The organism is Halpernia sp. GG3 (assembly GCF_052976925.2).
Genome location: NZ_JBRIIR020000009.1, coordinates 1 through 57,671, shown reverse-complemented (window position 1 = coordinate 57,671; position 57,671 = coordinate 1). Strand labels below are relative to the sequence as shown.

General features: G+C 33.0%; 50 protein-coding genes (1 of these 50 running past the window's edge). 33 read left to right on the top strand and 17 right to left on the bottom strand.

The annotated features are described in order from the left end of the window. A protein-coding gene (locus ACVBED_RS03675; protein WP_473094518.1) for a GMC family oxidoreductase crosses the window boundary here: on the top strand, positions 1-1,482 show its 3' portion. Its footprint begins 117 nt before the window's first position; the window shows 1,482 of its 1,599 coding nt (coding positions 118-1,599); its start codon lies off the left edge, out of view; it ends in the stop codon at positions 1,480-1,482. A gap of 64 nt (positions 1,483-1,546) precedes the next feature. Beyond that, positions 1,547-2,908 carry an aldehyde dehydrogenase gene (locus ACVBED_RS03670; protein ID WP_447119557.1) on the top strand — a complete coding sequence of 454 codons (1,362 nt, stop codon included), beginning with the start codon at positions 1,547-1,549 and terminating at the stop codon, positions 2,906-2,908. Positions 2,909-2,947: 39 nt separating this feature from the next. Here the strand turns inward: ACVBED_RS03670 and ACVBED_RS03665 are convergent, their stop codons facing one another. Continuing rightward, positions 2,948-3,532 carry a thioredoxin family protein gene (locus ACVBED_RS03665; protein WP_447119555.1) on the bottom strand — a complete coding sequence of 195 codons (585 nt, stop codon included), beginning with the start codon at positions 3,530-3,532 and terminating at the stop codon, positions 2,948-2,950. A 72-nt stretch (positions 3,533-3,604) separates the two neighbouring features. On the opposite strand from ACVBED_RS03665, the gene ACVBED_RS03660 reads away from it, so the two are divergent. The 3 genes from ACVBED_RS03660 to ACVBED_RS03650 are packed head-to-tail and all read left to right on the top strand — an operon-like array spanning position 3,605 to position 6,019. Next, positions 3,605-4,480, top strand: a complete 876-nt coding sequence (locus ACVBED_RS03660; protein WP_473094517.1) for a lysophospholipid acyltransferase family protein — start codon at positions 3,605-3,607, stop codon at positions 4,478-4,480. A gap of 11 nt (positions 4,481-4,491) precedes the next feature. Next, positions 4,492-5,454: a glycosyltransferase family 2 protein gene (locus tag ACVBED_RS03655; protein ID WP_447119553.1), complete on the top strand. Its 963-nt coding sequence runs from the start codon at positions 4,492-4,494 to the stop codon at positions 5,452-5,454. A 7-nt stretch (positions 5,455-5,461) separates the two neighbouring features. Further along, positions 5,462-6,019 carry a 3'-5' exonuclease gene (locus tag ACVBED_RS03650; RefSeq protein WP_447119551.1) on the top strand — a complete coding sequence of 186 codons (558 nt, stop codon included), beginning with the start codon at positions 5,462-5,464 and terminating at the stop codon, positions 6,017-6,019. A gap of 2 nt (positions 6,020-6,021) precedes the next feature. On the opposite strand, the gene apaG is transcribed toward ACVBED_RS03650, so the two are convergent. The 7 genes from apaG to glgB all read right to left on the bottom strand — a co-directional run bounded on the left by apaG (position 6,022) and on the right by glgB (position 16,777). Beyond that, positions 6,022-6,408 (bottom strand): Co2+/Mg2+ efflux protein ApaG, encoded by a 387-nt coding sequence (apaG, locus tag ACVBED_RS03645; protein WP_447119549.1) that lies wholly within the window; start codon positions 6,406-6,408, stop codon positions 6,022-6,024. A gap of 94 nt (positions 6,409-6,502) precedes the next feature. Next, complete coding sequence (gene odhB, locus ACVBED_RS03640; protein ID WP_447119548.1) at positions 6,503-7,744, bottom strand: 2-oxoglutarate dehydrogenase complex dihydrolipoyllysine-residue succinyltransferase; 1,242 nt, start codon at positions 7,742-7,744, stop codon at positions 6,503-6,505. Positions 7,745-7,802: 58 nt separating this feature from the next. Beyond that, positions 7,803-10,601 (bottom strand): 2-oxoglutarate dehydrogenase E1 component, encoded by a 2,799-nt coding sequence (locus tag ACVBED_RS03635; protein WP_447119546.1) that lies wholly within the window; start codon positions 10,599-10,601, stop codon positions 7,803-7,805. A 293-nt stretch (positions 10,602-10,894) separates the two neighbouring features. Next, entirely contained in the window at positions 10,895-11,929 is a 1,035-nt protein-coding gene (locus ACVBED_RS03630; protein WP_447119544.1) for a polyketide cyclase, read from the bottom strand. A gap of 113 nt (positions 11,930-12,042) precedes the next feature. Next, positions 12,043-13,311, bottom strand: coding sequence for a glucose-1-phosphate adenylyltransferase (locus tag ACVBED_RS03625; RefSeq protein ID WP_473094516.1), 1,269 nt, complete (start codon positions 13,309-13,311; stop codon positions 12,043-12,045). Between the two features lie 16 nt (positions 13,312-13,327). After that, positions 13,328-14,734 carry a glycogen synthase gene (locus ACVBED_RS03620; protein WP_473094515.1) on the bottom strand — a complete coding sequence of 469 codons (1,407 nt, stop codon included), beginning with the start codon at positions 14,732-14,734 and terminating at the stop codon, positions 13,328-13,330. A 3-nt stretch (positions 14,735-14,737) separates the two neighbouring features. After that, complete coding sequence (gene glgB, locus ACVBED_RS03615) at positions 14,738-16,777, bottom strand: 1,4-alpha-glucan branching protein GlgB (protein WP_473094514.1); 2,040 nt, start codon at positions 16,775-16,777, stop codon at positions 14,738-14,740. A 200-nt stretch (positions 16,778-16,977) separates the two neighbouring features. On the opposite strand from glgB, the gene ACVBED_RS03610 reads away from it, so the two are divergent. The 8 genes from ACVBED_RS03610 to ACVBED_RS03575 all read left to right on the top strand — a co-directional run bounded on the left by ACVBED_RS03610 (position 16,978) and on the right by ACVBED_RS03575 (position 25,823). Beyond that, positions 16,978-18,084: an alpha/beta hydrolase gene (locus tag ACVBED_RS03610; protein ID WP_447119539.1), complete on the top strand. Its 1,107-nt coding sequence runs from the start codon at positions 16,978-16,980 to the stop codon at positions 18,082-18,084. Next, entirely contained in the window at positions 18,077-19,495 is a 1,419-nt protein-coding gene (locus ACVBED_RS03605; RefSeq protein ID WP_473094513.1) for a leucyl aminopeptidase family protein, read from the top strand. The genes ACVBED_RS03610 and ACVBED_RS03605 overlap by 8 nt, the downstream gene beginning before the upstream one ends. Before the next feature lie 108 nt (positions 19,496-19,603). Continuing rightward, positions 19,604-20,809 (top strand): ATP-grasp domain-containing protein, encoded by a 1,206-nt coding sequence (locus ACVBED_RS03600; RefSeq protein ID WP_473094512.1) that lies wholly within the window; start codon positions 19,604-19,606, stop codon positions 20,807-20,809. A gap of 93 nt (positions 20,810-20,902) precedes the next feature. After that, on the top strand, positions 20,903-21,616 hold the full coding sequence (locus tag ACVBED_RS03595; RefSeq protein WP_447119532.1) for an alpha/beta hydrolase-fold protein: 714 nt from the start codon (positions 20,903-20,905) through the stop codon (positions 21,614-21,616). Between the two features lie 37 nt (positions 21,617-21,653). After that, positions 21,654-22,607 (top strand): ATP-grasp domain-containing protein, encoded by a 954-nt coding sequence (locus ACVBED_RS03590; protein ID WP_447119531.1) that lies wholly within the window; start codon positions 21,654-21,656, stop codon positions 22,605-22,607. 40 nt (positions 22,608-22,647) lie between these two features. Further along, positions 22,648-23,751 (top strand): carboxylate-amine ligase, encoded by a 1,104-nt coding sequence (locus ACVBED_RS03585; RefSeq protein ID WP_447119530.1) that lies wholly within the window; start codon positions 22,648-22,650, stop codon positions 23,749-23,751. A 47-nt stretch (positions 23,752-23,798) separates the two neighbouring features. Then, on the top strand, positions 23,799-24,635 hold the full coding sequence (locus tag ACVBED_RS03580; protein WP_447119529.1) for a type 1 glutamine amidotransferase: 837 nt from the start codon (positions 23,799-23,801) through the stop codon (positions 24,633-24,635). A 3-nt stretch (positions 24,636-24,638) separates the two neighbouring features. Continuing rightward, a complete protein-coding gene (locus tag ACVBED_RS03575) occupies positions 24,639-25,823 on the top strand; it encodes a hypothetical protein (protein WP_447119527.1) in 1,185 nt (394 codons plus the stop codon). A 74-nt stretch (positions 25,824-25,897) separates the two neighbouring features. Here ACVBED_RS03575 and ACVBED_RS03570 read toward each other — a convergent pair whose 3' ends face one another. Then, positions 25,898-26,296 carry a hypothetical protein gene (locus ACVBED_RS03570; RefSeq protein WP_447119525.1) on the bottom strand — a complete coding sequence of 133 codons (399 nt, stop codon included), beginning with the start codon at positions 26,294-26,296 and terminating at the stop codon, positions 25,898-25,900. Between the two features lie 138 nt (positions 26,297-26,434). Further along, positions 26,435-29,065: a cyanophycin synthetase gene (gene cphA, locus ACVBED_RS03565; RefSeq protein WP_447119523.1), complete on the bottom strand. Its 2,631-nt coding sequence runs from the start codon at positions 29,063-29,065 to the stop codon at positions 26,435-26,437. Between the two features lie 179 nt (positions 29,066-29,244). On the opposite strand from cphA, the gene ACVBED_RS03560 reads away from it, so the two are divergent. From ACVBED_RS03560 to ACVBED_RS03550, 3 genes are read left to right on the top strand one after another with little or no spacing between them, the layout of a single operon-like run. Beyond that, positions 29,245-30,132 carry a cyanophycinase gene (locus ACVBED_RS03560; RefSeq protein ID WP_447119521.1) on the top strand — a complete coding sequence of 296 codons (888 nt, stop codon included), beginning with the start codon at positions 29,245-29,247 and terminating at the stop codon, positions 30,130-30,132. 33 nt (positions 30,133-30,165) lie between these two features. Then, the gene (locus ACVBED_RS03555) at positions 30,166-30,939 is read left to right on the top strand and encodes a Rossmann-fold NAD(P)-binding domain-containing protein (protein ID WP_447119519.1); all 774 of its coding nucleotides are present in this window, start codon (positions 30,166-30,168) and stop codon (positions 30,937-30,939) included. A 21-nt stretch (positions 30,940-30,960) separates the two neighbouring features. After that, complete coding sequence (locus ACVBED_RS03550; protein WP_473094511.1) at positions 30,961-31,803, top strand: isoaspartyl peptidase/L-asparaginase; 843 nt, start codon at positions 30,961-30,963, stop codon at positions 31,801-31,803. Positions 31,804-31,883: 80 nt separating this feature from the next. On the opposite strand, the gene pheS is transcribed toward ACVBED_RS03550, so the two are convergent. Together pheS and ACVBED_RS03540 are read right to left on the bottom strand one after the other, a co-directional pair. Beyond that, entirely contained in the window at positions 31,884-32,894 is a 1,011-nt protein-coding gene (pheS, locus tag ACVBED_RS03545; protein ID WP_473094510.1) for a phenylalanine--tRNA ligase subunit alpha, read from the bottom strand. Between the two features lie 105 nt (positions 32,895-32,999). Continuing rightward, complete coding sequence (locus tag ACVBED_RS03540) at positions 33,000-33,692, bottom strand: YceI family protein (RefSeq protein ID WP_473094509.1); 693 nt, start codon at positions 33,690-33,692, stop codon at positions 33,000-33,002. Positions 33,693-33,817: 125 nt separating this feature from the next. On the opposite strand from ACVBED_RS03540, the gene ACVBED_RS03535 reads away from it, so the two are divergent. Beyond that, a complete protein-coding gene (locus tag ACVBED_RS03535; protein ID WP_473094508.1) occupies positions 33,818-34,753 on the top strand; it encodes a sulfate/molybdate ABC transporter ATP-binding protein in 936 nt (311 codons plus the stop codon). Positions 34,754-34,768: 15 nt separating this feature from the next. On the opposite strand, the gene ACVBED_RS03530 is transcribed toward ACVBED_RS03535, so the two are convergent. Continuing rightward, entirely contained in the window at positions 34,769-35,101 is a 333-nt protein-coding gene (locus tag ACVBED_RS03530) for a zinc ribbon domain-containing protein YjdM (RefSeq protein WP_447119515.1), read from the bottom strand. Positions 35,102-35,201: 100 nt separating this feature from the next. Between ACVBED_RS03530 and ACVBED_RS03525 the strand changes: the two genes are divergently transcribed. The 10 genes from ACVBED_RS03525 to ACVBED_RS03480 all read left to right on the top strand — a co-directional run bounded on the left by ACVBED_RS03525 (position 35,202) and on the right by ACVBED_RS03480 (position 46,624). Further along, the gene (locus ACVBED_RS03525; RefSeq protein ID WP_447119514.1) at positions 35,202-35,600 is read left to right on the top strand and encodes a hypothetical protein; all 399 of its coding nucleotides are present in this window, start codon (positions 35,202-35,204) and stop codon (positions 35,598-35,600) included. 131 nt (positions 35,601-35,731) lie between these two features. Beyond that, complete coding sequence (locus ACVBED_RS03520; RefSeq protein ID WP_473094507.1) at positions 35,732-36,934, top strand: RsmB/NOP family class I SAM-dependent RNA methyltransferase; 1,203 nt, start codon at positions 35,732-35,734, stop codon at positions 36,932-36,934. Positions 36,935-37,153: 219 nt separating this feature from the next. Then, on the top strand, positions 37,154-38,827 hold the full coding sequence (gene asnB, locus ACVBED_RS03515) for an asparagine synthase B (protein ID WP_473094506.1): 1,674 nt from the start codon (positions 37,154-37,156) through the stop codon (positions 38,825-38,827). A gap of 137 nt (positions 38,828-38,964) precedes the next feature. Then, on the top strand, positions 38,965-40,353 hold the full coding sequence (locus ACVBED_RS03510; protein WP_473094505.1) for an MFS transporter: 1,389 nt from the start codon (positions 38,965-38,967) through the stop codon (positions 40,351-40,353). Positions 40,354-40,758: 405 nt separating this feature from the next. Next, on the top strand, positions 40,759-41,055 hold the full coding sequence (locus ACVBED_RS03505) for a GNAT family N-acetyltransferase (RefSeq protein ID WP_447119510.1): 297 nt from the start codon (positions 40,759-40,761) through the stop codon (positions 41,053-41,055). 11 nt (positions 41,056-41,066) lie between these two features. Further along, complete coding sequence (locus ACVBED_RS03500; RefSeq protein WP_447119508.1) at positions 41,067-41,525, top strand: hypothetical protein; 459 nt, start codon at positions 41,067-41,069, stop codon at positions 41,523-41,525. Positions 41,526-41,622: 97 nt separating this feature from the next. Then, on the top strand, positions 41,623-43,191 hold the full coding sequence (locus tag ACVBED_RS03495) for a sodium:solute symporter (protein ID WP_473094504.1): 1,569 nt from the start codon (positions 41,623-41,625) through the stop codon (positions 43,189-43,191). Positions 43,192-43,255: 64 nt separating this feature from the next. Beyond that, positions 43,256-44,554 carry an AbiH family protein gene (locus ACVBED_RS03490; RefSeq protein WP_473094503.1) on the top strand — a complete coding sequence of 433 codons (1,299 nt, stop codon included), beginning with the start codon at positions 43,256-43,258 and terminating at the stop codon, positions 44,552-44,554. A gap of 82 nt (positions 44,555-44,636) precedes the next feature. Then, positions 44,637-45,488 (top strand): transketolase, encoded by an 852-nt coding sequence (locus tag ACVBED_RS03485; RefSeq protein WP_447119502.1) that lies wholly within the window; start codon positions 44,637-44,639, stop codon positions 45,486-45,488. Between the two features lie 185 nt (positions 45,489-45,673). After that, complete coding sequence (locus tag ACVBED_RS03480) at positions 45,674-46,624, top strand: transketolase family protein (protein WP_447119501.1); 951 nt, start codon at positions 45,674-45,676, stop codon at positions 46,622-46,624. 372 nt (positions 46,625-46,996) lie between these two features. Here ACVBED_RS03480 and ACVBED_RS03475 read toward each other — a convergent pair whose 3' ends face one another. The 3 genes from ACVBED_RS03475 to ACVBED_RS03465 form a co-directional block, all read right to left on the bottom strand. After that, positions 46,997-47,368 carry a hypothetical protein gene (locus ACVBED_RS03475; RefSeq protein WP_447119499.1) on the bottom strand — a complete coding sequence of 124 codons (372 nt, stop codon included), beginning with the start codon at positions 47,366-47,368 and terminating at the stop codon, positions 46,997-46,999. 66 nt (positions 47,369-47,434) lie between these two features. Beyond that, positions 47,435-47,905 carry an Lrp/AsnC family transcriptional regulator gene (locus tag ACVBED_RS03470; RefSeq protein ID WP_090079020.1) on the bottom strand — a complete coding sequence of 157 codons (471 nt, stop codon included), beginning with the start codon at positions 47,903-47,905 and terminating at the stop codon, positions 47,435-47,437. Between the two features lie 134 nt (positions 47,906-48,039). After that, positions 48,040-52,824 carry a translocation/assembly module TamB domain-containing protein gene (locus tag ACVBED_RS03465; protein ID WP_447119497.1) on the bottom strand — a complete coding sequence of 1,595 codons (4,785 nt, stop codon included), beginning with the start codon at positions 52,822-52,824 and terminating at the stop codon, positions 48,040-48,042. A gap of 2 nt (positions 52,825-52,826) precedes the next feature. Here ACVBED_RS03465 and tsaD point away from each other — a divergent pair, with 2 nt between their 5' ends. The 6 genes from tsaD to ACVBED_RS03435 all read left to right on the top strand — a co-directional run bounded on the left by tsaD (position 52,827) and on the right by ACVBED_RS03435 (position 57,034). After that, complete coding sequence (tsaD, locus tag ACVBED_RS03460) at positions 52,827-53,843, top strand: tRNA (adenosine(37)-N6)-threonylcarbamoyltransferase complex transferase subunit TsaD (protein ID WP_447119495.1); 1,017 nt, start codon at positions 52,827-52,829, stop codon at positions 53,841-53,843. Positions 53,844-53,846: 3 nt separating this feature from the next. Next, complete coding sequence (locus tag ACVBED_RS03455) at positions 53,847-54,539, top strand: RsmE family RNA methyltransferase (RefSeq protein ID WP_473094502.1); 693 nt, start codon at positions 53,847-53,849, stop codon at positions 54,537-54,539. 512 nt (positions 54,540-55,051) lie between these two features. Then, a complete protein-coding gene (locus ACVBED_RS03450) occupies positions 55,052-55,210 on the top strand; it encodes a hypothetical protein (RefSeq protein WP_473094501.1) in 159 nt (52 codons plus the stop codon). 93 nt (positions 55,211-55,303) lie between these two features. Next, a complete protein-coding gene (locus tag ACVBED_RS03445) occupies positions 55,304-55,444 on the top strand; it encodes a hypothetical protein (protein WP_473094500.1) in 141 nt (46 codons plus the stop codon). Positions 55,445-56,150: 706 nt separating this feature from the next. After that, complete coding sequence (locus ACVBED_RS03440; protein WP_473094499.1) at positions 56,151-56,273, top strand: hypothetical protein; 123 nt, start codon at positions 56,151-56,153, stop codon at positions 56,271-56,273. Between the two features lie 476 nt (positions 56,274-56,749). Continuing rightward, the gene (locus ACVBED_RS03435) at positions 56,750-57,034 is read left to right on the top strand and encodes a hypothetical protein (protein ID WP_473094498.1); all 285 of its coding nucleotides are present in this window, start codon (positions 56,750-56,752) and stop codon (positions 57,032-57,034) included. Positions 57,035-57,429: 395 nt separating this feature from the next. On the opposite strand, the gene ACVBED_RS03430 is transcribed toward ACVBED_RS03435, so the two are convergent. Continuing rightward, on the bottom strand, positions 57,430-57,671 hold a 242-nt coding region (locus tag ACVBED_RS03430; protein ID WP_473094497.1), incomplete at its 5' end, for a hypothetical protein.

Sequence of the window (57,671 nt, the reverse complement as noted above, 5' to 3'; positions counted from 1 at the left end):
TTTTTATCAAAAATTCCCGGATGGTATAGTTTGTTGAATCGCGGTAAAATGGATTGGGCGTTTTCTACAGAACCTCAAAAATTTGTCAATAATCGAAAAATTTATATCCCGAGAGGGAAGTCTTTAGGCGGTTCCAGTGCAACAAATGCGATGGCTTACGTGCGCGGAAACTCAAAAGATTACAATTCTTGGGAACAAATGGGAAATGAAGGTTGGAATTACAAATCTGTTCTGCCCTATTTTAAAAAATCGGAAAATAATCATTCCTTTAATAATGATTTTCATGGGAAAAGCGGTGAATTAAATGTTTCATTAAGGAAAGAATACAATAAATCAACATACAATTTCATTGAAGCCTGTAAAGAAAATGACTTAAATTTTAATGAAGATTATAACGGTGAAAAACAAGAAGGCTCATCATTTTTACAATTTACAATTGATAAAAATGTTCGACAAAGTACTTATGATGTATTTTTAAAACCGATTTTAGCCCGAAAAAATTTAATTATTAAAGCAAAAACTTTTGTTAAGCGGATTTTAATTGAAAATGGAAAAGCAATCGGTGTTGAAATTTTTACCGAAAAGAACTCATCTGAAAAAATATTTTGTAACAAAGAAGTAATTCTTTGCGCGGGAGCAATTCAATCACCACAACTTTTAAAAGTATCTGGAATTGGTCCGAAAGAAGAATTGAAAAAGTTTAATATCAATTTAGTTAAAGATTTATCTGCAGTTGGCGAAAATCTTAAAGACCACGTTTGGACAGGAACGAGTGATTTTAGTAAGATAAATGGTTTAAATAATATAATTAAAAAATCAGGGTTCGTTAATAACTTATTTCAATACTTTAGGAAAAAAGAATCTTTACTGAACCATTCAATAATTGAAACGACCACATTTTTTAAATCTTCGGAAGATAAAAATAGTCCTGATTTACAATTTCATTTTTCGCCATTACATATGGGAAATAATTACAAAGCAGATCTTTATAATCCCTTTTCATTGCCTACGACAAATGGTTACACGATTTTAGCAATCTTGATTCATCCAGAAAGTTCAGGTTTTGTAGGATTACAATCTAATGACAGTCGCGACGCACCAATTATTCAACCAAATTTTTTATCGAAAAGAAATGATATTAAAAGATTACTAATTGGTTTAAAAAAAGCAATGAAGATAATTGATTCGTCAAGTTTTGATGATGTAAGGTTAAAAAAAATGAACTGGCCGGCTAGAAATTCTACAGATGAAGAATTAATCGAGCATATTAAAAAAACATTGGAAACACTTTATCATCCAGTTGGAACTTGCAGAATGGGTAACGGTGAGAATTCTGTAGTAAATGATAGATTACAAGTACACGGTATTGAAAATCTTCGCGTTGCAGATGCTTCAATTATGCCGGATATTGTATCGGGGAATACAAATGCAGCGTGTATCATGATTGGTGAAAAAGCTTCAGATTTTATTTTAGATAACTAAATAATTTTCGAAAATTTAATGCTCATTTTAAACTAAATTTACTTCTAAATTTTAAAAATAAAGAATGGATTTTCAGAAAATATTAAACAGTCAGAAACAATTTTTTAATACTCAACAAACAAAGGATATCGATTTTCGGAAAAAGAATCTTCAAAAATTAAAAGAGTTGTTGAAAGATAATGAAAAGTTACTTTTGGAGGGAATTGCAAAAGATTTTGGAAAATCAAAATTTGATACTATTTTAACGGAAATCTCTTTCGTTAAAAAAGATATTGAATATTATATCAAAAACTTATCATCACTTTCGAAACCGAAGAAAGTATGGACAAATATAGTTAATCAATTAGGAAACAGTAAAATATACCGCGAACCGTTGGGAAATACTTTTGTCATTGGCGCGTGGAATTACCCTTATCAACTCTCGCTATCACCTATGGTTGCTGCAATGGCTTCGGGAAACACCTGTATTTTAAAACCGAGCGAAATTTCATTTCACTCTTCCGCGGCGATGGCAAAAATTATCAATGAAAATTTTCCGTCCAATTATTTATTTGTGGCTGAAGGTGGCGTTCCAGAGACTACAGAATTATTAAAATTAAAATTTGACAAAATATTTTTTACCGGCTCTACAACCGTAGGAAAAATAGTTTACGAAGCCGCTGCAAAAAACTTGACGCCTGTAACTTTGGAATTAGGTGGAAAATCGCCTGCAATTGTTTCAAAAAAAGCTGATTTAGATATTGCCGCAAAAAGAATAGTTTGGGGAAAATTTTTAAATGCCGGACAAACTTGCGTGGCCACAGATTATATTTTAGTGGAAAATTCCGTAAAGGATGAATTGATTAAAAATTTGAAAAAATATATTGAAAAATTTAGTTACACAGAAGGTTCAGAACAATATACCCAAATCATTAACGATAAAAATTTTGAACGTTTAACTAAATTGATTGATGCTAAAAAAGTGATTTTTGGTGGAAAAACTGATGCTGAAAAAAGATATATTGAACCGACTTTGATGGACAATGTAGCTTGGGAAGATGAAGTGATGCAGGAGGAAATTTTCGGACCTATTTTACCTATTTTAACTTTTACAAAATTTGAAGACGCCTTAGAAAAAATTGCAGCGCACGAAAAACCTTTGGCGGCCTATTTATTTACAGATAATGAATCTGAAAAAGAACTCTTTACTCATCGTATTTCCTTTGGCGGCGGTTGCATTAATGAAACAGTGATGCATTTAGGAAATGATAATTTGCCATTCGGTGGCGTGGGAAGTTCTGGGATGGGACATTATCATGGAAAATTTGGATTTGATGCTTTTTCTCATCAAAAATCCGTATTATCAAAATCAATTTGGGGCGAACCGGATCTGAAATATCCGCCTTACACAAAGGAAAAATTAAAATGGATCAAGAAATTAATGTAAAAAAAAGTCCCGAAAAATAATTTTCGGGACTTTTTAATTTTAGATCTTTGGTGAAAAATCTGAAAAGAATTTTTTTACTTTTTCTAAACTATACCCTTTTCCATCTTCTAAAACAGAACTGTCTTGCGTATGGATTTGTTTTCCATTTTTATCTAAAACAATGAAAACTGGATAACCAAACTTTTTACCTGGATTGCCAAACTTTTCAAATATTTTCTCATTTTTTACTTCTGGAGAATAATTTAAGTGGTAATAAACGTAATTTTTGTCAACCATTTCTTTTAATTCAGGTGTTGTTTGTACATAATTATTAAATCTTAAACACCAGATACACCAATTTCCACCAGCTTGTATCATTACATTTTTATTTTCTTTTTTGGCCTGTGCTACAGCTTCAGAAATTTTTTGGTCCGCATTATCTTCAGGATTATAAATCTTTGGCAATGAAGCTATTTCAGCTTTTGCAGTTGCTTTCTTATCGGCTAAAATTGTTGCACTGTCTTTTACCACTTTAGAACTGTCTGCTTTATTGCTGCTCACAACTTCTGTTTTGCTTTTATTGCAAGACAATAAAGAAAACGCAGCAAAGGATACACTGTAAGTTAGAATTTTTAAATCTTTCATTTTTTTTTGTAAATATAAAGTTTTTAGGTTAATTGTAATTTATTTGTAATGATTAACTTTGCGATTATATCTATGAAATTTTTATTTAAAATACTCCTACTTATTTCTCGGCTACCGTTGCAAATCTTATATTTATTTGCAGACTTCGTCTTTTTCACAAGTTACTACATAGTCGGCTATAGAAAAAAAGTAGTTACTACAAATTTAACAAAATCATTTCCCGAGAAAACATCAACTGAAATTAACAAAATTAGAAAAAAGTTTTACAAAAATTTTTCAGATTATATTGCTGAGACCGCAAAATCATTTACCATCAATGATATTGAACTACGCGTTAGAATGCAGCATTTAAACCAAGATATTTTTCACGACGCAAAAAATGAGGGTAAAAATGTCATTTTATTAGCTGGCCACGTTTTTAACTGGGAATGGTTCACAGCGTTGACTAGAATTACGCCACAAGAAAATTGCCATCCAGTTTATAGAAAAGTAAATAATAGTTTTTGGGAAGAAAAGGTGAAAATGATCAGAAATGGTTTTGGCAACAAAGCTGTGGAGGCCAAAGAAGTCATACGTCATATTTTAAGAAATCCAAATGACGGAAATTCCATTTACATGTTTGTAGCAGACCAAACGCCGCATTCAAGCGAAGTTAATTTTGGGATTAATTTCCTTAATCAACCTACTCCGGCTTTCATCGGTTATGACAAACTGTCAACAAGGATGGATTTAATTTTTGTTTACTGCGAAATGAAAAAAGTGAAGCGTGGCTTTTATCAAGTCAATTATTATAGAATATATCCGGATGGTGAAAAATTTGAAGAATTTGAAGTAGTTAAAAAATTTCACAGACTGCTGGAAAACACAATTAATAAAAGACCTGATAATTGGCTTTGGTCGCACAGAAGATGGAAATATGGCGCCTTAATCAAACATTTTGAAGCTTAAATTTAAGTCAGATGAAAATCAGTATCGTAATATTAAATTGGAACGGCGTTTCTTGGCTAAAAAAGTTTTTGCAAAATGTAATTTCAAATTCACCTCAGGCACAAGTTTATGTTATTGATAATGGTTCTACAGATAATTCTATTTTATTTTTAGAAGAAAATTTTAAATCGGTCTCTATCATTAAGAATTTAAAAAATTTAGGATTTGCGGGCGGTTATAATGAAGGATTAAAAGAAATTCCAGGTGATATATTTTGTCTCTTAAATTCTGATGTGGAAGTCACAGAAAACTGGCTACAACCAATTATAAATCTATTTCTTAAAGACCCAACTATTTCCGCTATTCAGCCAAAAATATTAGATTATAATAGACGGGATTATTTTGAATTTGCCGGCGCCGGAGGCGGTTTAATTGATAATCTCGGTTTCCCATATTGCAGAGGAAGAATTTTTGAAGAACTGGAAGAAGATATAGGGCAATACAATGACGAAACTGAAATTTTCTGGGCGTCAGGCTGTGCATTTTTTATTCGCGCAGATGATTTTAAAATGATGGATGGTTTTGACGCACGCTTTTTTGCGCATCAGGAAGAAATTGATCTTTGTTGGCGGCTAAAAAATATTGGTAAGGAAATTTATTACTGTGGAAAATCGACTATTTATCATGTTGGTGGCGGAACTTTAAATAAACAATCTGCGCATAAAACATTTTTAAATATCAGAAATAATTTGAGTACGTTGCTCAAAAATTTACCTTCAAAATCTTTATTCTGGATTTTACCTTTGCGTTTAATTTTGGATGGATTTGCTGGAATTTATTTTGGACTAAAAAATGGTTTTCCTCATTTCAATGCAGTTTTAAAGGCGCATTTTGGTTTTTACAAACAACTTAAAGGCAGTTTAAAACTTCGTGGAAAATTTCAGGATAAGAATTACTATCAAAGTAAATGGCTTATTTTCAAACATTTTTTTTAAATATTATATGATAAATTTCTGCGCCATAGATTTTGAAACTGCGACAAATGACCGAAATTCTGCGTGTGAATTAGGAATTTGTATCGTGGAAAATGGACAAATTGTTGAAACAAAAAACTGGCTTTTAAAACCACCCAGTTTTCCTTATTTTAATCCTTATAACATTGCTGTTCATGGCATTCAACCAAAGGAAGTTGCGGATGCACCGACATTTGCGGATATTTGGTATGAAGTGGAAGAATTAATTTACGGGAATTTGATATTGGCACACAATGCTAGTTTTGATGCAGGCGTAATGAGAAGTTGTCTGGATTATTATGGGATTTTTAAACCAAAATTAAATTATTTATGCAGTATTTCAATTGCTAAAAAGTCCTGGAAAATGCTGCCAAAATATGGTTTAAAACATTTAGCAGAATTGCACGATATAGAATTTACACACCATCGCGCAGGTGCAGATGCTGAAGTTTGCGCAAAAATTGCGCTACTTGGTTTTGAACATTTGCTTCTCACGAGAAATGACGAAATTAATGAAAGTTTTAAAAAGAATCTGAAAATATTGTAATGTTAATTGCTAAGAACTTCCGCCATTAAATTAAACTTAGGAATAGTAATTTCCAAAGCTTTTTCAGAGTTAATATCTGTAATAAAGTAAGTTCCTGTCATCGTTCCCACGCCACTTCTTAAAACCACGTTTGAAAAATAACTGAAACTTTCATCAGGTAAAATTGTAGGTGTTAAACCAATTATTCCATCTCCTGATACTTCCGTAAAACCAAAACCTACGTCATAAATGATCCATTTTCTACGGTTTATTTTCATAATAAACTCAGAATTATTAAATATTTCAATGTTATAGCGAAAAACAAATCTATTTTCGGAAGGAAAACTATTTTTGATGTCGTATTCAGGAAGAACGTTAATTGTAATACTGTGGGTAGTTTTGGTGTACATTTATGAATTTTATTATCTGAAGCAAAAATCTCGCCTTTTTTCAAAAAAAAACCTGACAAATTGCCAGGATTTTTTGATATATAAAATGGTAAATTTATAATTCTAAAGCTTTCCTTTCATCGCCGTTCATTAAGATCTCAACAGGATTATCAATTCCTTCTTTTACAGCTACCAAAAATCCAACAGATTCTTTTCCATCAATGATTCTATGGTCATAAGACATTGCAACATACATCATTGGACGTATAACAACCTGGTTATCAATTGCCATCGGTCTTTGTAAAATATTATGCATGCCTAAAATTGCGGATTGCGGTGGGTTAATAATCGGCGTGGACATCATTGAACCAAAAGTTCCTCCATTGGTAATAGTAAAAGTTCCGCCAGTCATTTCATCCATTGTTATTTTTCCGTCACGCGCTTTTATCGCCAATTCTTTTATAGAAGATTCGATATTTCGAAAAGACATATTCTCTGCATTTCTCACAACAGGCACCATCAAACCTTTCGGTCCTGAAACTGCGATAGAAATATCACAAAAATCGTAAGAAACCATTTGATTTCCGTCAATCATTGAATTTACTTCAGGATACATTTTTAGAGCTCTCACAACTGCTTTAGTGAAAAATGACATAAAACCTAAACCAACACCGTGTTTAGCAGCGAATTCTTCTTTATATTGTTTTCGCAATCTAAAAATTTCACTCATATCAACTTCATTGAAAGTAGTCAGCATTGCAGTTTCATTTTTTACTGCCACTAATCTTTCCGCTACTTTTCTTCTTAGAACTGAAAGTCTGGAAGTTGTAGAACCTCGCGAACCACCGTTATTAGAAGTTCCCATTGCTGGAAAGGAGGCACTTTCTGCATCTTCTTTCATAATTCTACCATCTCTTCCACTTCCTAAAACCTGTGCGGGATTTACCCCTTTTTCATCTAAAATTTTACGCGCTGCTGGCGAAGGTGTATTTGTTGCGTAGGTTTTAGAAGTTTCAACTTTTGGTGCTTCAACAGCTTTTTCTACTTTTGGAGCTTCGGCAACTATTGGTTTTTCTTCAACTTTCTCTGCCGCTTTTGGCTCACCGCTTGGTTTTGCAGCATCTCTATCTATTAAACAAACTACTTGCCCAACTGCAACCACATCGCCTTCTTCGGCTTTCAGAGTAATTACACCGCTTTCTTCCGCGGGCAATTCTAAAGTTGCTTTATCAGAATCTACTTCTGCAATCGGCTGATCTTTTTCAACGTAATCGCCGTCTTTCACAAGCCAGCTTGCGATTTCAACTTCTGTGATAGATTCTCCAGGAGACGGAACTTTCATTTCTAATATAGACATCTGTTTATTTTTTAGATTTCGTTTGTATAATTTTAAAGCAGTGCAAAAATAAAAATTTTTATGCAGTTAATGGTTGTTTTGTAGGAGCATCATTGGTAGAGAATACACGGTTGATGGTATTGTTCTGGTTTATTTCGAATTTTTTATGACTTCCAGGTGCCGGACTTCCACTTGGAATCGGGGAAATAACCTGAATATTTTGATCCCGGAAATGTCTCAGCATAAAACTCCACGCGCCCATATTCTCTGGCTCTTCCTGTGCCCAAATTAATTCTTTTCGGTTTTTATATTTTTCTAAAATTTCCTCAATTTTATTCATCTGCAATGGATAAATTTGCTCAAAGCGAATCAAAGCCACCTTCTCATCATTAATTAATTCTTTCTTAGCTAATAGATCGTAATAAATCTTACCTGAGCAAAATACTAATTTTTCAGTTTTATCAACTGAAGCGGAAACATCGTCTAAAATTGGCTGAAATTCACCATTCGCTAAGTCTTCAAAAGTAGAAATCACTTTTGGATGCCTCAACAAAGATTTTGGCGTCATTACAATCAACGGTTTTCTAAAAGGAAATTTTTGCTGACGTCTTAAAAGATGGAAATAATTTCCGGGAGTGGTACAATTGGCAATAATAATATTTTCATTGGCAGCCAACGTTAAAAAGCGCTCTAATCTTGCCGAAGAATGTTCTGCACCTTGACCTTCTGAACCGTGTGGCAAAAGCATTACCAAACCATTTTGTGACTTCCACTTGTCTTCTGCGGCGACCAAATATTGATCAATAATTATTTGCGCCCCATTAACAAAATCACCGAATTGTGCTTCCCAAATAGTTAAAGTGTTGGGAGAAACCATAGCGTAACCGTAATCAAAACCTAAAACAGCGTATTCTGACAGAAGTGAATTATAAATATCAAATTTTTGCGTGTCTGAAATATGTTTTAAAGGCACATATTCTTCTTCGGCATCTTCCGTTTTTACAACAGCATGGCGGTGAGAGAAAGTCCCACGCTCAACATCCTCACCAGAAATTCTAATACTACTTCCGTCTGATAATAATGTGGCATATGCCAAAAGTTCGCCTTGTGCCCAATCTAAAGTATTGGTTTCGACTTGCTTTAAACGGTTATCAAACAAGCGGGAAATTTTCTTTATAAATTTTTTATCACTCGGTAAAGTCGCAATTTTTGTGGCTAATTGTTTTAATTTTTCAATGTCAAATTTAGTATTATAAACTTTTAAAACATCACCTGGTTTATCCAAGGGAAAATCTTTCCAATCTTCCTGCATAAAAATGTCCATTGTATTTCTTTCTATTTGCTTCGAAGCGTCAAAATTCTCATCAAGAAGTGATTTAAACTCTTTATCCATTTTATCTAAAACCTCCGTTGAAAGTGTTTTATCTTCCAGAAGTTTAGTTTTATAAATTTCTCTGGGATTTTGGTGTTTTGAAATTAAACTATATAAATGAGGTTGTGTGAATCTTGGTTCGTCACCCTCATTATGGCCGTATTTTCTGTAACCCAAAAGGTCAATATAAACATCTTTTCCAAAAGATTTTCTGAAATCTGCGGCAAATCTAACAGCATGAACAACGGCTTCCACATCGTCTGCATTCACATGCATTACGGGTGAATCTGTCACTTTTGCGATATCGGTGCAATAAGTCGAACTTCTCGCATCTAAATAATTAGTTGTAAAAGAAACCTGATTATTAACAACAATATGAACCGTTCCTCCCGTTTTGTAGCCTTCAAGATTCATCATCTGTGCGACTTCATAAACAATTCCTTGTCCGGCAATTGCGCCATCACCGTGAATGATTATCGGTAAAACCTGGTTATAATCACCTTTAAATTCATTATCAACTTTTGCACGGCAAATACCTTCTACCAAAGCAGCAACGGTTTCTAAATGCGAAGGGTTCGGTGTTAAATTAATCCGAACTTCTTCACCAGATTCAGTCGTGATTTTTTTTGAAGCACCTAAATGGTATTTTACGTCACCTGAGAAAACGTCCTCTTCAAACTCTTTTCCTTCAAATTCTGAGAAGATTTGCTTAGAAGATTTCTGGAAAATATTAGTTAAAACATTAAGCCTTCCTCTATGTGCCATACCTAAAACGACCTCGTTCACCCCTAATTTTGAAGCGCGGGAAATTAACTGGTCTAAAGCGGGAATTAAAGATTCGCCACCTTCCAATGAAAATCTTTTTTGACCCACAAATTTCGTGTGCAAATAGTTTTCAAAAGCAACAGCTTGATTTAATTTCTTTAAAATTTCAATTTTTTCATCTTTGGAAAGATCAGCCTGATTTTCACTTTTCTGAATCCAATTTCGAATATATTGCTTTTCTTCTACATTATTGATGTGCATATATTCTACCCCGATGGAATCACAATATATTTTTTCTAAATGATTGATTAAATCCTGCAAAGTTGCTGGTTTGGTCATCCCAGTTTCAACGGCAGAATTAAAAAATCTCTGTAAATCTGAAGAATCTAAACCAAAATTTTCTATATCTAAATTTGGAAAATAATTTCTACGTTCCCGTACAGGATTGGTTTTTGTAAATAAATGACCTCTACTTCTGTAAGCCTCTATAAGATTTACAACACGAAATTCTTTTAAAATATCTTCTGGCATTTCACCGGAAGTAAAATTTTGTGCAATGAAGTTTGAAGGTTGAGGATCTTGCGTAGAAGACCCGTCACTATAATTTTCCAGTGCAAAATCGAAACCCTGGAAAAAAGATTTCCAAGATGGTTCTAAAGAATCGGGGAAAGTGAGATATTGTTGATAAAGATCATCAATGAGTTGAGCGTGTGCAGCATTCAGGAATGAAAATTTGTCCATTTAGTTACAGATTACCTGTTTTTTTATTGATACTTATTAATCTACAAATTTAACAAAAATATGTGAATATTGCGACCTAAAAATATGTTAAAGATACCTTAAATGCTGATAATTTGTTCGTGATTTTATCTTTTGCACAGAAGCATTATTTTTTTAAAAAATCAAATTCATCATCTTAAAAAAATCTAAAACAAACTTTTAGCCCCGGGTGAAGCGACATCCCCGCCCAAGCGGGATATAGCGGAAAACGGGTACAAATTTCGCAAAAATCAATTATGTCTTGCTTCAAAAATTTACAATATTTCCAGCGCCATTTTCATAGTCTCTTCGTCAGTTTCAGTTGGTTTTTTCAAGAATGTTTCGTGTAACTGACCCGTCCTCAACTGCTGATTTTTTGCCTCAGTCATCAATTTCTGTAAACTTTTTAATCTTCCCTGATAATTTCCTTGATAATAAATAATGAGGTATTTTTTTGGTGTTAAATATCTATAAATAAAATTGTTATCATTTACAGTTAATTTTTTAGAAAGCGGAAAACCGTAATAGTAAGAAATTGTTTTGCTTTTAAAATCGTTCGGATCGGTAATTAAAACGGGTGTTCCAAATTCATCATCTTCTTTGTGCAGGTCCGTCAAAAGGAAATTTTTAACTTTATTATGATTTAAAACAATATTTTTTATTAAATCATCCTTTTTATTAGAAGAACTAACGTTTACACCAAGAAGTATGTTATTTTCCTCCTTTTCAACCATCACGCTGTCAAATTTAAGCCTTGCAATCTGGTTATCTTTGTCTACTTTATTGCTTAGAAGATTAGATAAGTTAACTAAACTTCCTCTCAAATTTTCTTTAAAATCATTTTCTGAAATAACATGGAAAGGCCTGATAAAAACCGGTATTTTTGGCGTTCGCAATAAATAGGTAATTGTTGTTTTTTGAGGGGAAATTTTCTTGAAGGTAATTTCAAAAACGAAAGGATTACCTGCGGTAGAGGTATAAAGATAATAAAGAAGCGACCTGTTTTTTGCTGCATACTTAATAAACAAATCACCCTGACGCTCATTTTTTTCATTATAATAAGTAAGTCCACTATTTTTTCCTTCGTAAGGGGTAAAGTAGGAATAATGATAATTTTTATGACCTTTAAAAAATGTATTCCATTTTGTGAAATTTTGTAAATTATTAAACTGAGGGAACAACTTTTCAACAGAATAATTAAGGTCTTTCTGGGCAGTGAAACTTTTCGTCTCATCCATATTAGAAGCGAAAATATAAAATCCCGTAAATGCTAGAGCAAGTAAAATCACAATAAATTTAAACCAACGCATGAATTATTTTTTAGGATTAACGTTTAGAAATACTATTTTTTCTAATCCTGCAAAGATATTATTTTAAAAAAAAATGAGTTTAAATTTTAAATCCATTGTTATAAAAACTTTAATCAAAAAATCTGCGTTCCATCATGGATCACAGCGCCTTTTTTAATGACGACAATTCCATCTTTTACTGAATGATTTTCAAAATCACCATCTTGCAAATGTTTACCACCAATAATTTTCACATGATTACCAATATGGCAATTTTTGTCTAAAATCGCTTGCTCGATATGAGAATACTCACCGATACCCATGTTTGGCATATTGTTATTTCTATTACTTTCCTTAGTTTCTTCACTCTCATAAAAATCTGCGCCCATCATATAGCAGTTTTTTAAACTACTGCCCTTCTGGATTCTAGCACGATTTCCGATTAGAGAATTTTCTATTTTATCAGCCATAATGATGCATCCATCTGCAATAATTGCTTTGCTCACGAACGACCCGTTAATTTTTGAGGGCGGCAACATACGCGCTCTGGTATAAATAGGACTGTCTGAAAATAAATTAAACTGTGGCAATTCTCGTGTTAAATCCATATTGGCTTCGTAGAAAGATTCAATAGTACCAATATCTGTCCAATAGCCGTCAAATTGATAGCTTAACATTTTGTAGTTTCCAAGTCCGTTTGGAATTAATTCCCCACCAAAATCATCACCTGCATCTTCCTTAAACATTTTTAATAAAGCCTCTTTTGAAAATACATAAATCCCCATGGAAGCCAAATATTCTTTACCAGAATTTTGACTTTTTTCAGAAACCTGACTTTTCCATTCACCTAAAACATCTGAATTTGGTTTCTCTACAAAAGATGTAATATTTCCCTCTTCGTCAGATTTTAAGATGCCAAAACCTGTAGCATCATAAGCATTTACAGGAATTGTTGCGATTGTAATATCTGCTTTATTTTTACAGTGGTAATCAATCATTTCGCGAAAATCCATCTGATATAGTTGATCTCCGGAAAGTATTAAAATATAATCGTAATCATATTTTCCTAAATGTTTCATGGATTGGCGAACCGCGTCAGCAGTACCTTGATACCATTCTTCATTTTCCACATTTTGTTCAGCTGCTAAAATATCCACAAAGCCTCTGCTAAAAGTATCAAAGTGGTAAGAATTTTTAATATGTGAATTTAAACTCGCGGAATTATACTGAGTTAAAACCAATATTTTATTATAACCTGAATTTAAACAATTTGAAATTGGAATATCTACCAAACGGTATTTACCTGCAATTGGAACTGCGGGTTTAGACCGGGAATAGGTGAGTGGAAACAAGCGGCTACCTCTACCACCGCCCAAAACTATCGATATAACGTTGTGTTTCATAATATTTCAAAAATATTTAATTCTGATATAAATCTACGTAATTCTGTGCAGAATTTTCCCAAGAGAAATCTTTTTTCATGTTGGCCTCAATAAGTGATTTTAATAAAACTTTTTGGTTGTAAATATGAAGCGCACGATCCATATTATGAATAACATCATCTGTTTTTGCTTCTGCAAAATTTAAACCACAACCGCCGGTGGAAATATCTTCTACAGTATCTTTTAATCCACCAATATATCTTACCAGCGGAATAGTTCCATACCTCATCGCGTACATTTGATTTAATCCGCAAGGTTCTACGCGTGACGGCATCAAGAGAAAATCGGCCGAAGCGTAAATTTGATGTGAAAGATGTTCTTTGTAACCTAGATCCAATGCGAAATTGGTAAATGTGTGGTTGAGATTTTTTAATTCAATTTCCAGTGCAGTATTTCCAGAACCTAAAACAATAATATTAAAAGCACCGTACATTTGCTGTATACCTTTTCGAACTATTTCGGGTAATAAATCGGCACCCTTTTCTGTGGCAAACCTTCCAATAAATCCGAATAATGGTAAATCTGGATTTAAATCATAGGTTTCGCAAAGCAGTTTTTTATTTTTAAATTTTCCCTCTTCTGCATTTTTAATATCAAAATTGAAAGTCAACATTTCGTCAGTTTTAGGATTCCAAACTTCCGTGTCAATACCGTTAATGATACCAAATGCTTTCTTATGTTCTTGCTGAATCAAGTTTTCAAGACCTCGAAAACTTTGAAATAGCTCTTGCAGATAACCGTCTGAAACCACTGTAAAAGCGTGGCAACATTTTATCATACATGCCAAAGGATTAATGTAACCTTCCCAATCTAAAAGCCCCCATTTCCAGCCATCAAATCGAGGAAAATAATTGCTCATATCCCATTTCATCTGACCTTGGTATTCGCCATTATGAATAGTTCCGATGGTTTTAACACCTTTTAAAAAATTAAAATCAGGACAATTTTCTACCATAAAAGGTACTAAACCCGTGTGATAATCATGACAATGTATTATATCTGGCCGAATCTGCATCGCACTTAACCAATGTAAAATACCATGCTGGAAAGCCAAAAATTGTTGACTTTCATCCCAATAACCATAAACATCATCTCGGTCTAAAAGTCCGGGAATTTTTATTAAATATAATTCAAAACCCAAAGAATTATATTTTTCTTTCATCACCTGAACTTGAAAAGTATGAAAGGATTGATGAATCCAGCCATCAAAAACGATTTCAAATTTATGGTTATAAAAAAAACTTTTATTGTACCAAGGCATTACCACTTTTGCGTTAATCCCTTTAATCTTGTTTTGATATTTGGGCAAAGCTCCTACAACATCGGCCAAACCGCCCACTTTCGCGACCGGATAACATTCCATTGAAAGATGATAAATAGTCATAGATTAATTATTTTGAAATTTTGCACTTGCTTTTAATTTCGCTTTTGCAACTGTTTTTACTAAAGGTTTTTCTTGTTTCAATGTTTGAACTTTATCAACCGTCTTCTTTTCTTCTGTTTTCTTTACAGATTTTTTTAAGATTTTTTTCTGTTTTAAAATCACGGCAGATAAAGGCGGTAATTTTAAAATGATCGCGTTTGGTCGATGCATCCACAAATCATTTTCCTCATCTACAATATCTGCTGAGATGCCACTTCCGCCAAATTTTTCATCATCAGAATTTAAAATAACTTCCCACAAAGTGCCTTCATTGACTCCGATTTTATAATCAAAAGTTTTTGGTGTTAAATTTAAAACAACCATTATAACGTCGTTTTCAGACTTTCCTTTTCTAAGATAAATAAATATAGAATTGGCTTCATCATTGGCTTCAACCCATTCAAAACCATTTATATCAAACTGATTCTCATATAAAGCGGCTTCGGTTCTATATAAAAGATTAAGTTCTTTCACGAAATCCTGTAAGCCTTTGTGTAAAGGAAATTTTAGCAAATGCCAATCCAAAGATTGTCTGAAATTCCATTCATGCGTTTGTCCAAATTCATTACCCATAAAAAGTAATTTGGCGCCTGGATGTGTGTACATGTAAACAAACATGGATCGAAGATTAGCAAATTTCTGCCATTCATCGCCCGGCATTTTATAAATTAAACTGCTCTTTCCATGAACAACTTCATCATGAGAAAGTGGTAACATGTAATTTTCTTTGTACATGTACATTGATGCGAAAGTCAATTTATGATGAAAATCTCTACGAACAATAGGATCTTGTTTAAAATATTTTAAAGTATCGTGCATCCAACCCATCATCCATTTCATACCGAAACCAATTCCACCATGATTCACAGGTTTTGTAAGCAACGGAAAATCTGAACTCTCTTCGGCAATTGTCATTACATCTGGAAAATCTTTATAAACCGCCGTGTTAAAATCCTGAAGAAATTTTTTAGCTTCTAAATTCACATTTCCACCAAAAATATTTGGTTCCCATTCGCCGTCATTTCTGGCGTAATCTAAATAGAGCATTGAAGTGACAGCGTCAACTCTCAAGCCATCGGCGTGAAAACGATCAAGCCAGAATAAAGCATTAGAAATTAAAAATGATTTAACTTCCGGTCTGCCATAATTAAAAATATAAGATTTCCATTCTGGATGAAAACCTTTTCTCGGATCTTCGTGCTCATATAAATGTGTACCATCAAAAATGTGTAAACCATTTGCATCGCCTGGAAAATGAGATGGAACCCAATCTAAATAAACTCCAATTTCATTTTTGTGTAATTCATTAATTAAAAACATTAAATCTTGTGGCGAACCAAAACGTGAAGTCGCCGCAAAAAAACCTGTAATTTGATAACCCCAACTTGGATCGTAAGGATATTCCATCACAGGCATAAATTCTACATGTGTAAAATTCATTTCCTTTAAATAAGGAATTAATCTTTCGGCGATTTCTCTGTAATTAAAAAACTGCTCAGGATTGTCAGTTCCCCGCATCCAAGAGGCGAGGTGAACTTCATAAACTGAAATGGGCGCTGAAAGATTATTATGTTTATGACGGTCTTTCAACCAGTCTTCATCTTTCCATTCAAACCATGTTGAAGTAATAACAGACGCTGCTTGAACGTTTTGTTCCCAACTGAAAGCGAAAGGATCTCCTTTTTCTAAAAGAATATTTTCTTTAGTTAAAATGCCATATTTGTAAACTTCACCCAAATTCATTTCCGGGATAAAACCCTCCCAAATTCCAGATTCATCCCAACGCGGTAGAAGTGGTTGACTGTAAGAATTCCATTGGTTAAAATTTCCTATCACGGAAACCATTTTCGCAAAAGGCGCCCAAACTGAAAAATAAATTCCTTTTTTACCATTTAATTCTGCCTCGTGAGAACCAAATTTTTCATACAATCTGAAATGTTGACCTTCTTTAAATAAATAGATGTCATGCTCCGTAAAAAGTGAAAATGGTTCTACCTCGTGCATTTTATAGTCAATTGAATATTATAATTTTCGGATAAACTAAAGTAGGTATTAAAATTCTTAATTCATCAAAAAGAGACAGAAAAATTTAAAACTTAATGCAGCGAGAAAACTTTTGGTTTAAATCTGTTAAAAAAGCACTTAAAAGAAAGATATTCTTTAATTTTAGCAGATGAAAATAAGAACTCATAAATTTCTGCGCGATGCTTTTTAATTTAGAAACTCGGGAAGACGACGAGCGGGCAATTTATCTCACGGGAAATTTCAACAGTTGGAATCCGAAAGATGAGAAATTTAAACTTCAAAGGAGCGAAGAATCAATTTATGCCATAGAAGTTGATGATGATTTTTTGCCAGAAAATATTGAATATAAATTTACAAAAGGGGGGTGGGAAAATGTAGAAATTGACAAGTTTGACAAAATTCACCCCAATAGAAAAATAAATAAATCTGACCATCAAACAGAAGATTTTGTTGAAAAATGGCGATACAATTGGGGACCTTTTAAAGAAGAGTTTTTCCCGATAGTAGAGATTATTTCTGAAGAATTCTATATCCCACAACTTGAAAAATACCGGAAGATCTGGGCGCTTCTACCCTATGATTATTACAATTCAGAGAAAAATTATCCGGTTTTATATCTACAGGATGCGCAAAATTTATTTAATGAAGGTGCGGAATTTGGCAACTGGGAAATTGATAAAAAATTATCTTTACTCGCAGAATATGGCCGCGGTGATTTAATCGTAATTGCTATTGAACACGGTAAAGAGGAACGTATTAAAGAATATATTTTTGACAATGATGCCATCATCAAAAATGCGGAAGGAAAGAAATACATTCGTTTTATCACAGATACTTTAAAGCCATTTGTAGATGAAAAATACCGCACTAAAAAAGACCGGGAAAACACAGGAATTGGCGGAAGTTCATTAGGTGCCTTAATAAGTATTTACAGTGGTTTTCTCTATCCAGAAGTTTATTCTAAGTTGATGCTTTTCTCACCTTCGCTTTGGGTAGAACCACAAAATAATTTCCCGATGCTAAAATTTAAACATCCTTATAAAATGAAGGTTTATCTTTATGGCGGCGATCAAGAAGGTTCAAAAATGGTGAACCGAATTCGAAAATTTTCAAAATCTTTAGAAAAATGGGAACTCGATAAAATTTATGATTTCGAAACCAGAATTAGCATTAATCCGGAAGGAAAACACCAGGAATTTTTTTGGTCCCAAGAATTTCCGCGTGCTGTAGAATGGCTGTATTATGATTCATTAGAAGACCCAACAAAAATTAAAAAAAATGATTAAAATAAATTCAGACTCAAATAAAATTTATTCTCAAAAGTTTCATTTTATTGATAAAAAATCTTGGGAAACTGAGCAGAAAAATTATCCAAAGAATACAAGTCATTTCTTTAACGGAAAGAAAAAAGAAGTTTTTATAATTTCAAATGAAGACGATACAATATATTTAATTGGATTGGGTGAAATTTCTGCAGATGTCCATTATCAGGATATTGGAAACAATTTTGCACAATCTCAAAAGAAAAACATTCAGCCAATTTCCACCGAAATAATATTTGAAAATTTAGATTTAAATAAAATTTCTGAGTTAGTTAAAGGTTTGTTTCTTGGCACTTATAATTATCCTTTTAAAGGCGAACATTCTTTTTGGCAAGATGAATTTAGTTTAAGTATTAAAGGTTTATCTGCAGAAGAAATTCAAAAAATCACCCTTGATACGGATTCGATTTGCAAAGGACAATTTGCGTGCATGGATTGGCTGAATAAACCCGCGAATTATAAAAAAGCACCAATACTTACAGACTTTCTTAGAAATTTAGCAAAACAATATAATTTTGAATTAGAGATTTTAAATACAGAAGGTTGCGCAGAAAAAGGCTTGAACGCTTACCTTTCTGTAAACCAAGGAAGCGCAGAAGACGCTGCGTTTTGCATTATAAAATACGCTGCCGAAAAGCCCCAAAAAACAGTCGGTTTAGTGGGGAAATGTGTGGTTTTTGACACGGGTGGAATTTCCATTAAAGGAAACACAAATTTGCATTACATGAAAAGTGATATGGGCGGCGCAACTGCGGTCATCGGCACTTTAATTACCGCTGCAGAAAGAAAATTACCCGTAAATATCACCGCCATTTTACCAATTACTGATAATGCTGTTTCTAACACTTCATACCTCCCGAGTGACGTGATAACCGCGTATAATGGGAAAACTATTGAAGTAATTGATACCGACGCAGAGGGCAGAATGACCTTAGCAGACGGACTTTCTTACATGGTAAAAAATTTCAAACCTGATATTTTAATAGATTTGGCAACGTTGACAGGAAGTGCGGTAAGAATTCTTGGTAGTACGGCGGGTGCACTTTTTGGAAATAATGATGGCTTAATTAAAGATTTAGAGAAATCTGGAAATTTAACAAATCAAAAACTTTGGAATTTACCTTTGTGGGATATTTGGAGTGAGATGCTTACTTCTGATGTTGCAGATTTAAAAAACTTGCCTTCGTCGCCTGTTGGTGGCTGTATTACCGCTGCCAAATTTTTAGAAAACTTCATCGAAGGTCATACAAACTGGGCGCATCTCGATATTGCTGGCGTTGCATTTGGTAAAGTTAATTATGCAAAAGAATATGCAGCAACTGGATACGGCGTGCAACTTCTTATAAATTACTTAGAAAAAATCTGTAAAACCTAAAATTTAGAAATTCCCTTAAAACATTGAATTTTCTTTATATTTCAACCTAATTTAGTTGTTTTTTCAAATAAAATATTCTAAAATTGTATAGGTTTAAAAATTTAGAAAATGGAGAAAATTTTTGTTTGCATTTCCTGTTACTACAAAGGTTGTGAGTTTTTAGAAGAATTAAAAAAATTAGGAAATAAAGTTATTCTGATTACATCTGATAATTTAAAATCTAAAAATTGGCCGTGGCAATCCATTGACGAAGTTTACTACATGTCCGAAATAAAATCTGCCACATGGAATTTAGAACATTTGGTGCAAGGTTTTGCTCATCTGATGAAAACGAATCAAATAGACGCTGTCATCGCTTTAGACGATTATGATGTAGAAAAAGCCGCCATGCTTCGGGAAACTTTTCGAATTCCAGGAATGGGACAAACGACGCATCGTTATTTTCGCGATAAATTGGCAATGAGACAGCGCGCAAAAGATTCTAATATTAATGTTCCAGAATTTTCTTCCGTCTTTAATGACCAAAAATTAGCAGATTTCTGTGATAATAATCTGGCACCTTGGGTTCTAAAACCACGTTCGGAAGCCTCTGCAAGTGGTATTCAAAAAATTAATTCTAAAGAGCAACTTTGGCAATCCTTAGAAAAACTAGGTGAGGAACGCTATTTATTTTTACTAGAAAGTTTTAAACCAGGTAAAGTTTTTCACGTTGATAGTTTGGTTTACAATAAAGAAATTATTTTTACTTCTGCGGCACAATATCTCTCGCCACCAATGAATGTTGCACACGACGGTGGCGTCTTTCGTACTAAATCTTTAGGCAGATATTCTGAGAATTATAAATCCTTGGAAGTCGCCAATAAAAAAGTGATTGAAAGTTTTGGCTTATTGTACGGCGCCACACATACAGAATTTATTATGGGAGACGATGGTAAACTTTATTTTTTAGAAACCTCTTCCAGAGTCGGTGGCGCTTATATTTCGGAATTAATTCAGGCATCCAGCGGAATCAATATTTGGAGGGAATGGGCAAAAATTGAAGATTCAATGTTGAGAAAGACACCTTACAATTTACCAAAACCGACGGGATTTTATGCGGGACTAATTTTGTCCTTGGCTAAAGATAAACATCCAAATACTACGGAATTTGAGTGCAAAGAAATTTACAAATTTGTTGATATTGATTACCATGTTGCGATTATTTATAAATCTGATGATGAAGAATCTATACAAAAATGTCTTGACGAAGCAGCCGATAAAATTACGGATCACATTTTAAATATTATTCCGCCACAAAATAGACCGATGAGTTAGATGATGGTTGATGGTTGATGGTTAATAGAAATTAAACAATTATATTTTTAACCAAAAAATTTGAGTTAAAAAATAAAAAAAATAAAAAATTATATGCCGAAAATAGAGCACACAGATTATTATTCACATATTTTAGGGAAAAGTTTAAATTTAGAGGTAACGGGACATTTTGGTTACCCAATTATTATGTTTCCTACGTCAAAAGGTTCCTACATGCAAAATGCCGATTTTCATTTAAATGGAAGTATTGCCAATTTCGTAGATCAGGGGAAATTAAAATTGTATAACATTGAAACCATTGATGAAATCAGCCTTTACAATAAATCTGTTGGTCCAGACGAAAGAATCAGAAGGTATGAATTGTATGTGCAGTTTTTAATTCAAGAGTTTATTCCATATATCCAAAAGATGCATCAGACGCACAGAGTTGCAGTTGCAGGCGCAAGTTTTGGTGGTTATCACGCGGCAAACATTGCTTTTAGATTTCCGGATGTCGTTTCTCATTTATTCTGTCTTTCTGGCGCTTTTACAATTCGGAATTTTATGGATGGTTATGAAAGTGACAGTGTTTATTTTAATTGTCCGCGAGAATTTGTTGGCAACGATGAGGCTTTTAAATACAAACACATGAATATTGTTTTAAGCACTTCAGACCAGGATATCTGTTTAGAACAAACCCGCGAAATGGCAGGAATTCTCGCTCAAAAAGGAATCGCTCACTGGTATGATGAACAGAAATGGATCAACCACGATTGGCCGCTTTGGCGCATGGTTTTCCCTACATTTATTGGACGATTTTTTTCTTAAATTTTAAATAACATTAAATAAAAAAAATACAAATATTATGGCAAAGAAAGTTGGAATTTTATTCGGGATGGAAGATACATTTCCGTGGGCTTTTATCGATAAAGTAAATGAAATGGGAAAAGGCAAAATAGTTGCGGAACCCGTAACGATTGATAAATTAGAGCAAGGTGCAGATTCTGGCTATGCCGTAATTATTGACCGAATTTCTCAGGATGTTCCTTTTTATCGGGCTTATTTAAAAAACGCGGCTGTGAGTGGAACATATGTCATTAATAATCCATTTTGGTGGAGTGCAGACGAAAAATTTTTAAATAATGCGTTGATGATAAAACTGGGAATTCCCCTTCCAAATACCGTTTTATTACCTTCAAATGACCGTCCGACAAATACCTCAGAAACGTCATTTAGAAATTTGAAATTTCCTTTAGACTGGGACTATATTTTCGAATATATCGGTTTTCCCGCTTACATGAAACCACATGATGGCGGCGGTTGGCGAAATGTTTACCGCGTGACAAGTCCCGAAGATATGTGGGAAAAACTTCGTGAAACGGAACAACTCGTGATGATGTTGCAGGAAGAAATTATTTTCGATGATTACTACCGCGTTTATTGTTTAGGTAAAAAATACGTTCACATCATGCCTTATGAGCCGAGAAATGCGCCACATTTAAGATATGTGACAGAATCAAAATATGAAGGTGAAAAATTAAAAAGTATTTTAAAAGTCATTCATGATTATGCAATTAAAATGAATGAGGCTTTAGGTTATGATTTTAACACCGTGGAATTTGCAGTAAAGGATGGAATTCCTTACGCCATTGATTTCTGTAATCCTGCACCAGACGCGGACAGAAATGCCGTTGGTGAAGAAAATTTTGCCTGGATCGTAGAGCATTCTGCAAAATTAGCCATAGAAAAAGCCAAAGAATATGTGCCTGGAAAAGTGAATATTTCCTGGGGAAACTTCGTGAAAGATTCCGCAAAATAATTTAGAAGAAAATGCGGCAACTAAAATAAAAATTATACAGATGAGCCATACATTCACAATCGGTATTGAGGAGGAATATCAAATAATTGATGTTGAAAGCAGAGATCTGGTTTCACACGTTTCAAAAATAATTGAAGGCGGAAAAGCCGTCCTCAGTGAAAACCTGAAACATGAGATGCACGAATCGATGGTGGAAATGGAAACCGGTATTTGTCAAAATATTAAGCAGGCACGACAAGAATTAACAGACTTGCGTCGTCATTTAATACAAACGGCACACGACCAAAATCTACGTGTTGCAGGTGGTGGAACGCATCCGTTTTCAAATTGGGAAACCAATACCATTACCAAACATGAACGGTACGATAAAATTGTAGATGATATGGGTGATGTAGCACGCGGGAATCTAATATTTGGCTTACACGTTCACATTGGAATTCCAAATCGCGAAGAAGGTGTAAAAATTCAGAATGTGATGCGTTATTTTTTGCCCCACGTTTATGCACTTTCTACCAATTCGCCATTTTGGATAGGCAGGAATACTGGATTTAAATCATATCGACAGGAAATTTTCGTAAAGTTCCCCAGGACTGGTATTCCCAGTTTTTTTAATAGCGTTGCCGAATTTGATAGTTATGTTGATCTTTTAGTTAAAACCGGAACGATTGATAATGCTAAGAAAATTTGGTGGGATCTGCGTGTTCATCCCTTCTATCCTACCATAGAATTTCGGATTTGTGATATGCCGATGAGACTGGACGAAACCGTTTGTCTCGCAGCAATCATGCAGTGTTTAGTAGCTAAAATTCATAAACTTCATCAGCAAAATTTGAGTTTTAGATCTTACCGAAGATTACTTTTAAGTGAAAATAAATGGCGTGCTTCTAAAGATGGAATTAATGCCCATTTAATTGATTTTGGTAAAGAAGAACAAATTCCGTACGTCGATCTACTAAGAGAATTATTAGAATTTATTGATGATGTCGTAGATGAATTAGATTGCAGATCTGAAGTAGAATACGCCTGGGAAATTATGAAAAATGGAAGTGGTGCAGATCGTCAGTTGAGAGTTTACAAAGAAACAGAAAGTTTACAGGCCGTCGTAGACTATATGATTTCTGAGACAGAATATGGCATATATTAAGCGAAATTTAAAATATTCGTACTTTTACACCCATTAAACATGGAATTATGGAAGAGATAAAAATTGCTTTGTTGGATATGAATTATAACCATATTAATCAGGGCATGAGAAATATTAAAGAAATTTCTGAGCAGTTTAAAGACAATAATGAGAACACCGTAAACATTACGTGTTTTGATGTTCGCTATAAAAATGAGATACCAGATATCAATGATTTTGATATTTTTTTGTCATCCGGTGGTCCTGGAAATCCGCATAATGAAGGTTATGATTGGGAACCTATTTATGCCGAATTTTTAGATAATCTATGGAATTATAATAAAAGTAATTCTCAGAAAAAATATGCTTTTTTAATTTGTCATTCCTTTCAAATTGCAAGTATTCATTGGGGTTTAGGAAATATCTGCAAAAGAAATTCTTACTCTTTTGGCGTGATGCCAATTCATAAATCAGAAGAAGTGAAAGATTACTATTTATTTGAAAACTTACCGAATCCTTTCTACGCCGTAGATTCTCGCGCTTATCAGTTTATTGAACCAAATATGGAACGTTTGGAAGAATTGGGAATGGAAATAATGGCTTTGGAAAAAATGCGTCCACATATTCATCGTGAACGTGCAGTGATGGCAATTAAATTTTCTGACGAAATTTTTGGAACGCAGTTTCACCCCGAAGCCGATCCATTTGGTATGATGGAAAATCTAAAAGATGACAACAACCGAAAAGCCATGATTGATAACTACGGCATGGAAAAATATTTGGAAACCATCGACAGAATGAACGACGATGATAAAATTATACTGACTCAAGCGCAGATTTTACCAAGATTTTTAAATTTTGCAGCCGCTCACATTTTAAAAAAAGTTAGCTTCGCTAATCATTAAACGATGATAAAAAAATACCGCGATTTATTTAATTCAGAATTTACTCAGGAAAAATATGCTGAAGTTCACCGACTTTTAAAAGACAAATCTGGCGTTGAAGTTGGTTTCCGGTTATCAGAAAGTCCGATTTTTTTGGCTAAATCTTTTCAGCAAAAATTAGTTGACGCGTCAAAATCAATTATTGAGCAGATTAAAAAAATGTCGCCAGAAGAACTTTCTGCGGCGATTCCTGAGAATTGTAAAGTGCCAAATGATACGGAAAAACCACATTTTTTAGCCATCGATTTTGGAATTTGTAAAAATGATGCAGGTGAAATAGTGCCACAATTAATAGAATTGCAGGCTTTCCCAACACTTTACGCGTTTCAAAAGGAATATGATGGCATTGTAACAGACGTTTATCCTTTTTTAAAAGAAATTAAAACTCCGCCAAGCGAAGAAGATTATATTAAAACTTTGAAAGATGTGATTGTTGGTGAGGAAAATCCAGAAAATGTAATTCTTTTGGAAATTTATCCTGAAAAACAGAAGACAGCCATTGACTTTGCTTTAACGGAGAAATTTTTAGGTATAAAAACTGTTTGTTTAACTAAAATTAAAAAGCAAGGAAAGAAATTATTTTATGAAAATAACGGAAAACTAATTCCAATTAATCGAATTTACAACCGTGTTATTTTTGATGAATTACAAAATTTACCAGATTTAAAAACGGAGTTTGATTTTAAAGAAGATGTTGATGTAAAATGGATCACGCATCCGAATTGGTTCTTTAAAATTTCAAAATATATTTTGCCAAAATTAGAGCACGAATATATCCCAAAAAGTTATTTTTTAAATCATTTTGCTTCGGATGAAAAATTAGAGAATTTTGTTTTAAAACCTTTATTTTCTTTTGCCGGAAGTGGCGTTAATTTAAATCCAACACAAGAAGTTGTCGATGAAATTTCTGATAAAGAAAATTATATTTTACAGCGAAAAGTAACTTACGAACCTTTATTTAAAGACATTAAAGGCGACTATTCTAAAGCAGAAATCCGACTTTTATACCTCTGGAAAGAAGATGAAGCCGAACCAATTTTAATGGATAATTTGGTGAGAATGACCAAAGCCGCGATGGTAAATGTCGATTTTAATAAAAAAGATGCCATTTGGATCGGAAGTTCTAATGCATTTTTTGCTGAGGACTAAAAAAATAAGCCGCTTGAAAAAGCGGCTTTTATTTTTTAATTCAATCTATTAAAATGAAAAATTCATTGATGAAGTTACTCTTTATTAAAGTTATCACTCAAATATTTATCTAATTCATTTTGTTCTGTAATTTTAATAAGATTATCAATTCCTTTACTTTTTGTAATTCCAATTCCTTTCTTGTAAACATTCATGACAGAAATTAACCCAGCTTTTGTCATCTCAGAATTTACATTAGATAATTTATTTTCAAGATAATAATTTGAAGCACCTGCAAAATAAACTAAAAGTAAATCAGAATTCCCTTCATTGATTGATGATAATTTTTCAACGAGTTTGATATTCAAACCAATATTATTAATGTACCATTGAAGAACAAAACTATTTGCAGCTTTTCTTGTTGCCTGCTCTTTATTTAAATCTGTATCTTTGATCCATTTTGCTGCCTTTATCAAATCTGTTTCCAATTTCAAGGAATCTGATTTTGAAACAGGTTTAACATATTTAGGAACTTCATAATTTGATTGAGCTATTAGATTTATACCGCAGAAAAAACAAAATGAAAAGACTAGTAAATATTTTTTAATTAGCATAATTTTATATTTATATTTTTAATTAATATTCTGCGTTTCCTGCATTTCTTTTAGTTGATATTCCTGCACCAATTCAATAGCATTTGAAACCACGTCGCTCAGAGCGGTTATGTAGGTTCCTTCTTCCGCCATACTCATCGCATGTTTCAAGGCTTCTATTTCTTTTGGAATAATTTCGTAAGTCACATCTCTTTCGGAAGAATTGATACCATCAATTATTAATGCATTAATATCTTCTTCTTTTCTTCCACGTAAATGTTTTTCATTTCTGATAATAATATAATCAAACATTCTTCCCGCAATTTTACCACATTCGCGGATGTCTTCGTCTCTTCTGTCGCCCACACCAGAAATTATTCCGATTTTTTTAGTCGCATCTACATATTTTAAATAATCTTCAATGGCTTCATATCCCGAAGGATTATGCGCAAAATCAATTAAAACTTTAAATTTTTTAAAATTAAAAACGTTCAATCTTCCGGGCGTTAATTCTGCACTTGGAACAAACGTTTTTAATGCCAAAGAAATATCTTCAATTTTAAAACCATAAAGAAAACAAGCCAAAGTGGCCGCTAAAACGTTGGAAATCATAAATTTAGCTTTGCCTTCCATCGTGATAGGAACTAAAATAGCACGCTCAATTCTAATTTTCCAGTCGCCTTTTTTAATAGTAACAAAACCATCTTCGTAAACACACGTCGTTTTACCTTCTTTTGCAGCCTTTTTTATATGGGGATTTTTTTCATCCAAACTAAAAAGTGCCACTTTGCAATGTAAATCGGTTGCAACTTTCATGGAATATTCATCATCTGCATTTAAAACTGCCCACCCAGATTTTTTTATACTGTCAAGAACTACCCTTTTTACTTTTGTTAAATCCTTCAAAGAATGAATGTCATTTAAACCCAAATGATCTTCTTTAATATTCGTTAAGACACCAATATCACAAGTATTAAAACCTAAACCGGAACGTAAAATGCCACCACGTGCACATTCTAAAACAGCAAATTCTACAGTTGGATCCTTCAATACAAATTCCGCCGAAAGCGGACCTGTTGTATCGCCTTTAGTCAACATCGTATTTTGAATGTAAATTCCATCAGAAGTCGTAAAACCAACTCTGTAACCGTTATTTTTAACGATATGAGAAATAATTCTAGTTGTGGTTGTTTTTCCATTAGTACCCGTTACCGCAATAATTGGAATTCTAAATTCTTTTCCCTGAGGATATAGCATATCAACAACCGGGGCTGCAACATTCCTTGGCAAACCTTCAGATGGCGCCAAATGCATTCTAAAACCGGGCGCGGCATTAACTTCTAAAACGGCACCACCACTATCTTTTAAAGGTTGTGTTAGATTTTCTGCCATAATATCAATTCCGCAAACATCAAGACCGATTATTCTAGAAATTCTTTCTGCCATCATTACATTTTCTGGATGAACCATCTCAGTTACATCGATTGAAGTACCGCCGGTAGAAAGATTTGCAGTAGATTTTAAATAAATAATTTCACCTTTATGCGGCACAGTTTCTAAAGTGTAATTTAATTTTGCAAGAAGTTCATTGGTATCTTTATCAACCAAGATTTCCGTCAAAACATTTTCGTGTCCATATCCTCTTCTCGGATCCGTATTTTCTTGCTCAATTAACTGCAGAATATTTTTTTGCCCGTCACCCGCAACATTTGCTGGAACACGTCTTGCAGCAGCAACCATTTTATTATTAATGACTAAAATTCTAAAATCATAGCCGGTAATATACTTTTCAACAATTACTTTCATTCCATATTGCTGCGCATGTAGCAAACCAACTTTCGCCACTTCAAAATCATTGACATTGATAGAAGAGCCTTTGCCATGATTTCCATCAAGTGGTTTTAATACAACAGGATATCCAATTTTTCTAATCACTCTTTCCAACCCTTCTTCATCGATCACCAAATCGCCGGTCGGAACAGGAATTGCGGCATCGCCCAGCATTATCTTTGTTAATTCTTTATTGCACGCAATATCTACGGCAATTGAGCTTGTTAATCCAGTAATTGTCGCTTGAAATCTCTGTTGATTTTTACCATATCCCAATTGTACCAAAGAATTTTTTCCAAGTCTGATCCAAGGAATATTTCTAGAGACCGCCTCTTCTACAATACTTCCGGTGGAAGGACCAAGCCGCTCTTTCTCTCTAATTTCTCGTAATTTTTGAATGCATCCATCTATATCATAATAATCACCTTTTATAAGAGCAACCGCAATTGCCACCGATTCTTCGGCTGCATAAACACCGGCATTTGCTTCCAAATAACTGAATACAACATTATAAACTCCTTTACTTTTTGTTTCTCTGGTACGTCCAAATCCGGTGTCCATTCCCGCCAGCGTTTGAATTTCTAAAGCAACATGTTCTATTACATGGCCCATCCAGGTTCCCATTTCTATACGGTGAAACAGACCGCCTTCAACACCTTCGGAACATCTATGAGAAATTAGTGAGGGAATAAGTGCTTCAATTCTTTCTCTGAAACCGTCAATTTTATTAGTTGGGAAATCTTCTAAGTCTTCTAAGTCTAAGCGCATCTGGATTAATTTCGTTCTGCGAATACTCCATATATTTGGTCCTTTTAAAACCTGTATTTTTTCAATTTTCATAAAAGAAAGAGTGTTTGATATGTGAAATTATGATTATTATCCAAATATAGTATAAAGATGTAAATAATTAAATAGTAAAGATTTAAAATTAAAATGAATGATCAATTTTCCTTTAATATTTAATGATATTATTACTTTAAAAATTAAGCTTTTATCTTATTTTAATTAAATTTGCATCCATGAATCCAAAGGGAAAATTAATCGTAATTGGTGGTGCTGTTAATAAAGGCAGTTTTGCAGAAACAGATTTTGATAAAAACGTAGATAAAAACTTGAATTTTTTTGAACGTGGAATTTTACGAAAAATTATAGATGAATCTAAATTAAAAAATGATTCAGTGATTGAAATTCTTGCTACTGCTTCACAAATTCCTCAAATTGTAGGCCCCGAATACAAAAAAGCTTTTGAACATTTAGGTGCAAAAAACGTTAATATTTTAGACATCATAAATCGTGGTCAGGCAAACAGTGACGTAGTTGTAGAACGTATTAAAAAAGCTGACGTTGTGATGTTTACGGGTGGTGATCAACTAAGATTAACTTCCATTCTCGGTGGAACACGATTTCACGAAGTCTTATTAGAAAAATACGAAAACGAAGATTTCATTTATGCTGGAACTTCTGCAGGTGCAGCGGCGGCTTCAGAAAACATGATATACCAGGGTTCAAGCCAGGAAGCGCTTTTAAAAGGCGAGATAAAAACCACCCAAGGTTTGGGTTTCATCGAAGATGTAATTATCGATACGCATTTCGTTCAGCGTGGAAGAATTGGCAGATTATTCCAATCTGTGGTAAATAACCCGAGAACTTTAGGTATCGGTTTAGGCGAAGACACCGGTCTATATATTTATAACGGCATTATGACAACAATCGGCTCCGGTTTGGTGATCATTGTCGATGGACGTTTTATCAAAGACACCAACTTAACAAATATTGAATTGGGTCAACCGATTTCTATTGATAATTTGGTAGTTCATGTTATGTCTTTAAATGATACATTTGATTTAAAAACAAAAGATTTAACAATAAATAATTCCCAATATTCTCCAATTCCATTGGTAAAATAATTTTTTATCCATTTATAATTCTATATTAACACCATGGAAAAATTAGGTATTATTGGATGCGGCTGGTTAGGGAAAAAGATAGCCAAAAGCGCTTCAAATTTATTTGAAATTTATACAACGACAACTTCGCCAGTTAAATTAAACGATTTGAAAAATCAAAATTTCAATCCATCTTTAGTTAAGTTTTCTGATAATGAAGATTTAGAGTATAAAAATATATTTGCGGACTGCGACATTATAATTATCACAATTCCATTTTCGCAACGCACTTCAATTCCTATTTTAGAGCAAAGATTTCAAAATATCATTAAGTTTATAGGCGAGTACAGAGGACAACTTTTTCTTTGTAGTTCTACGGGAATTTACCCTCAATTTGATGGAATAGTTAGAGAAAATTCAATTTCCGAAAATTCATTAAATCAAAACATATGGAACATTGAAAAATTGATGAGATCTACTTTTCCACAAGTCAATGTTTTAAGATTTGGCGGTTTAATGGGAGATGATAGGGTTTTCTCTAAATATTATTTAAATAAAAAAATTGCAGAACCCAATCAAGTTGTTAATCACACGCATTTTGAAGATATTTGCGAAGTTTTTTTAGAGTTAATTAAATTAAAAACTAGCTGCGAAACTTTTAATGTAGTTTCACCTGAACATCCTACAAAAATTGAAGTTTTCAACTGTCAGACAAAAAATGAATGCGAAGAAACCCAAGCAGACAAATCTGGGAAAAGCGTGTCTTCTGAAAAATTAACTACACAAATTAATTACAAATTTACTCATCCGAATCCAGCAAAGTTTTAAATCTAAAATCTACTTAAATTAATGAAAATAATAATCCACGGCGGCTTTTTTTCTGAAAGTGATCAAAGCCACGAAGTAAAAGTTGCAAAACAGGAATCTTTAAAGAAAAATGCCAAACTTGCATACGAATTTTTGAAAACCCATTGCGCGGTGGAAACAGTGGCTTACGCTATTACGCTTCTGGAAAATGATGAACTTTATAATGCTGGAACCGGTTCACAGATACAAAGTGATGGAATCATTAGAATGAGTGCTTCAATAATGGACGGCGATTCTCAGAAATTTTCAGGTGTGATCAACATTGAGAATGTAAAAAACCCTATCCTGATTGCGCAGGATCTAATGAAAACTGAAGATAGAGTTTTGGGAGATATTGGTGCAAAGAAATACGCCACGAAAAATGGTTTTAAAGACTATTCCACGGAAATTCCACAGCGTCGGAAAGAATATTTAGAAAAATCAAAATCATCTCAAAAAGGAACTGTTGGATGTGTTGTTTTAGATAAAAATGGGAAAATTGCAGCCGCAACTTCTACCGGGGGAAAAGGATTTGAGATTCCGGGAAGAATTTCAGATTCTGCAACCGTTGCGGGAAATTTTGCCAATGAATTTTGCGGCGTAAGTTGCACCGGAGTGGGTGAAGATATTGTGAGCAATGCCACAGCTACTAAGATTGTAATCCGAGTTTCAGATGGGTTTAGCATTGAAAAAGCATTTGAAAAAACCTTTTCTGAGTTGGCGAAAATTGACGGTTTTGCAGGTGCAATTGCCATCGATTCCACAGGAAATATTTTTCATCAAAATTCTCATCCAACAATGGTTTTCGCTAGTTTTGACGGTGAAAATTTTGAGGTTTTTAAATAAATTATTATAAAATTTTGACTGTAATTTTTCTCAATGAGCGTTCAAAATAAACTTCAAAATGATTTGAAGTTTTTTTTATTCTAAAGACCTTTAAATTGTTCCAACATTCGTTTGTCATTTTCAAAAAACATACGGATATCGCCCATTTGGTGAAGTAACATTACAATTCTTTCGATGCCCATTCCAAAAGCAAAACCACTAAACTCATCAGGATTAATATTGACGTTTTGCAAAACTGCTGGATCAACCATTCCGCAACCCATAATTTCTAACCAACCGGTTCCTTTCGTAATTCTGTAATCTGTTTCTGAGTTTAAACCCCAATAAACATCAACTTCTGCACTTGGTTCGGTAAATGGAAAATACGACGGACGCAATCTAATTTTAGATTTTCCGAATAATTCTGTGGTGAAAAACTGCAAAGTTTGTTTTAAATCTGCATAACTCACATTTTTATCAATATACAGTCCTTCAATTTGATGAAAAATACAGTGAGAGCGAGAAGAAATCGCTTCATTTCGGAAAACTCTTCCGGGAGCTAAAATCCGAATCGGCGGTTCATTTTCTTCCATGTAGCGGATCTGTACGGAGGAAGTATGTGTTCTAAGCAAAACATCCGGATCCTTTTCGATGAAAAAAGTATCCTGCATATCCCGCGCAGGATGGTATTCTGGTAAATTTAAGGCCGTGAAATTATGCCAATCGTCTTCAATTTCTGGTCCGTCTGCAACGGCAAAACCAATGGATTTAAAAATATCAATAATTCTATTTTTAACTAAACTTATAGGATGACGCGTTCCTAATTCCAAAGGAAAACCTGGCCTTGTTAAATCTTCTTTCTCAAAAATTGTTTCGGTTTTAATCGAAGTTTTTAGTTCATCTAATTTTTGCTGAAAACCTTGCTTCAAAGCATTTACTTTTTGTCCAGCTTCTTTTTTATGTTCGTTCGGCACATTTTTAAACTCCTCAAACAAATCATTAAGAATACCTTTTTTTCCATTAAATTTTAGTCGGAATGTTTCAATTTCATCTTTATTGGTCGAGGTAAATAAATTTACCTCTTCTAACAGCACCGCAATATTCTCTAACATTTAAAAATTTTAATATCAGCAAAAATACAATTTTTCTGTTTAAAATTTAGCCAAAAAAAATCTGCTTCAAGTCTTGAAGCAGATCATATTTTATTAGCAAAACTATTATTTTTTCACTGTTGCGTTTACAACAATTTGAAGTGTTATTTCGTCTTTAATCAATCCGTTTGCAGCAGGCATTTGAAAAACGATACCAAATTGTTGTCTGCTAATATCTTTCGGCTGTGTTGCGATTTTAACATTATTACCGTCTGAAGAAACATTTGCGTTGAACTGAACAGGTTTTGTAATTCCTTTTACTGTGAAATTACCGCTTAATACTGTGTTATAGTCACTTCCTACAGGCGCTGTTGACACTTTCGTAATTTCGTAGGTCGTGGTTGGATATTTTGCAACATCAAAAAACTCGGCACTTTTAAGATGACCATTTAATTTATTTAAATTTTCTGCGTCATCTTTTAAATCTACACTGGTTAATGTTGACATATCTGAGACAAACTTTCCGCTTTCTAATTTTCCATCTTTCATTGTGATTTCGCCACTTTTCAATGAAACTGTTCCAATATGACCGGTATTTTCACTTTTTACAATTTTATATGCTTTCCATTCTATTTTACTGGTTGCAAGATTGGCTTCAAAAACTTTTCCATCTTTTGTGGTCGTAACAGTTAATGTTTCACTTTTTACTTTAGGATCTTTTGTACAAGAGGATAAAATTATTAAAGCAAAAATGCTTAAAATCAATGGTAATTTCATATGTATATATTTAATATTTGCAAGATCATATGGAATTGCCATTTTTTAATTTGATTTTGTTCGAAACAAATCTTTTTAATCGCGACTTCATAAGTCTGTTTTATGTTATTTGTGGACACAAAAATAAGTTTATTTTATATCATTTCCAAAAATGTTAAATTTGCACTATGCTTTTAGAAATTAAAAATCTATACTTCTCACACAGCTCAAATCAAAAATTGTTTCAAAATTTTAATTTGAAAATAGATGAAGGTAAAATTGTCGCTTTGGCGGGAGAAAGTGGTTGCGGAAAATCAACTTTGTTAAATTTAATTTACGGTCTTTTACAATGGGAAAAGGGCGAAATAATTTTAGATGATGAAACACTTTACGGTCCGAAAAAAAATATTGTTCCGGGTGAAAAGGACATAAAAATGGTTGCTCAAACTTATGATCTGATGCCTTATGCAACGGCCGCAGAAAACGTGGGTAAGTTCCTCTCCAACATTAATCTCGCTGAGAAAGGCAAACAGATTATTCATCTTTTAGAAGTTGTCGGCATGGAAGATTTTGCACATGTTTTGCCAAAAAACTTAAGTGGTGGCCAACAACAACGCGTGGCGATTGCTAGAGCGTTGTCTCAGATGCCAAAATTATTGCTTTTAGACGAACCTTTCAGCAGTTTAGATTATTCCAGAAAGATTGAATTGCGCAAAAGACTTTTTAAATATGTGAAGGAAAACGGACTTTCACTTTTAATTTCTACACATGACATTCAAGAAATAATGCCGTGGACTGATCGATTGATCATTTTAAAAGATGGAAGATTGATCCAAAGTGATTCTATTAAAGAAAGTTATGAAAATCCTTACACAGAATACGTTGCAAAACTTTTCGGTGAAGTAAATATTTTCTCTGATTATGAAAAAAACAATTTAAAACTCTCTAAAAACTTTTACTTTCCGCATCAAATTATAGTGACGCAAAATGGTTTGGAAGCCAATGTTTTAGAAAGCCGTTTTGCCGGCAGTTATTTCTGGAATAAGGTTGATTTTGAGGGGAAAAGTCTCGTTGTTTATTCCGAGCAAAAATTAGATGGAAAATTATTTTTAGAATTTATTTAAAAATTTTACAGAATTTTAAATCTTTTTCAAAAACTCAGATTTCAAAGCCATAGCTCCAAAACCGTCTACTTTGCAATCTATATTATGATCAGATTCTGGTCTCAATCTTATATTCTTCACTTTCGTTCCGGCTTTTATTGATTTAGGAAAACCCTTAACAGGCAAGTCTTTTGTGATCTGAACCGTGTCCCCATTATTTAAAATATTTCCATTGGCGTCTAAAATTTGATTTTCAGTAGAAACTTCGTTTGGATTCCACTCAAAAAAACACTGGGAACAAACCATTGTACCATCCATAAGAAAGGTAAATTCTGATTTGCATTTAGGACAGATAATTGGCTCGCTCATAATTTTAGTTGAAAGGTGATGACAAAAGTATATATTTTTAAATAGAATGTTCAAATTTTATTAAATTTTTAAAAATTTTTAAATAAAATATTTTTGGCTTTTGAGTTTAAGTCTATTTTTCAATTGTAAAAAATCAGAACCCAATGATTTAGTTTTAGGTAAGTGGAAATCTACAAGTGATATTTTTCCACTTGACTATAACTACAATAAATGTAAATTAAGTCAAAACGCAACAATTGATTTTAGAAGTGATAATACTTTAGAATTTTTAGATATAAATTGTAAGTTTAAAGAAAATTATAAATTTTCTAACGATTCTTTGGTTCTTTATAATAACCATTGGAAATTCACTTACGGTATTTTGAGAAACAAAAATAATTTGATTTTAATTTCGCAACATAAAGAAAATGGTAGAATTAAAATTTTTAATAGTCAACCAGAAGAAGAAAAAAAATTAATGACAAATGGTCATCTAATTTTTCTGCAAAAGATAAAATAATCTTTTTAAATCAATTTATTTTCTCGCCTTAGTTCAGTGAAATTATTATTTTAAAAGCCGTATTTTTGCAAAAATTTTATCCGGCATAATCGAGATAAAATTAATAATCTAAAAATTAAAAAATCCATTGTATGGAATTGATACACAGAAATTTACTTATAGGAATTCACGACGCATTGCAGGAAACGTTTTTTGGCGAAAGAAAATATGCCGATAAAGTGATTGAAAGACTGCTAAAAGCGCACCGAAAATGGGGCAGCGAAGACCGAAAAGTAGTTTCAGAGATATTTTACAATATTATCCGCTGGAAAAAACGCCTGGAATATTATATGGGCGAAAATGTAAAACCGGATAATATTTACAAAATGATCATCGCGTATTGTCTCTGGACGAAAACGCATTATAAAAAATTTGAGGAATTTGACGGTGTGAAAGTCGCTGACGTTTTAGTGAAATTAAAAAAGAACAAAGTGCCGTCCAAAGCCTTTGAACATTCAATCCCTGATTGGTTGGTGGAAACTTTTGAGCGAGAATTGGGACCTACTTGGGAAAAAGAAATGGTTGCATTGAATGAATTAGCACCAACAGTTTTACGCGCAAATACTTTAAAAACTTCTGCCAGAGAATTGATTTCAGATCTAAAAGACGAAAATGTCGTTGCGTTTCCTATTAAAAGTTATCCGGATGCAGTACAATTGGAAGAAAAGAAAAATGTGTTTTTAACAACGGCTTTCAAGGATGGTTTATTTGAAGTTCAGGATGCAAGTTCGCAAAAAATTGGTGAATTTTTAGACGTTAAAGAAGGACAAAGAGTTGTGGATGTCTGTGCGGGCGCAGGTGGAAAAACCCTGCATCTGGCTTCTTTAATGAATAATAAAGGACAAATTATCGCTTTGGACATTTACGCCTGGAAACTCGCAGAACTGAAAAGAAGAGCGAGAAGAGCCGGTGCACAAAATATTGAAACAAGGTTAATTGAAGACACGAAAGTCATTAAAAGATTGCATGAAACTGCTGACAGATTGCTTATTGATGCGCCTTGCTCAGGTTTAGGTGTTTTAAAAAGAAATCCGGATTCCAAATGGAAAATTGACCAGGCTTTTTTAGACAGAATTAAAAAAGAGCAGCAGCAGATTTTACAGGATTATTCTAAAATTATAAAAAAAGGTGGTAAAATGATTTATGCCACATGTTCTATTTTGCCCTCTGAAAACCGCGAACAGGTTGATTTATTTTTAAAAAATAATGAAAATTATACGTTGGTAAGTGAGAAAAAAATCATGCCCTCAGAAGGTTATGATGGTTTTTATATGGCTTTAATAGAGCGAAAATAGGAGCAAGAAATTTTTTGCTTCTTTTTAAAATTGTTCCTGCTTTCCACTATATCCCGCCGCGGCGGGGATGCCGTTTCAATCAGGGCTAAAAAGAAGCTTTATTTTAGTATTCAAACTACTAAAAAATTTCAGAACTATTTTCTGATCTATCTTAGAATTACATTTTTTATTTGGGTTTACAAAAAAATTAAAATTAATAGAAATAAAGAACTAAAATATATGTGCGGAATTGTATGCCTGTTTGATGCAAAGCAAAAAACTGAAACGCTAAGACCACAGGTTTTAGAAATGTCGAAGAAAATCAGACACCGCGGCCCGGACTGGAGCGGGATTTTTCAAAATAAAAAAACTATTTTTTCCCATGAAAGATTGGCAATCGTCGATCCAACTTCAGGGAAACAACCTTTATTTACAAAAGACGGAAATATTGTTTTAGCCGTAAATGGCGAGATTTATAACCATTTAGAATTACGAAAAGAATTCCCAGATTACGAGTTTTTAACCGAATCGGATTGTGAAGTTATTTTGGCATTGTATAAGAGGGATGGCAAAGACTTTTTAGATAAATTAAACGGAATTTTCGCATTCGCAATTTATGATATTGAAAAAGATGTTTTCTTAATTGGAAGAGATCATATGGGAATTTGCCCGCTTTACCAAGGTTGGGATAAAAACGGAAATTATTTTGTAGCTTCAGAATTGAAAGCGTTAGAAGGCGTTTGCAAAACTATTGAAACTTTTTTACCTGGACATTTACTTTATAGCGAAGACGGTTTTGAATTGCAACAATGGTACAAAAAAGATTGGGATAATTACGACAATGTAAAAGATAATGTGACAGATATTTCAGCCATTAGAAAATCATTGGAAGATGCCGTTCACCGACAATTAATGAGCGATGTTCCTTATGGCGTTCTACTTTCGGGCGGTTTAGATTCTTCAATTATTGCCGCAGTGACTGCAAAATACGCAAGAAACAGAATTGAAAGTGGCGATACGCAAGAAGCGTGGTATCCAAGATTGCACAGTTTTGCAGTTGGTTTGGAAGGTTCCCCAGATCTAATTGCCGCACAAAAAGCAGCGGATCATATTGGTTCAGTTCACCATGAAGTTCACTTCACGGTTCAGGAAGGTTTAGATGCCGTAAAAGATGTTGTTTATTATTTGGAAACTTACGATGTTACAACCATTCGTGCTTCTACGCCGATGTATTTATTGGCAAGAGTAATTAAATCTATGGGGATTAAAATGGTACTTTCTGGGGAAGGTGCAGACGAAATTTTTGGCGGTTATTTGTATTTTCACAAAGCCCCAAATCCTCGTGCTTTTCATGAAGAAACGGTAAGGAAATTAGGAAAATTACATTTGTATGATTGTCTTCGTGCTAATAAATCTTTAATGAGTTGGGGAATTGAAGGCCGCGTTCCGTTTTTAGATAAAGAATTTATGGATGTTGCAATGAACGTAAATCCTAAAGACAAAATGATCAGCAAAGCGGAAGGTAAAATGGAAAAATGGCTTTTGAGAAAAGCCTTTGAAGACCTTTTACCTGAAAGCATTACGTGGCGACAAAAAGAACAATTTTCAGACGGCGTTGGTTATTCATGGATTGATTCTTTAAAAGAAGTCGCAGAAAATGAAGTGAACGATGAAATGTTTAAAAATGCAAAATTCCGTTTCCCTTTAAATACGCCTCAGAATAAAGAAGAATACAGATACCGAACTATTTTTGAAGAGCATTTTCCTAGTGAAACGGCGGCGGCAACTGTTCCTTCCGTTCCTTCTGTGGCTTGTTCCACACCAATTGCGTTGGAATGGGATGAAGCGTTTAAAAATGCAAACGATCCGAGTGGACGCTCTGTAAATGTACATGATGAGTCTTACAAAGCATAAATAATTAGTAATTATTTAATATATTTTAAAATAAACCTGTTTTATAAAAAGCAGGTTTTTTGTTTCCTCTATTAAAAACAATTTGTTTATCTACTAAAAAATTGGCTCAATTATTACAAAAATCTTAATTTTGCATGATGATAAAATCTAACCTTGATCCTAACGTTAAAAAATATTTGCCATGGATACTGGCAACTGCTTTTTTTATGCAGATGTTAGATTCTACGGTTCTTAATACAGCATTACCTGCAATTGCTTCAGATTTTAAAGAATCTCCGCTTAATATGCAGAACGCAATTATCAGTTATGTTCTGACATTGGCTTTGTTTATGCCAGTTAGCGGCTTTTTATCAGATAAATTTGGAACCAGAAAAATCTTTATTTTATCACTCGTTTTATTTAGTATTGGTTCATTATTTTGCGCACTTTCTCAGGATTTAAATCAATTGGTTATTTCCCGAATTATTCAGGGTTTGGGCGGCGCTTTAATGACACCAGTTGGAAAATTGGCTTTGTTAAAAGCTTTTGATAAATCTGAACTTCTAAAGGCAATGAATTTTGCCACGATTCCCGCTTTAATTGGACCTGTCTTGGGACCTTTAGTCGGGGGTTATTTGGTAGATTATCTCAGTTGGCACTGGATCTTTATCATTAATCTACCAATCGGACTTTTAGGAATAATTTTAGGTTTAAAATTTATGCCAAATTACCTGGCAAAAGTTACCCATTTTGATTATAAAGGATTTTTAATTTTTGCCTCAGCCGCGCTTCTGCTTTCCATTTCTTTAGAATTGATGGGACAAACAAAGAATCTCAGTTTTATTTTGATGATCTTTTTCGTGGGATTTTTACTGCTTTATTATTATTATAGATATGCGAAAAAAACTGCAGATGTTATTTTTCCTTTAAATTTATTCCTCGTAAGAACCTTTCGTGTTGGGATTTTAGGAAATCTAGCATGTCGATTAGGCATCAGTTCCATCCCACTTTTAATTCCGTTTATGATTCAAATTGCGTACGGACAATCTGCCGTCGTTTCAGGTTGGATTATCGCGCCGATGGCCTTAACGGCAATGTTTGGGAAATCTGCAGTCATCTCAATTTTAAATTATTTCGGCTATCGAAAAACCTTGATGTACAATACATTTATTATCGGTATCTTGATTTTATGCATGGGAATTCCAGATATTAACACTTCTATCTATTGGTTTATTCCACTTTTAGCGGTAATTGGATTCTTTAATTCTATTCATTTTACAGCGATGAATACGATTGCTATTGCAGATTTGAGAAATGATCAGACCAGCAGCGGAAACTCCCTTCTGTCAGTAAACCAACAGATTGCAATTGGTTTTGGAATTGCGATTGGTTTGGCAGTTTTAAGATTTTATCAAAATATGTCACCTGTTCATATTCATGATGCTTTTAGAAATACTTTTCTAACAATCGGAATTTTAACTTTTCTCTCGGGTTTTGTCTTCCGGCGTTTACATTTTCGGGATGGTGATAATTTGAAATCGCATTAGCAGAATCTGAATAAAAATAATTTAGGGTTAGCGATTAATTTTACAAATAAAAATTAAATAATTATCTGTATAAAAAAAGCGAAAGATTATATTAAGTTTTCAACTTAAAACTTCACCCCTTTTTTATTATATTAAAAATTGAAAACTCGTATTTTTAATTTGCACTGCTTACTTTAATGTTTTAAAGTGCATTGCATTAAAAAGTTAATTACCGGATTCTGCCTTAGCAAAATTGATAAGAAATGATACTAAAGAAAAAGTTTTTACAAGTTTTTATTTTTTGGCCATTGGAATTTCTTTTTTTTATCCTATAATTTTTCTTACTTTTATTTTTTACGGTTGCGATGATCAGATTCATTCGGGATAACCGGGTGGAAAAATTAATTAATTAATTAATTAAAATTTATGGTAGAAATTACGCAAAATAATAATGAGAATTTTGGTGAATTCATTGCAACTTTTGAAAATCAAGCTGCTGGAATGTTAAAGTATCAATGGAAAAATCACACTACTTTTAACATCTTTCATACCGAAGTGGATGAAAAATTCGGTGGAAAAGGCATAGGTAAACAATTAGTAAAAGCAGCCGTAGAATACGCTCGAAAAAACAACAAGAAAATAATTGCCAGCTGCAGTTATGCACATGCAGTTTTAGAAAAAGATGGATTTTTGAGTGATATTTTCAGTAGTAATAGTTATTAAAATAAAAAATTATGAAAATAAAATATGCCTTTTTATTGCTTTCATTTGAAATTTTCGCTCTGCAATCATGTGAAAAGAAGGAAGCTGTAAAATCTGAATTAAAAACTGCGGACACTAATACCGACATCATGGTTAGCCCAATGGCGCACATCATGGATTCTGCGAACGTACTACCTTTACAAAAATTTTCTACTATAAAAAATAGAAATATTCCTATATTGGACAGTGCAATTACTTTAAAATCTTTAACAGAACTTTCGACTGAAAATTCATATCTTATTTTTAATAAAGATCAATCTAAAGCAGAATTATTTTTACCAAATGCAAAAAACAGTTTGATTCTTGAACGCAAAGGTACGGAAGGAAATTTCACATGGACTGACGGAACTTATGAATTAATACGATGGAAAGGCTACGTTTTACGAAGTCTAAAAGATGTGAAGCCTTTATTTGGTGGAGATTCCATGTAAAATTTTTAATTAAATAATAAGCCTTTCAAGAATTTTGGAAGGTTTTTTTTTAAATAATTTTAAAAACTATATTTGTGAAAAATTAATTAAAAAAAATATGAGTACTGTTACTCTTTTGCTGTCATTCGTCTTCATTTATTTTGTCGGGCTTTTGGTTATTTCTTTTTATACCAGTAGAAATGCGGATAATCAGTCCTTTTTTATTGGGAACAGAAAAAGCAAATGGTGGCTCGTGGCTTTTGGTATGATTGGAACGAGTTTGAGCGGCGTCACGTTTATTTCCGTGCCTGGAACTGTTGGCAAAATGACAGACGGCGCCTATAAATTCGGTGGGTTTGAATATTATATGCTCGTGATTGGCTTTTTCATCGGTTATTTTATTGTGGCATTTGTATTACTTCCACTCTATTACAAAATGAATCTGACGTCTATTTACACTTATTTAGGTAGAAGATTTAATGTGGAAGCACACAAAATTGGCTCGTTATTTTTTATTATTTCCCGGTCGATTGGTGCAACGGCAAGATTATTTTTGGTGGTGAATGTACTTCAAATTTTCCTTTTATCAGGTTTAAGCGTTCCTTTTTGGGCAACGTCTGCCATTATATTAATTATGGTTTTATTGTACACTTACAAAGGCGGTGTGAAAACAATTGTAATAACGGACACTTTACAAACGTCATTTATGCTTTTAAGTTTACTTGCATGCATCACTTATATTTTGACACATCTCAATCTATCTGCGGGGCAAGCGTATCATATTTTAGCAGAAAAAGATTACACTCATATTGTTAATACCGATTTTCATTCTAAAACTTATTTTGTGAAAACCATTTTAGGCGGAATGTTCATCACGATTGCAATGACAGGTTTGGATCAAGAAATGATGCAAAAAAATATTTCGGTGGACAATCTTCACAATTCTAAAAAAAACATGCTCACTTTTGCCGGAACCTTGCTTTTGGTAAATTTTGCTTTCTTATTTTTAGGCGGTTTACTCTATCTTTTTGCTCAAAGTAATGGTGCAGAATATGGTCAAATCGTAGATGTAATTTCAGGAAAATCAGGAAATGTTTTCGGTTTTAAAGATGCTGCAGGAAATATTACCAATATGATGGGCGATGATTTGTTTCCAGCGCTTTCACTTCAAGGTTACTTTCCCATTTTTATCGCCGTTATATTTATCATTGGTTTAATTTCTGCACTTTTTCCGTCTGCTGATGGTGCTTTGACGGCAGTGACGAGCTCAACATGTGTTGATTTGTTCAATTTAAATGAAGATGTTACGCGAACAGAAAAGCAAAAGAAACAGCTGAGAATAAGAATTCATTTAATTTTCGCCGTAGTATTTTTCGTATTGATTATGATTTTCAAAGCCATTAATGACAAATCCATTGTCTATCTTCTCATGGAAGTTGCTGGCTATACATACGGACCACTTTTAGGACTTTTCTCTTTCGGAATTTTAACAAAATTTAAAATTAACAAAAAATACGGAATTCTTGCTATTACGATCTTAGCACCGGTTTTAACTTATTTAATCAATTATTTCGTCACTCAAAACAGCACTTATAAAATTGGCGTAGAACTCATTATTATTAATGGGTTGTTGACTTTTATTGGCTTATGGCTGATTCGGGAGAAAGATAAATTTAAAATTGGATAAATTAAATAATTTAAATCGATTGAAGTATCAATCGATTTTTTTATTTTTATAGAAACATAATTTGATGAATAGATTAATTTTAGTAGGAAATGGTTTTGATCTGGCGCACGGTTTAAAAACAAGTTATCACGATTTCATTGATGATTTTTGGCGGAAACAGATGGAGGAAGTTCAATCTTATAATAACCTCTCCGCAACTTTTGAAAATGACTTTATTAAAATTGATAATATTTATCTTATTACTCCCTTAAATAATATTCAAAAACATGTTGATTTCAAAAATTTTATTCAAAATGTAAATGACCGTAATCGTAATTTTCAAGTTTCTTTTATTATTAAAAACAAATTTTTGAAAGACATTTCAGACCAAAGAGGTTTACAAAATTGGGTAGATATTGAAAATGAATATTACAAGCAACTTTACAAAATTAAAAATCCAATCAATTCAATAGGAAGATTTGAGAAATATGAAATTAATGACTTAAACGAAGATTTTATAGAAGTAAAAAGTTTACTGGTAAAATATCTTAAAGAAATTGATAAAACTATCAAAGTTGAAGAAAAGATTTGTCAGTCAATTTATAAAAATTTTAGTTTAAATGATTTTAGTTCTGAAAGTATCGCTGACAAAGTAAATAATGAACTTGTACAGAGATCATCAAATTTAAAAGCGTTAGAGGAAAATGAAGTTGATTTAAATGAAATATTTGAAAATGATGAAATTGAAGAAAAAGTCATTCATTCTAGATTATCTAGTAGTAAAAATAAATTTGAAAATCTAAAAGATTTAATTATTGAAAAAGAGAACTCTTTTAGTTATGCTGAAGTTTTTAATTTGATTCCTGCTAAAATAACTTTACTAAATTTTAATTATACTGATACACCCATCAAATATTTTGAGTTCAGATACAATTGGAATAATGGGACAGATAAATTGCCAACATTTAATTTTATCCATGGAAAATTAAATGATGAAAATAATCCCATTATTTTTGGTTTTGGTGACGACGTAGATAAAAAATATCAGGAGTTTGAAGATCTAAACGACAATAGATATTTGGAAAATTTCAAATCAATCGCTTACTTACAAACAGACAATTACAAAAAACTTTTAGAATTTATTAATTCTGAAGACTATCAAGTTTTTATTTTCGGGCATTCTTGTGGTATTTCAGATAGAACAATGCTAAACACAATTTTTGAACACGAAAATTGCAAATCTGTAAAACCATTTTATCACTTAAAAAAGGATGGTTCTGATAACTACACAGAAATAGTTCAAAATATTTCTAGAAATTTTAATGATAAAAAGAAATTCAGAGACAGAGTTGTTAATAAAACTTACTGTGAACCTTTAACTTAATTTGTTTCATAAATTCAAATGTTTCCAATTTTTTAAAACCACTCAAATTTCTTACTTTTGGGCAACTTAATAATTAATAACAATGAGTCACTCAATTGAAGAATTAAAAAAAACCGCAACGCAGATTAGAAGAGATATTCTGCGCATGGTAAATGCGGTAAACTCGGGACATCCAGGCGGAAGTTTGGGTTGCACAGAATTTTTTACAGCGCTTTATGGCAAGGTGATGCATTATGAATTACCGTTTACAATGGCCGGAAAAAACGAAGATTTATTTTTCCTTTCCAACGGACATATTTCACCCGTCTTCTACTCTACTTTAGCAAGATTTGGATTTTTTGAGGTTTCAGAATTAGCAACTTTTAGAAAATTAAATTCTCGTTTGCAAGGCCATCCTACCACACACGAAGGTTTGCCGGGAATTCGGATTGCGTCTGGCTCTCTTGGACAAGGACTTTCTGTGGCGATTGGCGCGGCTTTAGGTAAAAAAATGGACGGTGATAAAAGTTTAGTTTACACCATGCAAGGTGATGGCGAATTGCAGGAAGGTTCCAACTGGGAAGCCTTTATGTTCGCTTCTGCCAAAAAAGTGGACAATTTAATTGCTACAATCGATTACAACGGTCGCCAAATAGACGGCGACACCGACGATATTGTTAGTTTAGGTGATTTACACGCCAAGTTAGAAGCCTTTGGTTGGTTGGTTTTAGAAGAGAAAAACGGCAATGATTTAGAAGCCGTGATTGGTATTTTAAATAAAGCAAAAAGTGAAACTGGCAACGGAAAACCAGTCGTGATTTTATTACATACAGAAATGGGTTCCGGTGTAGATTATATGATTGGCTCTCACGCATGGCACGGAAAAGCACCAAATGCAGATCAGTTAGAAAATGCTTTAGGTCAATTAGAATTAGAAGAAAAAACAGATTATTAGAATTATTTGGGCAGCAATTTCCGCCTTCCGTTCCCAATCTTTTTGCCTGGAAAGGTCTTCTATAAATCGAAAGATTTTGTCAAGCAAAAAGGATTTTCACTAAAGTCGGGCTGCAACTGATTCATAAAAAGAAATAAACTTTTAAATTCGAATAATTCGTTAAAATTCGAGAAATTCAAAAAATTATGAAATTTACATACACAGAAAAAAAAGATACAAGAAGTGGTTTTGGTGCAGGTTTAGCCGAACTGGCTGACAAAAATCCCAATGTAGTTGCACTTTGTGCAGATTTAATCGGTTCTCTAAAAATGGAGAAATTTATTGAAAAAGCACCCGAAAGATTTATCCAGGTTGGGATTGCTGAAGCAAATATGATGTGCATTGCTGCAGGATTAACCATTAGCGGAAAAATTCCTTTTACAGGAACTTTCGCCAATTTTTCTACTTCTCGAGTTTATGACCAGATCCGACAGTCCATTGCTTACTCAAATAAGAATGTAAAAATTTGCGCTTCTCACGCAGGTTTAACTTTGGGTGAAGATGGCGCAACGCATCAGGTCTTAGAAGACATCGGAATGATGAAAATGCTTCCAGGAATGACGGTTATCAATACCTGTGATTATAACCAAACCAAAGCCGCAACATTAGCAATTGCAGATTTAGAAGGACCGGTTTATTTAAGATTTGGTCGTCCGGTAGTTCCTGTTTTTATGCCGGAAGACATGCCGTTTGAAATCGGAAAAGGAATTCTTTTACAAGAAGGAACAGATGTAACAATTGTTGCAACGGGACATTTAGTTTGGGAATCTTTAGTTGCAGCAGAAGAATTAGAAAAACAAGGGATTTCTTGTGAAGTCATCAATATTCATACGATCAAGCCTTTAGACAATGATATTATTTTAAAATCCGTAAAGAAAACTGGTAAAATTGTGACTTGTGAAGAACATAATTACCTTGGCGGTTTAGGAGAATCTATTGCGGGAATGCTTGCGAAAAATCATCCAACTTTACAGGAGTTTGTTGCAGTTAATGATACTTTTGGAGAATCTGCAACGCCGGAACAACTAATGCATAAATATGGAATTGATTCTGAAGCGGTTGTAAAAGCGGTAAAACGAATTATAGAGACTGTGTAGATTGTAATTTCATTATATAAAACTCTGTTCTAAATTATTAGAGCAGAGTTTTTTTATAGGAACTAACTGAATGAAAAGCTTAAAAAAATTAGATAAAAACGAGATATAGAATATTAAACAAAAAATTCCATACCATCTTTTCTTATTTGCAGTTTGGTCATTATAGAAGTTATTTTTATGAGAACGCGTGTAATTTATTTTCTAATATCAACACATGGAAACGTATACCTAGTATTTTAAAAAATTATAAATTTTAGGTAATTTTGTGCGGTCACCAACGTTTATTTAGAAAATTCACGGTAAATATGGTTAAAAATCAAGAATCTTTCTTCCATATATCTTAACAAGAATATAAATTTAAATCACAACTAATTACTTAAAATAATTCCATTTAGGAATTATCACCAATAATCCGACGCCCACATAAAGAAATAAATTTGTCACATCAGTATATAAAAAGGTGTCCAAATAAAACTGATGTAAATAAAAATGCATAGCTACAAAAAGAGGAAATGAAAAGATAGCAAATTTTCTAAAAAAAGCAATACCTAAAATAGAAAAAAGGGACAATGCATCCACCAAGAAGATGATAAAAAAATACCAAACCGGAATATGCAAAGTGTTACGCTGTAAGAATTCATCGCCATCAATACCAAGTCCCATCAATGTAAAAAGCGCAAGAGATCCTAAAGCAACATAAAACGTTGCCGTTTTTTTTGGTTCATTATCAAAGTAATTATCCATATTATAAAAAATAAAAAAAACTTTTGAAACCTAATTCAAAAGTTTTATTTAAATTCAGAGAATCAATTATATATGAATCGCTTTTATCAAGCGGTTCTTGTCGCTGATGTATTCTTCCATAGAAATCATACTTTCAGTTCTCATTACATCTTCGATATCATCTATTTGATAGATAATTTCTTTTGCATTTTCAGTATTTTTAGCTTTCACCTTGCAAAAGATATTATATTTACCGGAAATCACACTTGTTTCTATAACGTTTGGAATCTCCCCAAGTTTTCTAAGAACATCTTGTGTTTTATTAGATTTAGTTAAGAGAATACCGATAAATGCTGTAAAATGATAGTTTAATTTTGTGTAATCTATATTTAAAGATGATCCTAAAATTATTCCCGCATCTTCCATTTTCTTTACGCGCACATGAATTGTTCCCGCAGAAACGTCCATTTGTTTCGCTATTTCAGTAAATGGCATTCTTGTATTTTCAACTAAAAAATCTAATATTTTTTTATCTATTTCGTCCAGTTGGTAATTCATAATTTTTTTTAATTTTAAAGAATAAATAGTTTTTACTATATTTTATTGCAAATTTATGAAAAATTATTAATAATAAAAAATTAAGACAAAAATTAACAATATTTAACTAAAATTACAATTTTGATTGGTATTCTTTATTTTAATGAATCAATCTTAATAGAATCTTTTTTAATATCAAGTTTTTGCAGCTGACCTTTTTTTATTTTATTCTTTCTTTTAAAGATAGTATTGAAGCTTTTGCTATAAACGACCCCAGCTCCGTAACTTTGGTTTGCACCAGGGTTACCTGTACTTCCTCCGCCAATAAGTCCAATATTGCTGGGTTTCGAATAAAATCTTACAATTCTACTGCCATCATTCTTTTTAGAAAAATCATACTCTACAATACCTTCACCCGAGAGATAATTGGTATTTGCTTCGCTGTTTTTTGAAAGTGGAATCCCCAAACCCGTTTTTAAAGTAACACGTGGTGATAAAATAATACTAACTCCCGCATTCGCCCGATCACCACTATTAGATCCCTGGTCTCCCTGAATATAATTTAAATCTACCTGAAACTCGTTACTGATTGAGTTTAAAACTGAACCTAATTGTTTAAATAAAATACCATAGCCTGTATTTTCAGCAGTTTTACCGACATTTATATTTAAACCACCAGAATTTTGTACGTTAAAACTGTTTAAAATTAAAATTGATCCAAACTGAAAAACTTTTTCATCTTCCTGGCTCATTTTGGCTGCTAAAGTTTCCTTAATTTGACTGGAAACATCTGGCGCAGTTACATCTAGATTTATTTTAGGATTATTTAAAGTTCGGGAAATTTTTGTGGTAAGAAGTACATTTATTGGTTGTAAAGTTCCAACACTCAAATATTCTCCTGCGTTTGTGACAGTTCTTAGGTAATTTGCGTTAATATCTAAAACTGGTGCTATCGCATTTCCATCCCATTCGATACTGCTGTTTTTCTCAATTTGGAATGTTCTGTTTAGAAATGCCTTTGAAACGTACGTGCCATTTTCAACCAAATATTTACCATTTATAGAAAGATTTCCATTTCTACTTAGGTTAAATTTCAAATTATTAGCAACACCTCTCACACTAATATCACCAATATTATCTCCTACTAAAACATTTACCGTGGTTCCTTTATCTATATCCAAAGTAAAATCCAGATTCATATTTGCGCCATACTTTTTACGGTCTTGAACTTTTACAGCACCTTTTTTGTCTCGTTCCAGAAATCGCAGCATATTATATTCTTCTACATTTGCAGTTGAGTTACTGTTAAAGGTAAAAATACTATTATTTAAAGCTTTCATGTTTGGCGTTGAGATATTGAGAGCAGAAACAGGTCCATCGACGAATAAATCACCTTTGCCATAAACACGACCCCAAAATAAATCAAAATCCTTCTGCTGAGTGTCCAGAAGTAATAAGTTATCCGCTCTCATTACAAGATTGACACCCAAAGATGCCAAAGTTTGAAACTGAACTGCGCCAGAAATACTTCCTTTAGAATTAGTCCTACCATCTTTTACACCAATATCATTGAGTACTGCTAAACCTTTCGTGAGCGGAATAACCGTGTCATCAAAGGAATAATCTACACCCGTAAAAAGTAATTTTAATCCAAATTTCTTCAATGCGATATCTCCGCTGTAATCGACGTCTGATAATGTTCCAGAGATATTGAGATTTCCTGAAGCTTTACCACGCACATTCCCAAAAACAGTTTTTACAAATTCCTGCGTAAAAGAAAGATCAAATTGATCCATCGCAGCAACCAAATTTAAACTAGGAGATTTTGTATTATTATTAATTGTGCCGGTAAGATTTAAGGCATTATTTCCAAAAGTATCCGACGACAATACTTTTGCGGACACATTAAATATATTTGGGCTGTCGCTATTTTTTGCTTCTATTACAATATTGCCCATTTTTTTACCATTTAAAACGATATTTTCAACATTGAAATCAATGATAGGCTTTAAATTACTTTTATCCATTTCAAGCTGAAAAGTACCATTTGCAATTCCTGTTAAATCAATGCTATTGTCAGATTTTGAAAACGCCAAAATTTTAGAGAGTTGAAAGTTTTTTACGACTCCCGCAGCTGTAAAATCTTTTGCAGATTTAAACAATGCATTTTTCAAAAACAACTCGCTCTCATCGGAATAAATTCTAAAATTTTGTATTAGAAAATCTTTGGTTTTTTTACGGTAAGTGATAGATTCATTTTGTTCTGCAGTTGCATCAATTTTCCAAACAACCTGATTTAATTTAATTTCCGTTGGTTCAAATCTTATTACATAATCACCTTCGACATTGGTTGTTTGGTTAAGATTTATCGCGTAATTATTCAGTTTTCCATCGACTTCTTCCTCGGGACTTCCTAGTTTAAAATTTGCGGTAAGGTGTAAAATTTTATCGTTATCATTTTTACCTTTTAAAGAAACGTCCTTTAAAATATTATTTTTGTATTTTATCCTACCAATTTTTGCAGCAATCTGCCCGTCTAAATTCGCTGTATTTATCCTGATTGAAACATCATCTACCATCGCAGAATCTTTCGTGACTAATGCCGTAGTTTGGATTTTATAAGATGGATTTGCTAACGCTAAAGCTTTATCCGCAGCAGAAATTTCCTCAGTTTTTGTCATGAGATATTTCAACTTTAAAGCGTCGGCATTTAGTATTAGATCATTAGAATTTCCAATAAAAGAACCATCTATTTTTAATCCGTCAGGAATATTAATATTTGGTTCAAAATAGCTTATTATCGGCTGTAAAATATTGAAATTAAACTTAAAATCCTGGCCATTAAATGATTTTTGAATTGAATTTCCAGCGAGAATTTTATTAAATCCATTCTGAATCATTCCCACTAAATCACCTAAATTAAATCTCCCGGAAATCTCCCCGTCCACAGCGCCGGGTGCATTAACACTGACAATCCTTAAACCATTTTCAAAATAAGTTTTGAAATCGCCGTTTGGAATATTAAATTTTTGAGTGGAAGTTGCGAAATCAACATTTTTTAAGTTCGCATTTAGAATTAAATCATTAAGATTGGTCATTGAAATATCTGCATCAAAAATTCCACTTAAATTCTGCACAGTAGTTCCGTTCGTAAAATAACTAAGATTTAAAATTGAAATATCTGCTAAAAAATTACCTTTTAAGTTTTTTGTACTAAAATCAAAAAAACCATTAATATCTGCTTTCGCTTGCTCGTCATTAATATTAGCAATTCCTTTATAGGTTTTATGATCTAAAATACCATCCAAATAAATATTGTTAATTTCTTTACCTAAAATCTCAACTTTAGAAATCTGCGATTTAGTTTTCAAGATCATTTTATTCACATCTAAACTTTGACCGTTAAAATTAAATTTACCCGAGAGTAATCCAACTTGCTGATCTTTGGTAATTATTGATGTATTTAAATCTGTAATTTCTGCATAACCCCTAAATTTGGGTAAATCTGTTGAAAAATCGCTTAAATAAAAATTATCGATTTTTGCCTGACCGATACCCGTGATTAAATTTGCTGTTGGTACAAAAATCTCTTTTGGCGTCACTTTAACTGCGCCTTTATAATTTATTCTACCAAAATCATCGGCGAAATTTTTCATTTTTTCTGAAATAAAAGTAGGTAGCATTGCTTTTAAGTCAATGTATGTGAGGTCCGTTGAAAGATGATTTGTTTCAATCTGGAAATTTCCTCTCAACAGATTGGTAGCTTTTAAAGTAGTTGTATTTATAGCAACTTGGTTGTTTCCAACTTGAAAATTTTCTAAATAAAACTTATTTAGAGGCCCGCTCATCTTTCCAGAAACTGCAAAAGGTTTATAATTATCCCAGTTTGTTACGAAATAACTTAAATCATACCCGGAAAGTTGACTTCCTTTTTTAAGATTAAAATCTATACCAACTTTATTTTCAAAATCTTGCCAACCAGTTTTAGAATCCAGATTAAAAATAATATCACCCATCAACAAACTGTGATCAGTATTAAAAGTTAGATCTTTAAGAATTAACGCTTTATCTGATAAAGAGAAATCAGTGGAAAAAGTTTCAACTTTATTAACTTTTCCGTAGCGTCTGGTGTTAAACGAAAAATTATTTATTTGCGCAGTTACGTTTGATCCATTCACTTTTAAAGTAGGCACTTTAAGATTTACGTTATCTGCGATCAACCATTTTCCGGCATCACCTTCATGATTTTGATTGATGATTGAAACTTTACTATCCAAAATATAGAGCCGCGAGTTAAGTTGGAAAGAGCCACTTTTTTTCTTTTTATTCGAAGAAAATTTGTCTATGTAAGTTATAAAGTTAGATACATCATTTCCTTTATAAGTGACCACTTTTATATCAGCATTTGAAAGCGTAACCGATCTGAATTTAATATCATTAGAATTTGCGATCAAGGAAAACCAATCAGAACTTGCAGTAAGATCTCGAACCTTTATAAAATCTAAACCTTTGTCATCCTGAATTTTTAGACCGTGGATTTGAACATCTCCAAATAAATTTACATCTACTTTTTGAGTGGTCATTTTTGTTTTTAAATCATTATTAAGCAACTGTATTGCCTGATTTGCGACATATCTTTTGGTGACCGGTAAATTAATCGCTACAAAAACTAAAATAACGATTCCTAAAACCAACCAAAATAAAATCAATAACAATTTTGCCCACCAAGTATAACTTGTAACATCCTGAACAGCCTGCGTTCCAAATTCTTTTGCTGTTTCTACAGGATGCTGTACCGCATCTTTTAGTAAATGCTTGGCGTCGCCAACGGTTTTTACAACATTATTCTCAATATCAGACACCTTATCACCCACTTGCTCAGAGAGGGATTTGCCAGATTTTTTTGAGTTGTTATTTTTATTATTTTCTATCTTTGCCATATATGAGCGACATAATTATTTTAGGTATTGAATCTTCATGTGATGATACTTCTGCAGCAGTTATCAAAAATCATACTATACTATCCAACGTTGCAGCCTCGCAAAAAGTACATATTGAATATGGAGGCGTTGTTCCAGAATTGGCTTCCAGAGCGCATCTGCAAAACATAATCCCTGTTGTACAAAAAAGTCTGACTGTAGCAAATATACAACAAAAAGATATTTCTGCTATTGGTTTTACACGCGGTCCGGGACTTTTGGGTTCGCTCTTAGTGGGAACTTCTTTTGCTAAATCGTTAGCGATGAGTCTGGATGTTCCGTTGATTGAAGTCAACCATTTGCAAGCCCATATTTTAGCACATTTTATTGATGATGCAAATCCACGTCCACCCAAATTTCCTTTTTTATGTTTAACGGTAAGCGGCGGTCACACAATGATTGTTTTAGTTAATGATTATTTTGACATGAAAATTATCGGCAAAACTTCTGATGATGCTGCGGGCGAAGCATTTGATAAAATCGGTAAAATATTTGATTTGGATTATCCGGCGGGACCGATTGTGGATAAATTAGCAAAATTAGGTGATGAAAATAAATTTAAATTTAATAAGCCTAAAATTGACAATTACGACTATTCTTTTAGTGGCATAAAAACGTCGGTACTTTATTTTGTTCAAAAACAGGAAAAAGAAAATCCGAATTTTGTTAAAGAAAATTTGAATGATTTGTGCGCATCGGTGCAAAAAGCCATCGTTGAAATTTTAATGAACAAATTAGAAAAAGCCGCAAAAGATTTAAATATAAATGAAGTTGCGATCGCCGGTGGTGTTTCTGCAAACTCCGGTTTACGTGAAGCTTTGAAAAAAAATGAAGAAAAACTAAATTGGAAATCTTACATTCCTAAATTTGAATATACTACGGATAACGCCGCAATGATTGCAATGGTGGCAAAATTAAAATTTGAACGTGGTGAATTTACTGATATTACGGCAGTTGCCACTTCACGATACGAAATTTAAACTATGAAATTATTTTTTGGTGACATTTTTCCGGAAGTTAAAATTAACGAAGATGAACAGGCGCACATTCTGAAAGTATTGCGTATGAAATCTGGTGAAGAAATCTTCTTAACGGATGGAAAAGGAAATTTAGCACAAGGAAATTTAGTTTTAGAAGGTAAAAAAGCAAGTTTAGACGTTTTAAATATTAAAGAAAACCTACCCGATTTTTTACCGAAACTTCACATTGCCATTGCACCAACAAAAAACTTAGAACGTATCGAATTTTTTGTGGAAAAAGCCACAGAAATGGGTATTTCAGAAATTACTTTTCTGCAAACTGAAAAAACGGAACGCAAACATTTGAGCATCGATAAAATTCAGAAAAAAGCTATTGCGGCAAGTAAACAGAGTTTGAGATTTCATTTTCCGAAAATTAATGAAATTATAAAACTTTCAGCGTTTTTACAAAATATTGATTCCACAAAGACTTTCGTGGCGCATTGCAATGAAAATTTAGAGCGGATAAATTTAAATGAAATCAATTACTTAGAAAATTATACTTTTTTAATTGGTCCGGAAGGTGATTTTTCTGACAAAGAAATTGAACTTTTAGCAGCAAAAAACATCAAAGCGATTTCACTTGGCAATCAACGTTTGCGCACGGAAACAGCGGGTATTTTTGTTGCCGCCTGGAATTATTTAAAAATGGGATAACTATTCATTTTGGATTTAACATTAACATTGCTAAAATTCACTTTTTCTTTTTAATATTTTTTTCATTTTCATAATAGTTATCATCCTAAAATACCTGATAAAAAATTATCTCTGCAATAAAATAAATTTAAGAATTTTATATTAATATTTTTATTTATATAATTTTTTAATATAAAATTTCATAAATAAATAAATTAGATTTGTAAAAAAATTTTATGGTTAAAATTTCTTCCGCTTCTGGAATTTTTCTGCTACTTTTCTCTCTTTTTTGCGATGCTATTCAGAGAGCCAACAGATTGGGTCAGTCATTCAACTAATGATCTTTGGTACCGAACGCTAATCCAGTTCCTGATTTTACAGACGCAACATTCCTGAGTTTACAGAACTTTCAGTATATGGGATGATGATTTTGGGAAAGGTGATCAAAGTGAATTGATTTAAAGGTTGAAATCCCTTTAATTTCTGAAAAAGTATCATTAAAAGTTTGGGCAGTTCCAATAGAATATTTTAATGTGACGGACGCTATAAAAGAACGCCGTGGAATGCAGAAAAATTCGGGTTTTGCTTCCGGTGATGTCTACATTCAAATGAGAAAATCACTTTTAAAAAATCGAAGAAAAAAAAACTTCACTGATATTGAATACTACTTCAAAAATGGCGTCGGGAAATAATCACAAAGACCGTGTTGTTTTAATAATCGTGGGATATTTATTTCGATGTAGAGGTTTGGAAAAATTCATGCTCGAAAAATGGTTTTCTAATGAGTGAGTTGGTCTGCAGACGCTGGCATTTTGATTCTTGGGACATACAGAACGTCCGATTTTAAAAGTGCCAGTGATGACGCAGTAACGTACGGATTAAAATTAATTTCTGAAAAAGAAGATATAAACTCTGGGAAAACATAATTTCCGGGCGACAGCGGCTGGGTAAAACGTGTAGCAGATTACGGTGACTCAACCTGGTTCGTTCGTGCTTCAAAATTAAATCTAAAAAAACAATAAAAATACTTATTTCATTCGAGTATCAAAATGGGATCCGCCATTTTCCTTTCAAGCCAAATTAGACATGGTGCAAATTTTCCACTTGAAATTTAACACCCAACTTTTTGTAGATAAGTCAAAAGTGCTCATGGTAATTTTCGATAATGGATTTTGGAATAATCATAAAGTTAAAAGAATTTAGGGGCGCGAATTTAGCAAAGTGCTCGTGATGAAAATCTAGATTTAATGGAATATTCCTTAAACACTGTATTTTTAATTTTTATACTCTTCAGTATAGGATTTGCTAAATCTGCGCAGAACTCTGAAAAAAGTTTTAATTCTTGACACAGAAAGGTGCTTCAAAATTAGCAAATCGGGAAATTGAAGAAGCAGAAAAATTAAATAAAAAGTTTCGATTGTAGTTTTAGATTTTCGAGCGAACTTTAATTTTATTAAAAGGAGATAAGTTAGCCAACACAAATACGGAAGCATGTAGAACAAGTATAGACTTCAGTTTTGTACTCAAAACTGAAGTTTTATTCTGTATGAAAAATGCGGTCTGATAGTATAGACGCAAAAAATTGAGATACTTTCACCTGAATGATGATGACTTGGTGGTGGAGTTCTGAGTTTGGAAAGATGGCGACTTAGCTCGGGGGCATCGAGCGTTTCTGGCGGCGGCGGAAGTGAGAACGATGATAATATTGCTATGAAAGCCATTCAAAATTCTGGATATTCTGTGACAAAAAATTAGTAATTTTAAATCTTTAAATTAGAATATTGTATTTTTAAATATTAAAGATGAATAATGAAATCTCAATCAGAAAAAGATATCAAAATTTCAAAACGTAAAACGAAAAAGTGTATCCGGACATAAATTCGCAACTTTTACAGATATAAAAACTTATGATTCGCGATTTTCAAATGATCGATTGTTGATGATGACCTGCTCCGTTACGTTGATAATTATCCGATTTTTAGAGAACAGATGAAAATGATACTTTATGGAAGGTGTGATTTATGGACTGCATGAAACGTCTGGAGATCTGACACCAATTTAAAGAAATATAATTCCCGCTTGACTTCCGACGGCGCTAACGAAAGTACGGATCACTTATTTGTAGATAGAATTGACTAATCTGACTTTTCGGAAATTCGCATCCTTTTAGAATTAAAATTAAAAACGAATAGAATGATAATGATGATTGATTTTTATGTCTAAAAAAGCGGATGCTTCCGAGAATTGACGGACTCGAAATAGTAGACATTCTGTCGCCCAATCGGATTAATTTTTTAGTTTTTGAAAACACTTTGGTAGAAGAGCATATTTCCGGTATCCCGGGTGATGTTTTCATCGACCGGTATATAGATGAGAACACCAATAAAATAAGGCTTGCAAAAGAGTTTGTAAAGTTTAATGAGCGCTGTTTCCTGCGACTTTTAGGGGATCAAAGAGCTTATAATTTTGTGATCGTTTTAACACCAGATTTTGATCAGATGCAATATCGAATCTGAAGTATTGATTTTGAATCAACAGTGCTATGAAGGAAAAATAAATCTCTGATAAACCGCAGTTTTTTAGAGAAAATCTAGATTATGTAAAATTCTGAAATTCTGAGAATTTGATGAATCTTCCATTAAGCAATACCAGCACGAAGAACGTGCTGCTGGTGGCGAAAAGAATGCTCTGTGGGGAAAAGCAGACTTAACAGTTACTTTCTGTGGAATGAAAAAAGATCATATCGCTCCTCAGTATAAAGACAGTTCCAAAGGAAGAACAGAAATTTTTGAGGTTTTGAAAGATGATGAAGTTCTCATTGATGACGAATTCGATTGGTGAAATTGTAGAAGCAGTGTCAAATTTCATTTTGAAAATTTATCGAACTTCAGTGACGAAAATCTTCTGAGATTTAAATATTTTCCGAATAAAAAATACCTTCTGAAACTGAAAGGTATTTTTTATTGGTAAAATATTCAAAATTAAAAACTGAAACATACGAACATGGAATTCTTCTGTTTTGTGCTTTGGATTCATCTGTATCATTTGCTGCGCAAACAGGAAATTTGCGAGCCGAAACCTTCAGATTCTTACTTCTGTCTGCAGCAGTTCCAATTTCGTTAATCGAGTTTCGTAGTTGAAGCGCGAAGGTTA

Excerpts from the sequence above, each read along its gene's own strand:
- ACVBED_RS03670 (WP_447119557.1), top strand. The coding sequence starts at position 1,547 with ATGGATTTTCAGAAAATATTAAACAGTCAGAAACAATTTTTTAATACT.
- ACVBED_RS03665 (WP_447119555.1), bottom strand. The coding sequence starts at position 3,532 with ATGAAAGATTTAAAAATTCTAACTTACAGTGTATCCTTTGCTGCGTTT.
- ACVBED_RS03660 (WP_473094517.1), top strand. The coding sequence starts at position 3,605 with ATGAAATTTTTATTTAAAATACTCCTACTTATTTCTCGGCTACCGTTG.
- ACVBED_RS03655 (WP_447119553.1), top strand. The coding sequence starts at position 4,492 with ATGAAAATCAGTATCGTAATATTAAATTGGAACGGCGTTTCTTGGCTA.
- ACVBED_RS03650 (WP_447119551.1), top strand. The coding sequence starts at position 5,462 with ATGATAAATTTCTGCGCCATAGATTTTGAAACTGCGACAAATGACCGA.
- apaG (WP_447119549.1), bottom strand. The coding sequence starts at position 6,408 with ATGTACACCAAAACTACCCACAGTATTACAATTAACGTTCTTCCTGAA.
- odhB (WP_447119548.1), bottom strand. The coding sequence starts at position 7,744 with ATGTCTATATTAGAAATGAAAGTTCCGTCTCCTGGAGAATCTATCACA.
- ACVBED_RS03635 (WP_447119546.1), bottom strand. The coding sequence starts at position 10,601 with ATGGACAAATTTTCATTCCTGAATGCTGCACACGCTCAACTCATTGAT.
- ACVBED_RS03630 (WP_447119544.1), bottom strand. The coding sequence starts at position 11,929 with ATGCGTTGGTTTAAATTTATTGTGATTTTACTTGCTCTAGCATTTACG.
- ACVBED_RS03625 (WP_473094516.1), bottom strand. The coding sequence starts at position 13,311 with ATGAAACACAACGTTATATCGATAGTTTTGGGCGGTGGTAGAGGTAGC.
- ACVBED_RS03620 (WP_473094515.1), bottom strand. The coding sequence starts at position 14,734 with ATGACTATTTATCATCTTTCAATGGAATGTTATCCGGTCGCGAAAGTG.
- glgB (WP_473094514.1), bottom strand. The coding sequence starts at position 16,777 with ATGCACGAGGTAGAACCATTTTCACTTTTTACGGAGCATGACATCTAT.
- ACVBED_RS03610 (WP_447119539.1), top strand. The coding sequence starts at position 16,978 with ATGCTTTTTAATTTAGAAACTCGGGAAGACGACGAGCGGGCAATTTAT.
- ACVBED_RS03605 (WP_473094513.1), top strand. The coding sequence starts at position 18,077 with ATGATTAAAATAAATTCAGACTCAAATAAAATTTATTCTCAAAAGTTT.
- ACVBED_RS03600 (WP_473094512.1), top strand. The coding sequence starts at position 19,604 with ATGGAGAAAATTTTTGTTTGCATTTCCTGTTACTACAAAGGTTGTGAG.
- ACVBED_RS03595 (WP_447119532.1), top strand. The coding sequence starts at position 20,903 with ATGCCGAAAATAGAGCACACAGATTATTATTCACATATTTTAGGGAAA.
- ACVBED_RS03590 (WP_447119531.1), top strand. The coding sequence starts at position 21,654 with ATGGCAAAGAAAGTTGGAATTTTATTCGGGATGGAAGATACATTTCCG.
- ACVBED_RS03585 (WP_447119530.1), top strand. The coding sequence starts at position 22,648 with ATGAGCCATACATTCACAATCGGTATTGAGGAGGAATATCAAATAATT.
- ACVBED_RS03580 (WP_447119529.1), top strand. The coding sequence starts at position 23,799 with ATGGAAGAGATAAAAATTGCTTTGTTGGATATGAATTATAACCATATT.
- ACVBED_RS03575 (WP_447119527.1), top strand. The coding sequence starts at position 24,639 with ATGATAAAAAAATACCGCGATTTATTTAATTCAGAATTTACTCAGGAA.
- cphA (WP_447119523.1), bottom strand. The coding sequence starts at position 29,065 with ATGAAAATTGAAAAAATACAGGTTTTAAAAGGACCAAATATATGGAGT.
- ACVBED_RS03560 (WP_447119521.1), top strand. The coding sequence starts at position 29,245 with ATGAATCCAAAGGGAAAATTAATCGTAATTGGTGGTGCTGTTAATAAA.
- ACVBED_RS03555 (WP_447119519.1), top strand. The coding sequence starts at position 30,166 with ATGGAAAAATTAGGTATTATTGGATGCGGCTGGTTAGGGAAAAAGATA.
- ACVBED_RS03550 (WP_473094511.1), top strand. The coding sequence starts at position 30,961 with ATGAAAATAATAATCCACGGCGGCTTTTTTTCTGAAAGTGATCAAAGC.
- pheS (WP_473094510.1), bottom strand. The coding sequence starts at position 32,894 with ATGTTAGAGAATATTGCGGTGCTGTTAGAAGAGGTAAATTTATTTACC.
- ACVBED_RS03540 (WP_473094509.1), bottom strand. The coding sequence starts at position 33,692 with ATGGCAATTCCATATGATCTTGCAAATATTAAATATATACATATGAAA.
- ACVBED_RS03535 (WP_473094508.1), top strand. The coding sequence starts at position 33,818 with ATGCTTTTAGAAATTAAAAATCTATACTTCTCACACAGCTCAAATCAA.
- ACVBED_RS03530 (WP_447119515.1), bottom strand. The coding sequence starts at position 35,101 with ATGAGCGAGCCAATTATCTGTCCTAAATGCAAATCAGAATTTACCTTT.
- ACVBED_RS03520 (WP_473094507.1), top strand. The coding sequence starts at position 35,732 with ATGGAATTGATACACAGAAATTTACTTATAGGAATTCACGACGCATTG.
- asnB (WP_473094506.1), top strand. The coding sequence starts at position 37,154 with ATGTGCGGAATTGTATGCCTGTTTGATGCAAAGCAAAAAACTGAAACG.
- ACVBED_RS03510 (WP_473094505.1), top strand. The coding sequence starts at position 38,965 with ATGATAAAATCTAACCTTGATCCTAACGTTAAAAAATATTTGCCATGG.
- ACVBED_RS03505 (WP_447119510.1), top strand. The coding sequence starts at position 40,759 with ATGGTAGAAATTACGCAAAATAATAATGAGAATTTTGGTGAATTCATT.
- ACVBED_RS03500 (WP_447119508.1), top strand. The coding sequence starts at position 41,067 with ATGAAAATAAAATATGCCTTTTTATTGCTTTCATTTGAAATTTTCGCT.
- ACVBED_RS03495 (WP_473094504.1), top strand. The coding sequence starts at position 41,623 with ATGAGTACTGTTACTCTTTTGCTGTCATTCGTCTTCATTTATTTTGTC.
- ACVBED_RS03490 (WP_473094503.1), top strand. The coding sequence starts at position 43,256 with ATGAATAGATTAATTTTAGTAGGAAATGGTTTTGATCTGGCGCACGGT.
- ACVBED_RS03485 (WP_447119502.1), top strand. The coding sequence starts at position 44,637 with ATGAGTCACTCAATTGAAGAATTAAAAAAAACCGCAACGCAGATTAGA.
- ACVBED_RS03480 (WP_447119501.1), top strand. The coding sequence starts at position 45,674 with ATGAAATTTACATACACAGAAAAAAAAGATACAAGAAGTGGTTTTGGT.
- ACVBED_RS03475 (WP_447119499.1), bottom strand. The coding sequence starts at position 47,368 with ATGGATAATTACTTTGATAATGAACCAAAAAAAACGGCAACGTTTTAT.
- ACVBED_RS03470 (WP_090079020.1), bottom strand. The coding sequence starts at position 47,905 with ATGAATTACCAACTGGACGAAATAGATAAAAAAATATTAGATTTTTTA.
- ACVBED_RS03465 (WP_447119497.1), bottom strand. The coding sequence starts at position 52,824 with ATGGCAAAGATAGAAAATAATAAAAATAACAACTCAAAAAAATCTGGC.
- tsaD (WP_447119495.1), top strand. The coding sequence starts at position 52,827 with ATGAGCGACATAATTATTTTAGGTATTGAATCTTCATGTGATGATACT.
- ACVBED_RS03455 (WP_473094502.1), top strand. The coding sequence starts at position 53,847 with ATGAAATTATTTTTTGGTGACATTTTTCCGGAAGTTAAAATTAACGAA.
- ACVBED_RS03435 (WP_473094498.1), top strand. The coding sequence starts at position 56,750 with ATGCTTCCGAGAATTGACGGACTCGAAATAGTAGACATTCTGTCGCCC.